The sequence below is a fragment of the Paenibacillus oleatilyticus genome (assembly GCF_018998565.1).
GTDB lineage: Bacteria > Bacillota > Bacilli > Paenibacillales > NBRC-103111 > Paenibacillus_G > Paenibacillus_G oleatilyticus.
In genome coordinates, this window is the sequence record NZ_JAHNZO010000011.1 from 1 (window position 1) to 56,466 (window position 56,466).

Annotated in this window: 63 protein-coding genes and 1 pseudogene (1 of these 64 only partly in view); 48 read left to right on the forward strand and 16 right to left on the reverse strand. The window is 52.1% G+C overall.

The annotated features are described in order from the left end of the window. Positions 1-634, forward strand: a 634-nt coding sequence (chrA, locus tag KQX66_RS15560) for a chromate efflux transporter (RefSeq protein WP_216793767.1), incomplete at its 5' end; no start/stop codon positions are given. Positions 635-680: 46 nt separating this feature from the next. On the opposite strand, the gene KQX66_RS15565 is transcribed toward chrA, so the two are convergent. Next, positions 681-869, reverse strand: coding sequence for a hypothetical protein (locus KQX66_RS15565; protein WP_216793768.1), 189 nt, complete (start codon positions 867-869; stop codon positions 681-683). Positions 870-1,085: 216 nt separating this feature from the next. Between KQX66_RS15565 and KQX66_RS15570 the strand changes: the two genes are divergently transcribed. From KQX66_RS15570 to KQX66_RS15580, 3 genes are all read left to right on the forward strand, one after another. After that, positions 1,086-2,171, forward strand: a complete 1,086-nt coding sequence (locus tag KQX66_RS15570; RefSeq protein ID WP_216793769.1) for an ABC transporter substrate-binding protein — start codon at positions 1,086-1,088, stop codon at positions 2,169-2,171. 78 nt (positions 2,172-2,249) lie between these two features. After that, a complete protein-coding gene (locus KQX66_RS15575; RefSeq protein WP_216793770.1) occupies positions 2,250-3,164 on the forward strand; it encodes an ABC transporter permease in 915 nt (304 codons plus the stop codon). Continuing rightward, a complete protein-coding gene (locus KQX66_RS15580; protein ID WP_216793771.1) occupies positions 3,164-3,958 on the forward strand; it encodes an ABC transporter ATP-binding protein in 795 nt (264 codons plus the stop codon). The genes KQX66_RS15575 and KQX66_RS15580 overlap by 1 nt, the downstream gene beginning before the upstream one ends. 123 nt (positions 3,959-4,081) lie before the next feature. On the opposite strand, the gene KQX66_RS15585 is transcribed toward KQX66_RS15580, so the two are convergent. After that, positions 4,082-4,816: a WecB/TagA/CpsF family glycosyltransferase gene (locus KQX66_RS15585; protein WP_216793772.1), complete on the reverse strand. Its 735-nt coding sequence runs from the start codon at positions 4,814-4,816 to the stop codon at positions 4,082-4,084. 119 nt (positions 4,817-4,935) lie between these two features. Then, complete coding sequence (locus KQX66_RS15590; RefSeq protein WP_253957188.1) at positions 4,936-5,841, reverse strand: M23 family metallopeptidase; 906 nt, start codon at positions 5,839-5,841, stop codon at positions 4,936-4,938. A 174-nt stretch (positions 5,842-6,015) separates the two neighbouring features. Between KQX66_RS15590 and KQX66_RS15595 the strand changes: the two genes are divergently transcribed. The 7 genes from KQX66_RS15595 (at position 6,016) to KQX66_RS15625 (ending at position 13,487) form a co-directional block, all read left to right on the forward strand. After that, a complete protein-coding gene (locus KQX66_RS15595) occupies positions 6,016-6,735 on the forward strand; it encodes a response regulator transcription factor (protein ID WP_216793773.1) in 720 nt (239 codons plus the stop codon). Continuing rightward, positions 6,725-8,599 (forward strand): sensor histidine kinase, encoded by a 1,875-nt coding sequence (locus tag KQX66_RS15600; protein WP_216793774.1) that lies wholly within the window; start codon positions 6,725-6,727, stop codon positions 8,597-8,599. The genes KQX66_RS15595 and KQX66_RS15600 overlap by 11 nt, the downstream gene beginning before the upstream one ends. A 49-nt stretch (positions 8,600-8,648) precedes the next feature. Then, complete coding sequence (locus tag KQX66_RS15605) at positions 8,649-9,449, forward strand: inositol monophosphatase family protein (RefSeq protein WP_216793775.1); 801 nt, start codon at positions 8,649-8,651, stop codon at positions 9,447-9,449. Positions 9,450-9,624: 175 nt separating this feature from the next. After that, a complete protein-coding gene (locus KQX66_RS15610; RefSeq protein ID WP_216793776.1) occupies positions 9,625-10,299 on the forward strand; it encodes a response regulator transcription factor in 675 nt (224 codons plus the stop codon). Then, complete coding sequence (locus KQX66_RS15615) at positions 10,284-11,384, forward strand: HAMP domain-containing sensor histidine kinase (RefSeq protein WP_216793777.1); 1,101 nt, start codon at positions 10,284-10,286, stop codon at positions 11,382-11,384. The genes KQX66_RS15610 and KQX66_RS15615 overlap by 16 nt, the downstream gene beginning before the upstream one ends. A 51-nt stretch (positions 11,385-11,435) precedes the next feature. Then, positions 11,436-12,917, forward strand: coding sequence for a serine hydrolase domain-containing protein (locus tag KQX66_RS15620; protein ID WP_216793778.1), 1,482 nt, complete (start codon positions 11,436-11,438; stop codon positions 12,915-12,917). Positions 12,918-12,998: 81 nt separating this feature from the next. Beyond that, on the forward strand, positions 12,999-13,487 hold the full coding sequence (locus tag KQX66_RS15625; protein WP_216793779.1) for an NUDIX domain-containing protein: 489 nt from the start codon (positions 12,999-13,001) through the stop codon (positions 13,485-13,487). Positions 13,488-13,557: 70 nt separating this feature from the next. Here KQX66_RS15625 and KQX66_RS15630 read toward each other — a convergent pair whose 3' ends face one another. Together KQX66_RS15630 and KQX66_RS15635 are read right to left on the reverse strand one after the other, a co-directional pair. Then, positions 13,558-14,025, reverse strand: a complete 468-nt coding sequence (locus KQX66_RS15630) for a type II toxin-antitoxin system VapC family toxin (RefSeq protein ID WP_216793780.1) — start codon at positions 14,023-14,025, stop codon at positions 13,558-13,560. Continuing rightward, positions 14,012-14,353, reverse strand: coding sequence for a hypothetical protein (locus KQX66_RS15635; RefSeq protein ID WP_216793781.1), 342 nt, complete (start codon positions 14,351-14,353; stop codon positions 14,012-14,014). The genes KQX66_RS15630 and KQX66_RS15635 overlap by 14 nt, the downstream gene beginning before the upstream one ends. 287 nt (positions 14,354-14,640) lie before the next feature. Between KQX66_RS15635 and KQX66_RS15640 the strand changes: the two genes are divergently transcribed. The 12 genes from KQX66_RS15640 to KQX66_RS15695 all read left to right on the forward strand — a co-directional run bounded on the left by KQX66_RS15640 (position 14,641) and on the right by KQX66_RS15695 (position 26,646). Continuing rightward, positions 14,641-15,339, forward strand: a complete 699-nt coding sequence (locus KQX66_RS15640) for a response regulator transcription factor (protein WP_216793782.1) — start codon at positions 14,641-14,643, stop codon at positions 15,337-15,339. Continuing rightward, complete coding sequence (locus tag KQX66_RS15645; RefSeq protein ID WP_216793783.1) at positions 15,339-16,808, forward strand: sensor histidine kinase; 1,470 nt, start codon at positions 15,339-15,341, stop codon at positions 16,806-16,808. The genes KQX66_RS15640 and KQX66_RS15645 overlap by 1 nt, the downstream gene beginning before the upstream one ends. After that, positions 16,792-17,862, forward strand: a complete 1,071-nt coding sequence (locus tag KQX66_RS15650) for a rod shape-determining protein (RefSeq protein WP_216793784.1) — start codon at positions 16,792-16,794, stop codon at positions 17,860-17,862. The genes KQX66_RS15645 and KQX66_RS15650 overlap by 17 nt, the downstream gene beginning before the upstream one ends. A 112-nt stretch (positions 17,863-17,974) precedes the next feature. Further along, positions 17,975-18,652: a hypothetical protein gene (locus tag KQX66_RS15655; protein WP_216793785.1), complete on the forward strand. Its 678-nt coding sequence runs from the start codon at positions 17,975-17,977 to the stop codon at positions 18,650-18,652. A 93-nt stretch (positions 18,653-18,745) separates the two neighbouring features. After that, a complete protein-coding gene (locus KQX66_RS15660; RefSeq protein ID WP_216793786.1) occupies positions 18,746-19,207 on the forward strand; it encodes a hypothetical protein in 462 nt (153 codons plus the stop codon). A 176-nt stretch (positions 19,208-19,383) separates the two neighbouring features. After that, entirely contained in the window at positions 19,384-19,593 is a 210-nt protein-coding gene (gene yidD / locus KQX66_RS15665; protein ID WP_025847146.1) for a membrane protein insertion efficiency factor YidD, read from the forward strand. Between the two features lie 362 nt (positions 19,594-19,955). Next, on the forward strand, positions 19,956-21,950 hold the full coding sequence (gene metG, locus KQX66_RS15670) for a methionine--tRNA ligase (RefSeq protein WP_216793787.1): 1,995 nt from the start codon (positions 19,956-19,958) through the stop codon (positions 21,948-21,950). A 50-nt stretch (positions 21,951-22,000) separates the two neighbouring features. Continuing rightward, complete coding sequence (locus KQX66_RS15675) at positions 22,001-23,074, forward strand: Gfo/Idh/MocA family protein (RefSeq protein ID WP_216793788.1); 1,074 nt, start codon at positions 22,001-22,003, stop codon at positions 23,072-23,074. Between the two features lie 169 nt (positions 23,075-23,243). Next, a complete protein-coding gene (locus tag KQX66_RS15680) occupies positions 23,244-24,239 on the forward strand; it encodes a metal ABC transporter substrate-binding protein (protein WP_216793789.1) in 996 nt (331 codons plus the stop codon). Between the two features lie 31 nt (positions 24,240-24,270). Further along, complete coding sequence (locus tag KQX66_RS15685) at positions 24,271-25,047, forward strand: metal ABC transporter ATP-binding protein (RefSeq protein WP_216793790.1); 777 nt, start codon at positions 24,271-24,273, stop codon at positions 25,045-25,047. Between the two features lie 54 nt (positions 25,048-25,101). Next, entirely contained in the window at positions 25,102-25,905 is an 804-nt protein-coding gene (locus KQX66_RS15690; protein WP_216793791.1) for a metal ABC transporter permease, read from the forward strand. Between the two features lie 33 nt (positions 25,906-25,938). Next, a complete protein-coding gene (locus KQX66_RS15695) occupies positions 25,939-26,646 on the forward strand; it encodes a cytochrome c biogenesis CcdA family protein (protein WP_216793792.1) in 708 nt (235 codons plus the stop codon). Positions 26,647-26,649: 3 nt separating this feature from the next. On the opposite strand, the gene splB is transcribed toward KQX66_RS15695, so the two are convergent. Then, positions 26,650-27,711 (reverse strand): spore photoproduct lyase, encoded by a 1,062-nt coding sequence (splB, locus tag KQX66_RS15700; protein ID WP_216793793.1) that lies wholly within the window; start codon positions 27,709-27,711, stop codon positions 26,650-26,652. Between the two features lie 242 nt (positions 27,712-27,953). On the opposite strand from splB, the gene mntR reads away from it, so the two are divergent. Beyond that, positions 27,954-28,376 (forward strand): transcriptional regulator MntR, encoded by a 423-nt coding sequence (mntR, locus tag KQX66_RS15705; RefSeq protein ID WP_216793794.1) that lies wholly within the window; start codon positions 27,954-27,956, stop codon positions 28,374-28,376. 101 nt (positions 28,377-28,477) lie between these two features. Next, positions 28,478-29,467 (forward strand): patatin-like phospholipase family protein, encoded by a 990-nt coding sequence (locus tag KQX66_RS15710; protein ID WP_216793795.1) that lies wholly within the window; start codon positions 28,478-28,480, stop codon positions 29,465-29,467. 65 nt (positions 29,468-29,532) lie between these two features. On the opposite strand, the gene KQX66_RS15715 is transcribed toward KQX66_RS15710, so the two are convergent. Both KQX66_RS15715 and KQX66_RS15720 read right to left on the reverse strand, forming a co-directional pair. Further along, entirely contained in the window at positions 29,533-29,805 is a 273-nt protein-coding gene (locus tag KQX66_RS15715) for a hypothetical protein (RefSeq protein ID WP_216793796.1), read from the reverse strand. Positions 29,806-29,829: 24 nt separating this feature from the next. Next, the gene (locus tag KQX66_RS15720) at positions 29,830-30,756 is read right to left on the reverse strand and encodes a DUF1385 domain-containing protein (RefSeq protein ID WP_216793797.1); all 927 of its coding nucleotides are present in this window, start codon (positions 30,754-30,756) and stop codon (positions 29,830-29,832) included. Positions 30,757-30,904: 148 nt separating this feature from the next. On the opposite strand from KQX66_RS15720, the gene KQX66_RS15725 reads away from it, so the two are divergent. The 4 genes from KQX66_RS15725 to efp all read left to right on the forward strand — a co-directional run bounded on the left by KQX66_RS15725 (position 30,905) and on the right by efp (position 33,792). Further along, positions 30,905-31,414, forward strand: coding sequence for a YqhR family membrane protein (locus tag KQX66_RS15725; RefSeq protein WP_216793798.1), 510 nt, complete (start codon positions 30,905-30,907; stop codon positions 31,412-31,414). 172 nt (positions 31,415-31,586) lie between these two features. Continuing rightward, entirely contained in the window at positions 31,587-32,033 is a 447-nt protein-coding gene (aroQ, locus tag KQX66_RS15730; protein ID WP_010497518.1) for a type II 3-dehydroquinate dehydratase, read from the forward strand. Between the two features lie 3 nt (positions 32,034-32,036). After that, entirely contained in the window at positions 32,037-33,110 is a 1,074-nt protein-coding gene (locus KQX66_RS15735; protein WP_216793799.1) for a M24 family metallopeptidase, read from the forward strand. A gap of 124 nt (positions 33,111-33,234) precedes the next feature. Continuing rightward, complete coding sequence (gene efp / locus KQX66_RS15740) at positions 33,235-33,792, forward strand: elongation factor P (protein ID WP_054976995.1); 558 nt, start codon at positions 33,235-33,237, stop codon at positions 33,790-33,792. A 378-nt stretch (positions 33,793-34,170) separates the two neighbouring features. Here the strand turns inward: efp and KQX66_RS15745 are convergent, their stop codons facing one another. Then, on the reverse strand, positions 34,171-34,344 hold the full coding sequence (locus KQX66_RS15745) for an Arc family DNA-binding protein (protein ID WP_216793800.1): 174 nt from the start codon (positions 34,342-34,344) through the stop codon (positions 34,171-34,173). Between the two features lie 146 nt (positions 34,345-34,490). Here KQX66_RS15745 and KQX66_RS15750 point away from each other — a divergent pair, with 146 nt between their 5' ends. The 5 genes from KQX66_RS15750 (at position 34,491) to KQX66_RS15770 (ending at position 37,118) form a co-directional block, all read left to right on the forward strand. Further along, positions 34,491-34,775, forward strand: coding sequence for a hypothetical protein (locus tag KQX66_RS15750; protein ID WP_216793801.1), 285 nt, complete (start codon positions 34,491-34,493; stop codon positions 34,773-34,775). A 358-nt stretch (positions 34,776-35,133) separates the two neighbouring features. Then, positions 35,134-35,346: a helix-turn-helix domain-containing protein gene (locus tag KQX66_RS15755; RefSeq protein WP_216793802.1), complete on the forward strand. Its 213-nt coding sequence runs from the start codon at positions 35,134-35,136 to the stop codon at positions 35,344-35,346. 31 nt (positions 35,347-35,377) lie between these two features. Beyond that, on the forward strand, positions 35,378-35,908 hold the full coding sequence (locus KQX66_RS15760) for a YfiT family bacillithiol transferase (protein ID WP_216793803.1): 531 nt from the start codon (positions 35,378-35,380) through the stop codon (positions 35,906-35,908). Between the two features lie 59 nt (positions 35,909-35,967). After that, the gene (locus KQX66_RS15765) at positions 35,968-36,519 is read left to right on the forward strand and encodes a hypothetical protein (protein ID WP_216793804.1); all 552 of its coding nucleotides are present in this window, start codon (positions 35,968-35,970) and stop codon (positions 36,517-36,519) included. Positions 36,520-36,557: 38 nt separating this feature from the next. Then, positions 36,558-37,118: a hypothetical protein gene (locus KQX66_RS15770; protein ID WP_216793805.1), complete on the forward strand. Its 561-nt coding sequence runs from the start codon at positions 36,558-36,560 to the stop codon at positions 37,116-37,118. 63 nt (positions 37,119-37,181) lie between these two features. Here the strand turns inward: KQX66_RS15770 and KQX66_RS15775 are convergent, their stop codons facing one another. Beyond that, on the reverse strand, positions 37,182-37,667 hold the full coding sequence (locus tag KQX66_RS15775; protein WP_216793806.1) for an SMI1/KNR4 family protein: 486 nt from the start codon (positions 37,665-37,667) through the stop codon (positions 37,182-37,184). Positions 37,668-37,829: 162 nt separating this feature from the next. Between KQX66_RS15775 and KQX66_RS15780 the strand changes: the two genes are divergently transcribed. Further along, the gene (locus KQX66_RS15780; RefSeq protein WP_216793807.1) at positions 37,830-38,270 is read left to right on the forward strand and encodes an HAD domain-containing protein; all 441 of its coding nucleotides are present in this window, start codon (positions 37,830-37,832) and stop codon (positions 38,268-38,270) included. A gap of 109 nt (positions 38,271-38,379) precedes the next feature. Further along, on the forward strand, positions 38,380-38,925 hold the full coding sequence (locus tag KQX66_RS15785; protein WP_216793808.1) for a hypothetical protein: 546 nt from the start codon (positions 38,380-38,382) through the stop codon (positions 38,923-38,925). A gap of 765 nt (positions 38,926-39,690) precedes the next feature. Here the strand turns inward: KQX66_RS15785 and KQX66_RS15790 are convergent. The 3 genes from KQX66_RS15790 to KQX66_RS15800 are packed head-to-tail and all read right to left on the reverse strand — an operon-like array spanning position 39,691 to position 41,135. Then, a complete protein-coding gene (locus tag KQX66_RS15790; protein ID WP_216793809.1) occupies positions 39,691-40,161 on the reverse strand; it encodes an SRPBCC family protein in 471 nt (156 codons plus the stop codon). Between the two features lie 30 nt (positions 40,162-40,191). Further along, complete coding sequence (locus KQX66_RS15795; RefSeq protein WP_216793810.1) at positions 40,192-40,632, reverse strand: SRPBCC family protein; 441 nt, start codon at positions 40,630-40,632, stop codon at positions 40,192-40,194. A gap of 5 nt (positions 40,633-40,637) precedes the next feature. Continuing rightward, positions 40,638-41,135: a MerR family transcriptional regulator gene (locus KQX66_RS15800; RefSeq protein WP_216793811.1), complete on the reverse strand. Its 498-nt coding sequence runs from the start codon at positions 41,133-41,135 to the stop codon at positions 40,638-40,640. Between the two features lie 773 nt (positions 41,136-41,908). On the opposite strand from KQX66_RS15800, the gene fabI reads away from it, so the two are divergent. From fabI to KQX66_RS15835, 7 genes are all read left to right on the forward strand, one after another. Beyond that, positions 41,909-42,682: an enoyl-ACP reductase FabI gene (gene fabI / locus KQX66_RS15805; RefSeq protein WP_498047052.1), complete on the forward strand. Its 774-nt coding sequence runs from the start codon at positions 41,909-41,911 to the stop codon at positions 42,680-42,682. Between the two features lie 89 nt (positions 42,683-42,771). Then, a complete protein-coding gene (locus tag KQX66_RS15810) occupies positions 42,772-44,232 on the forward strand; it encodes a class I adenylate-forming enzyme family protein (RefSeq protein WP_216793813.1) in 1,461 nt (486 codons plus the stop codon). Between the two features lie 52 nt (positions 44,233-44,284). Continuing rightward, positions 44,285-45,508 (forward strand): aldehyde dehydrogenase family protein, encoded by a 1,224-nt coding sequence (locus KQX66_RS15815; RefSeq protein ID WP_216793814.1) that lies wholly within the window; start codon positions 44,285-44,287, stop codon positions 45,506-45,508. Further along, entirely contained in the window at positions 45,505-47,190 is a 1,686-nt protein-coding gene (locus KQX66_RS15820) for a thiamine pyrophosphate-binding protein (protein WP_216793815.1), read from the forward strand. The genes KQX66_RS15815 and KQX66_RS15820 overlap by 4 nt, the downstream gene beginning before the upstream one ends. Before the next feature lie 33 nt (positions 47,191-47,223). After that, positions 47,224-48,468, forward strand: a complete 1,245-nt coding sequence (gene fabF, locus KQX66_RS15825) for a beta-ketoacyl-ACP synthase II (RefSeq protein ID WP_216793816.1) — start codon at positions 47,224-47,226, stop codon at positions 48,466-48,468. 25 nt (positions 48,469-48,493) lie between these two features. Then, positions 48,494-48,889: a 3-hydroxyacyl-ACP dehydratase FabZ family protein gene (locus tag KQX66_RS15830; RefSeq protein WP_216793945.1), complete on the forward strand. Its 396-nt coding sequence runs from the start codon at positions 48,494-48,496 to the stop codon at positions 48,887-48,889. A 400-nt stretch (positions 48,890-49,289) separates the two neighbouring features. After that, a complete protein-coding gene (locus KQX66_RS15835; protein ID WP_216793817.1) occupies positions 49,290-49,772 on the forward strand; it encodes an NUDIX hydrolase in 483 nt (160 codons plus the stop codon). A 98-nt stretch (positions 49,773-49,870) separates the two neighbouring features. Here KQX66_RS15835 and KQX66_RS15840 read toward each other — a convergent pair whose 3' ends face one another. Both KQX66_RS15840 and KQX66_RS15845 read right to left on the reverse strand, forming a co-directional pair. Further along, a complete protein-coding gene (locus KQX66_RS15840; protein ID WP_216793818.1) occupies positions 49,871-50,488 on the reverse strand; it encodes a histidine phosphatase family protein in 618 nt (205 codons plus the stop codon). 54 nt (positions 50,489-50,542) lie between these two features. Beyond that, entirely contained in the window at positions 50,543-51,385 is an 843-nt protein-coding gene (locus tag KQX66_RS15845) for a dihydrodipicolinate synthase family protein (protein ID WP_308647240.1), read from the reverse strand. A gap of 221 nt (positions 51,386-51,606) precedes the next feature. On the opposite strand from KQX66_RS15845, the gene KQX66_RS15850 reads away from it, so the two are divergent. Next, the gene (locus tag KQX66_RS15850) at positions 51,607-51,810 is read left to right on the forward strand and encodes a hypothetical protein (RefSeq protein WP_253957192.1); all 204 of its coding nucleotides are present in this window, start codon (positions 51,607-51,609) and stop codon (positions 51,808-51,810) included. A gap of 124 nt (positions 51,811-51,934) precedes the next feature. Then, a pseudogene (locus KQX66_RS15855) lies at positions 51,935-52,156 on the forward strand (hypothetical protein); the annotation flags it as partial. Here the strand turns inward: KQX66_RS15855 and hisC are convergent. Beyond that, entirely contained in the window at positions 52,156-53,277 is a 1,122-nt protein-coding gene (gene hisC / locus KQX66_RS15860) for a histidinol-phosphate transaminase (protein ID WP_216793819.1), read from the reverse strand. The pseudogene KQX66_RS15855 and the gene hisC sit on opposite strands and share 1 nt — an antisense overlap. Positions 53,278-53,507: 230 nt before the next feature. Between hisC and KQX66_RS15865 the strand changes: the two genes are divergently transcribed. The 3 genes from KQX66_RS15865 to KQX66_RS15875 all read left to right on the forward strand — a co-directional run. Beyond that, entirely contained in the window at positions 53,508-54,446 is a 939-nt protein-coding gene (locus KQX66_RS15865) for a COX15/CtaA family protein (protein ID WP_216793820.1), read from the forward strand. A gap of 161 nt (positions 54,447-54,607) precedes the next feature. Then, entirely contained in the window at positions 54,608-55,516 is a 909-nt protein-coding gene (gene cyoA, locus KQX66_RS15870) for a ubiquinol oxidase subunit II (RefSeq protein ID WP_216793821.1), read from the forward strand. A 41-nt stretch (positions 55,517-55,557) separates the two neighbouring features. Beyond that, positions 55,558-56,466 carry the 5' portion of a cbb3-type cytochrome c oxidase subunit I gene (locus KQX66_RS15875; RefSeq protein WP_216793822.1) on the forward strand. Its footprint extends 1,056 nt past the window's final position, so 909 of the gene's 1,965 nt are visible here — the first part of the coding sequence; it begins with the start codon at positions 55,558-55,560; its stop codon lies off the right edge, out of view.

Sequence of the window (56,466 nt, forward strand, 5' to 3'; positions counted from 1 at the left end):
GCCCGAGCCCGTTCGCGTGCCGGTCGGCCGGACCGCGGGCGCGCTCAGCCTCGCGCTGTTCGCCGCGCTGCTTGTCGCGCTGCCGCTGCTTCGCCAGACGGCGCCCGGCTTGGGGCTCGCGCTGACCGACAGCTTTTACCGCGCGGGCGCGCTCGTCTTCGGCGGCGGGCACGTCGTGCTGCCCATGCTGGAGCGGGAGGTCGTCCCTGCGGGCTGGGTGAGCCCGGAGACGTTCCTGGCCGGGTACGGCGCGGCGCAGGCGGTTCCGGGACCGCTCTTCACGTTCGCCGCTTATCTCGGCGCTGCGGCCGCAGGGGGTGCCGGAGCCGCGCTGGCGACAGCCGCCGTCTTTCTTCCGGGCTTCCTGCTCGTCGTCGGCGCGCTGCCGTTCTGGAACGCCTTGCGGACGCACGCGCGCATGCAAGGGGCGCTGACGGGCATTAATGCCGCCGTCGTCGGCCTGCTGCTCGCGGCCTTGTACGACCCGATCTGGACGTCCGCCGTGCGGACTCCTGCCGACTTCGCGGCGGCTGCCGTTCTGTTCGGCTTGCTCGTCTTCTGGAAGCTGCCGCCTTGGGCGGTCGTCCTCACAGGCGCCTTCTTGGGATGGGCGCTATCCCTGGGATTGGTCTAAACCTGCACATCAGACATCATGGCTCGCGACCCGCCCGGGGTCCGGGCTATTTCTTTCTGCGGAACAGGCGGGCGGCTCCTTTGCCAAGCTCCGAAAGCAGGACCATGACCGACAGCGCGCCGAGCGCATACGGGACAACTAGCGGAATGGCACGCAGATCGGTAATATGCACCCAACGCAAAAAAAGCGGGTACAACAGCATCAGAGCCACCAGAATTGCAATTTTCACGGACATTCGCCTCCGGGGCTTACGAAGATTTTCGACAATGAAATAAATTTCGCTGCCGAAACGTCAAAACCTGCCGTACGGAGCGGGTGGGAAATGATTCCATCGGCCGTTCCGATCCGGGCGCGAAAGCTTCATTTTGGAATTTGTTAAATTTAGCAGATGTTCAATTATGGATTGACGGATGACCACCCTCATACTATGATAACATTATCGCTTTAAAGCATGTACACGTTAAATCCAGGAGGTCCGAAATCATTGAAAACATCCGCTAAACTGCTATCCCTGCTGATCGCTGTACCGCTCATGATCGCAGGCTGCGGGACCAAAGCACCGGCGCCCGCCAATTCGTCCGGAGGTGGAGACGCTTCCAAGCCTCAGGACAAGAAAGTTGTCAAAATCGGCATCTCGCAAATTGTCGAACATCCGTCGCTCAACGCGACGCGCGAAGGCTTCCTGGCCGCGCTCAAGGACAACGGCTTTATCGACAAAGAAACGATGCAGGTCGATTACCAGAACGCACAAGGCGACGCCACGACCAACTTGACCATCGGCCAAAAGTTCGCCGCAGACAAAAAAGATCTGGTATTCGCCATCGCCACGCCGTCGGCTCAAGCCGTCGTGCAGAACGTGAAAGATGCGCCGGTGCTGTTCGGGGGCGTATCCGATCCGGTGTCCGCGAAGCTCGTTAAAAGCCTGGACAAGCCGGGCGGCAACGTAACCGGCGCTGCGGATACGCATCCGGAAGCTATACCAAAGCTGATCGACTTCATCGCTTCCGATTTTCCGAAGGTCAAGAAGATCGGAATCGTGGCGAACGAAGGCGAAGCGAATGTCGCGTTCATGGTGAAGACGGCGGAAGCGGCGTTTGCGAAGCATAACATTCAAGTCGTCAAAGCGTCGGTTGCGAACAGCTCCGAAGTGAAGCAGGCCGCCGAATCGCTCGTGGGACGCGTTGACGCGATCTACATCACGCTCGACAACACGGTCGTAAGCGCCGTCGAATCGATCATCAAGCTCGCGAACGACAAGAAAATTCCGTTCTTCGCCAGCGACCGTGATTCGGTAGAAAAAGGAGCTCTCGCCACCTACGGCTTCAAATATTACGATCACGGCTACCAAGCGGGCAAAATGGCCGTCGAGATTCTCAAGAACGGCGCCAAGCCGGGCGACATGAAAGTCAGCTACCCGGACAAGCTCGACCTGATCATTAACCTTGATGCCGCCAAGCAGGAAGGCGTCGAAGTCACCGACTCCATGAAAAATAAAGTACAGGATAAGAAAAACCTGCTCAGCGGTTCGGCAAAATAACTTCGTAAGACCCAGGCAGAGTGACCTTCCGAACGGATTCAAGGTCACTTTTGCATTTCTATGCAGGAGGATGGACATATGCAAGACGCGTTGACAGGTTCCTTGGAACTCGGCATGCTGTATGCCATTATGGCGCTCGGCGTGTATCTTACGTTTCGAATTTTAGATTTTCCCGATTTGACGGTGGATGGCAGCTTCACGACCGGCGGCGCGATCGCCGCGGTCTTGATCGCTTCCGGCGTATCTCCGGCGCTGGCCACGCTGGCGGCCTTCGGAGGCGGTCTCGTAGCCGGAGCTTGTACCGGATTGCTGCACACCAAAGGCAAGGTGAATGCGCTGCTGTCCGGGATTTTGATGATGATTGCGCTGTATTCGATCAATCTGCGGATTATGGGGAAAGCAAACATTCCGCTGCTTGGGGAAGATACGCTGCTGACGGACGTTCCGCTGCTTGTGATCATGCCGATCGTCGTGCTGGTTGTCAAATTCGCGCTGGACTGGTTCCTGCATACGGACCTGGGCCTTGCGCTCAGAGCAACCGGAGATAACCCCCGGATGATTCGCAGCTTCGGCGTGAACACGGACAACACGATCATCGTCGGCGTCAGCTTGTCCAACGGGCTTGTGGCGCTTTCCGGCGCCTTGATCGCGCAGTATTCGGCCTTCGCCGAAATTACGATGGGGGTCGGGATGATCGTCATCGGGCTTGCCTCGGTCATTATCGGGGAAGCGCTGTTCGGCGCGAAAACGGTATTCCGCGCGACGTTGGCTGTCCTGCTGGGCGCGATCGTCTACCGGCTGATCGTGGCGCTGGCGCTCCGCGTCGGACTGGAGCCGACGGACATGAAGCTGATGACCGCGCTCATCGTTATCGTCGCCTTGACGCTCCCGATGATCCGGGGCAAGCTGCGTCAAAAGTCGGTCATCCGCCAACGGGCGGCCGATCTCGAAAATTCCCGTGCCCGGAACGTTTCAGCGGGAGGTGGTCGATAATGTTACGCGTCGAACATGTTTCCAAGCTGTTTAACCCGGGGACGCCGGACGAAAAGCTCGCCTTATCGCATATTAACCTCCAATTGAAGGAGGGCGATTTTGTCACGGTGATCGGCAGCAACGGCGCCGGCAAGTCCACGCTCATGAATATCATCTCAGGCGTGATGACGCCGGATCTTGGGAAGGTCGTCATTGGCGGAAACGAAGTCGAATCGATGCCCGAGTACCGCCGCAGCGCATGGATCGGCCGAGTGTTCCAAGACCCGATGGCCGGCACCGCGCCGACGATGACGATCGAGGAGAACTTGGCCATGGCGTACAAGCGCAGCGAGCGCAGAGGGCTGGCCATCGGCGTTACAGGGCGCAAGCGGACGATGTTCCGCGAGCAGCTCAGCCGGCTCGGCATCGGGCTGGAGAACCGGCTGAACGCCAAGGTCGGCCTGCTCTCGGGCGGAGAGCGGCAGGCGCTCAGCCTGCTGATGGCAACCTTCACCGAGCCGCGCATTCTGCTGCTCGACGAGCATACCGCGGCGCTCGATCCTTCGCGGGCGGAGCTGATTACGTCGCTGACCGAGCAGATCGTCGCCGAGCTTAAGCTGACAACGCTTATGGTGACGCACAATATGGATCAAGCGATCCGGCTCGGCAACCGGCTGATCATGATGGATAAAGGACGCATTATTTTGGATGTGCCGGAGCAGGAGAAGCGGGGGCTGACCATCGAAGGGCTGCTGCAGCAGTTCGAGCGGATCCGCGGCACCAAGCTTGCGGACGACCGTGTCGTGCTCGGCTAAGACAGGCGGACGCAACCGGGAAAGCAAAAGAAAAACGCCCCGCGCAACAGGCGAGGCGTTCCGTATAACCGATAGGATGGACAAGCCATCGAACCGTGAAGGTTCGGTGGCTTTTTTGCAACGCTAACTCTTGCGGCCTTTCAGCAGAAACAGGATGGCGAATTGGGGAAGCACCAATTGCCGTCGCCAACGGGACGGCTGCCGCAGCAGGCGGTACAGCCATTCCAGATTCAGCTTTTGCCAGACGACCGGGGCGCGTTTGACTTTGCCCGCGATCACATCCAGGCTGCCGCCGACGCCCATCGCGAGTTTGGCGGATAACCGGCTTTTGTATTTGAAAATCCATTTTTCCGCCCGCGGTGCGCCCATGGCGACGATGAGAAGGTCGGGCTTGACGCTTGCAATTTGCTCCACGAGCTTCGGTTCGTCGTCAGCGGTAAAGAAGCCGTTATGCCGGCCAGCGACCTTGAGGCCCGGGTATTGATTCTTGATGATGTCGACGGCTTTCTTGCTCGTCTCTTCGTCGGCCCCCAAGAAGTAGAACGACCATCCGTGCTCGTGGCCGAGCGCCAGAAGCCGGAGAAGCATCTCGTAGCCGGTCACGCGCTCGGGCACCGGCTCGCCCTTGAAACGCGAAGCCAGGACGATGCCGATCCCGTCGGGCGTAATCATGTCCGCCTGCTCGACAATGTGCCGCAGCTCGCTATCTTTTCTTGCATTCATCACAATTTCGGGGTTGGCCGTAATCAAGTGAAACAACTGCGGATCGTTCCGGTCCAGCCGGTGATGCAGCTCGTTTACGGTTTCGTCTAAAGTTAATTTGGAAAATGGTACGCCTAAAATGGAAACGGTTTGCATCGGTATCCCCTCTACGTTCATTTCCTCCATCTTACCACAGAATTGCCGGGGAGGAGAACATTCCGCAAAGGTCCGATGCGTCTGCTCCCGACAAACATGCCGGCGCGAAGGTCCTCCGATTACTGCCGGATTAAGCCGTTCCGCGCCAAAAACTCGCCGTTAAACGTAATGGGCACGCCCGCTCCGTTACGCTCCGCATGGATATGAAGATGCGGCTCCGACGTATTCCCCGAATTGCCGACAAGGCCGATGGGCGTGTTTACATCCACGGTATCTCCCGCTCTCACCTTCACGCTGCCTTTCTGCATATGCGCGACGTACACTTTGGTATCCAGGCAGCCGATCGCGATATGATTTCCGGCGGGCGGCACGCCTTCCGGCAGCTTTTCCGACAGGGTGGGCGGTCTGTCCTCGAACCCGTCGACCGCTTCCAGCACTTTGCCGTTGCAGGGGCTGTACAGCGTATCGCCGTAGATGGCATAGGCTTGCAGCTCGCTGGGGTAGATGCCGTTCGTTCTCCAGCCTCCGGCATTCAGCTTCACGATATCCAGCGCGTACTGCTGCGGCAAGTATTCGTGGTGGTAGTTAACGATCGTCCGGCTGCCGCCGTGCGCGACGTCATAAGTACCGCCGCGCAGCGGAAAGCGCAGATCGATCGCCTCTTCGGACGCTTGGTGTCCGCTCAGCGCGTAAGCGCCCAGAAAAACAAACAGCGCGGCGAAGACTGCGGACAGCGCAGGGCCTATCCATGAAACGAAAGAACGCGACGGCCACAGCGGCACGTCCCGGTTATTTTTTACGGCGCGCACGACGGAATAAAGCCAAAACGCGATGAGGGCGTAGCGGAAATAATAGCCGATCCAATCCCACCTTCCAACGTTCAAAATGTAGAGGGCATAGGAGGTAGCAACAAGGAACCACCCGAAGCATGCCAGTTTGCTCTGGCGTTTCCGCCCGAGCTCGATCATGAAATAGACGGGGAAAAACAAGCTTGTCAAAAATAACATCACAATGCTGAACCACATGGATATCCTCTCCTTTCGCTCAAGTATAACTAGCCGGATTTACTTGGGGTGAAACAGCAGCTTACCGGAGCCTTAATTTTTGCCGTTAAGGTTCCGTTAAGAATCCGTTCCTCTGCGGGTAAACGCGGTATGGTATGATAAGTGAAGCGATATGCCGGAGAGGAAGGATATGGAATGCAGGCGAACGAAGCAACCATTTTACTGGTCGACGACGAGCCGACCATTGTCCGTATGTTGAAGAAGGTACTGGAAAAAGAAGGATTTGTTCATATCGATACGGCGGCGACCGGCGAAGAAGCGCTCTCGGCGTGCGACAGCAAGTCTTATGATTATATTGTGCTCGACGTAATGCTGCCTGGGCAAAGCGGGTTTGAGGTATGTCCGAAGCTCCGGCAGCGCACCGATGCGCCGATTCTGTTCCTGACGGCGCGCTCTTCCGATCTGGACAAGCTTAGCGGCTTCGCCTTGGGCGGAGACGATTATGTGACCAAGCCGTTCAATCCGCTTGAAGTGGCTGCCCGGATCAAAGCGAAGCTCCGAAGGGTTGTCAAGTCCGCAGAAGGGCCCTCCACGCAGGGCGTCTACGATTTCGGGCGGTTTCGGCTGAATGAGCTTGCGGGAGAACTGACGGTTGAAGACAGGCGGATTCCTTGCCCGGCTCAGGTGTTTCAGCTGCTTTTGTTTTTCTGCAAGCATCCGAACCGGATTTTCAACAAGCAGGAGCTGTACGAGCGGGTATGGGGCGACTCGAGCTTCAGCGACGACAACACCGTGATGGTCCATATTTACCGCATCCGGGAGCGCATCGAACGCAATCCTGCGGAGCCGGAATTGCTGGTAACCGTCCGGGGGATGGGCTATAAGCTTATGAGAGGCGGAAACGATGACGTTTAGGCGGGCAGGGGGAGCAGCGGACGAGGAGCGGAATGATGGGGGAATCCCGGAGCCCGCTTCGGTTTCATCGCCTGTGCCGGACGGAGGCAAGCGGGTCATCCGGCGGCTTATCGCCCATTTCAGCCTGCGGCTGATCGTGGCCGGCATCCTGCTCGTCGTATTGGCGGTCTTGATCCTGTACTGGATGCAGCTAAAGCTGCTGGATCTTGATGCGGGCCGCAGCTTTGCGCAGGCAGGCATGTTGAAGCTAATCGACACGATGGAAGTGGATGAGGCGGGGACGCCTCATTTTGACGAGGAGCTGCTGGACCTTGTGAGAAGCGAAGGCGGTTGGGTTCAAATGCTCGACGGTCAAGGGAGAGTAACCTATTCGGTGTTTACGCCCGAGGACGTTCCGACCGCCTATAAGCCGGGGGAATTTGTCGCCTACTGGAAAAAGCAGGAGCCGTTTCCGTATGATTTGGCCGTATGGATTCGGCAGAGAGGAGGCGTAACCTATACGCTGCTCTATGGCGTCATCCCGGAGGAGAAGCGTCTGCTGCAGGTGGTCATGGATACGGCCGGCGCGCCGGGGCCAAGCTTAACGCTGCCTCCCGGCTTAGAGGACCGGCTGAAGGAGGCGGAGGCCACGGTGCAGCTGCTGGATCCGTCCGGGCGGCAGGTCGCTTCGTTCGGCAGTGCGGGGAAGGTGCTGACGGAATACTCCCTTCAGGAGCTTGCACTCCGGTCGGTTTACGGCAACAGATACGGCCTCAAGCTGGCCTCTCATTACGATTCCCGCACGCAGTATACTTGGGTTGTGACCACACCGTTTCATGAGAAAGGGGTTCTTGCGGGAGTTCTGAAAAACGAGATCAGCGTCATGCTCGTTGCGTTTGCTGGCCTGCTGCTGACGACACTGCTTCTGTTCCTGCTGCTATCGCTCTGGTATGCCAATCGCTTCGGCGGGCCGGTGCTCCATATGATCGACTGGCTTCAGCAGCTCGGGCAGGGCCGGTTCCGCGAGCCGCACGGACTTCGGGGTCCCCGCAGCCTGGACCGCAAGGGCCGGCTGCACCGCCGGTACCGTTTGTTCGCCGACGTGTTCCTCTCGCTAAGGAGGCTGACGGGTATTTTGAGCCGCAACGAGGAAATGCGGGCCAAGCTGGAGCAGACGAGAGAGGAGTGGATCACCGGAGTATCCCACGATTTAAAAACGCCGCTTACGTCGATCAAAGGCTATTCGCATATGCTGGAAGCGCCGGATTACGGCTGGTCGACCGACGAAATCCGGGAATTCGCCGGCGAGATCCGCGAGATGTCGGAATATATGGAGCTGCTGATCGACGATCTCAGCCTGACCTACCGCTTGCAGAACGAAGCGCTGCCGCTGGAGCTGCGGGAGACGGAGCTGAACGATCTGACGGACATCGTCATTCGCCGTTTTCGGACGAATCCGAGATTTGCGGGCGCGCGTATCGTCTTTCGACCCGCCCCTGGTCCGCTTGTTACCCGGGTAGACGAACGATGGCTCAGCCGGGCGATCGTGAATCTGCTGGCGAACGCGGTCCTGCACAACCCCGAAGGAACGGACGTGGAAGTAAGCGTCGCGGGGGACGGAGAAGCCGAAAGCTTCGCCCGCTTGGAAATCCGCGATAACGGCAGCGGGATGGATAAGGAAACGGTCGGCCGGCTGTTCGAACGGTATTACCGCGGTACGAATACTGAGGGAGGGTCGGACGGAACGGGGCTCGGGATGGCGATTGCCCGGCAGATCGTTCTGGCCCACCACGGGAATATCCGGGTGGAGAGCGAGCTTGGCCGAGGAACGGTCGTGACGATATGGCTCAGGCAAGCTTCGCCACAGGTTGAGGCTGTGCAGTAGGATCAGGTATAATTTTCCTGATTGAGAACAGGGGAGGAAGACATAGTTGATGGACGAAACGTTGAGGATAGCCCGGGAGGTCGCCTGCGAAGCGGCCGCAGCCGCAGGAAAGCTGGCGAAGGAGCATTTTGACCGGGATAAAGAAGTGATGGCTAAAGGGAACCAAGGGGATTTGGTGACCGCGATCGATCATTTGGCCGAGAAGGAAATTTTGAATCGGCTGCGGGAGCGGTTCCCGGACCATCGGATTCGCAGCGAGGAGAGCGGCTGGTCCGGAGCGGAAAGCGATTGGCTGTGGCTGGTCGATCCGCTGGACGGGACGAACAATTACGCGATCGGGCTGCCGGCGTACGGCGTGTCGCTGACGTTGATTTACCGCGGAGAGCCGCGGCTGGGCGTTATCTACGATTCGCATCTGGAAAATTTGTACGTCGCCGAGCAGGGAAAAGGAGCTTTGTGCAACGGGCTGCCGATTCGCGTCAAGGCGTCCGCAGCCGCCGGACGAATGACCTTGGGCTGGATTCAGGGGCATGACGTCGGCAAGGGCGGACAGGCTACGTCGCTGAAGCACCATCTCGACGCAGGCAGCAAACGCGTCCTGTCGCTATGGGCCCCGACGCTGCTGTGGAGCATGCTCGCACGCGGCGATTTGGACGGCATCGTGCTGTACAATTCCGAAGGCGAGGACTTGTACTCCGGCCTGCTGCTGGCGAAGGAAGCGGGAGCGGCGGTCGTCGACTTCGACGGTCGGCCGTTCGAAGGCATGAACCCCGAGCCGTATATCGTCGCCTGCCCGCCGGACCGTTTGGAAAGTCTGCTTTCCATGGTCCGGGCGGGACTCGGCGGGTAGAAGCAGATTTTCGGCTTCTACAGGCGAGCAATTTAAAATGTTGAGGACGCAGCCCAAACGAAAGTGTTGGGGAGCGTCCTTATTTTTTGTTGACCTAACTGGCGGACTAGCTGATGCCAAACGATTTTTGTTATGCTGGATATAGATAATTCGACTGGGAAAGCAGGGACTGCATTTGAAAAAGGTATTGATCATAGACGATGAAGCTGATCTTCGAAAACTGCTGACAGATTACTTTGAAATCAACGAGTATTCCGTAATGACGGCTAAAGACGGGAAAGAGGCCTTGCGGCAAATTGAAAATCAACCGGACATCGTCTTGTTGGATATCAATATGCCTGAGCTTGATGGTCTTGAAGTATGCAAGAAAGTCCGGCACTTTGTGTCCTGCCCTATTTTATTTCTAACGTCCCGAGTTGAGAATGCGGACAAAATATTAGGGTTTCAGGCCGGAGGAGATGATTATATTCTGAAGCCGTTCAGTATTCTGGAATTGGGGGCCAGGGTAGAGGCGCATTTACGCAGGGAAATGAGAAATCAAAATAAAACGTCGATAAAGTTTAATGACGATTTGGTCATTGATTATTCGGCTCGTGCGCTTTTCTTTCGTGACGTACAAATTCCGTTGGCCAAAAAAGAGTTCGATATTGTAGAACTGCTGTCCACACATCCCGCAATGGTATTTGATAAAGAGCGTATTTATGAAAAAGTGTGGGGTTTCGACGATGAAGGAGACAGCGCCGTGGTCGCGGAACATATCAGGCGAATTCGTTTCAAACTGAAAGAGCATGGTTGCGAAAACATGATAGAAACCGTCTGGGGAGTAGGATACAAATGGCGAAAATCATAGGTTTGCTGCAACTGAAGCGTATGACCCTCTTGCAGTCCTTTGTCTTTTTATGCTGCCTTACGCTGCTTATCGTTCTGGTCGTCATCATACTGGAGTTTGAATGGGCGGAAAACATACAGCTGCGCTTTGCCGGCCATTCTTCCATAATCGATTGGGTGCTGCCTTCACTCGTTGCGGCGGTGCTGTTAACCGTTGCTGTCGCTATCGTTCTGATGGCTAGCATTTTTTATAAATGTAAACTGAAACAGCCGCTTGAAATACTGATGAAAGCATCGGAGAAAATTTCGGCGAACGATTTGGGGGTTCAAATTTCTTATGACAGTAAGGATGAGATGGGTGAGCTATGCCAAGTGTTTGAAAAAATGCGCGGCCAATTGGAAAAAAATTATAAAGCTCTTTGGCGGTCGGCCGAGGAACGCAAAAAGCTCAATGCGATTTTCGCTCATGATCTGAGGACACCTCTGTCTGTTCTAAAAGGATACTCCGAATTTCTGACTATCTATCTGCCTCAAAATAATGTATCCGAGGAAAAATTGCTGGATACGATTCAGACCATGAGAGTCCATATTGTGCGTCTTGAAAGCTATACGGAGGCCATGAATTCGATTCAGAAGCTGGAGGATATACCGATACAGAGCCGAACGATAGAAATAGAGCGTCTGACTTCGTTGTTGAATGACAGCGCCCGACAAATCTTCGGACAGCGCGGCAAAACTTTCAGCTCGTCCGTTACCGCGGATGCGAAACAAATAGCTGTCGATATTCATTTCGTGCTGCAGGTTTTTGAGAATCTGACAGCGAATGGGGCGCGATATGCTTCCAGCCATGTGAATATTCATTATAGCGTTAGCCAGGGCTTTTTCTTCATAACGGTCGCGGATGACGGCGCCGGTTTTTCTGACGAAGCGCTTCAGAAGGCCATGCTTCCCTTTTATCGCGGAGAGGTGTGGGATGAGAATGAGCATCATGGCCTGGGACTTTATATTTGCAAAGTATTATGCGAAAAGCATGAAGGAAGTCTGTATGTAGAAAACCGCCCCAATGGCGGCGGGAACGTGACAGCAAGTTTTGCAGTTGATAAATAGTTGAAAATTATGAATTAGTGTCTCCTTATCATGTGATAAGGGAGTGCTTCTATGACATCTGCCACAAAGAAATTCGTTTTATGCTTGAGCTGCGTACTGCTGATGCTGTCAATCTTGGTTAAACCTGTTTCTGCAATTGGTGTTCGAAACAAAGCCGAAATATTAAAGGAAATCGATGATTATGTCAAAACAAACATGGAAGTCAACAATATTAAAGCTGCGGCTCTTGCGATAGCCAATAACGAGGAGGTGTTCTATGCGCAAGGTTACGGTACATTTTCGGATGGTCGCGGTATCACCGGCAGTACCCCTTTTCCCATTGCTTCATTAAGCAAATCTTTTACGGCCCTAGCCGTCCTGCAGTTGGTGGAAAATGGACGGATCGATCTTGACACGCCATATGCATCATACTTTCCGGATCTCACGCCTAAGGATGAACGTGTTCGCGCTATTACGGTCCGGAATTTGTTGAACCAGACAACCGGTCTTAATGACAAAGCGAATCCCGACATGACACGTTCCCCTCAATATCAATCGTTGCAAGAGATCAACCCATCGTTGAGCGCGGTGAAGCTTGTTCATGATCCCGGAACGACCTTTAACTATCACAATCCGAATTACCAATATTTAGCTTTACTTGTGGAGAAAGTAAGCGGCCAGAGCTTCTCCGACTATATGGAAAAAAATATATTCGAGCGTCTGGAAATGAATCGTACCTTCAGCGTCAGTACCACACGGCAAATCAATGAGAACCCTGCTATTCCGCAGGGGCATTATCTATTCTTTGGCCATCCTGTAAGCCAAGCCGAACCGCCATGGTTTATTGATGGTCCGGCCGGTATCGTTTCAACTGCAGAAGATATGGCCAAATGGATGCTTGCTCAATCTAACGGGCGCCTTCTTTCCCCTAAGCTGATGGAGGAGTATCATACACCCGGCCAGAGCAGCCCGTATGGAATGGGGTGGATTGCAGACAAGGAAGAGCATGTAGGCCGGACCATTTCTCATAGCGGAATTTTCTGGACGTATAAGGCGGAAGAAACGATATATTTGGATCAGCAGCTCGGCATCACGATGATGTTTAACTCCGGTTTAACTACATTTGTAGATTATCGGGCTTTTATCGACGGGATTGCAAGGATCATCAGGGGCGAGAAGGCCGAAGTACCTGTCTTAAACAGCAGAAACATGGAGACGGTAATGACTCTGCTGATCATTGCGACGGTTCTTTGGGGTATATATTCACACTTTCGGATCAAAAGGAGCAACAAGCGCTTAACCGCCGGGAAATTGATAATTTCATCCCTTGGGAGACTGCTCCCGGTCCTGATTCTCTTGCTTTTTAAACCGCTAGTTACTGTTATGGCCGCCGGGCGACTTTTCCCTTGGTTCGGGCTATGGACCACCATGCCCTCTCTAATTATCTGGCTTGTCGTCTTATCGCTTGTAAATGTAACGAATGGGGTGTATCTTGTCAGATTGTATTGTGCCAAACGAACAGATATGGGTTCGGATTTCCCTGTTACTCGATGAAGACCGGATCGTCGCCTGCGCTTATCCGTTCGCTTGAGCGTGTCTTGATGTAAGAGAGGAAACGGGAGGAGGAGAAACAAAGTGACTTACCCAATTCGGGTTCGCGCCTGCGCGCTGATCCTCCGGGACGACAGCGTGCTGCTGATCGAATTTACGGATGCAAACGGGATTCATTACAATCTGCCGGCCGGAGGCGTCGAAGCCGGGGAATCGGTCATCGAAGCGGTGATCCGGGAAGCGCGGGAGGAAGCGGCCGCAGACGTCGAGGTCGGACCGCTGGCCTTCGTATACGAATACGCCCCGCATCGGAGCGATCACGTGTATGGCGCCACGCACAGCATCCACCTTATATTCGATTGCAAGCTGAAGGAAGGGGCCGTGCCCGCCATGCCCGCGAGCCCCGATCCGAACCAAACGGGCGTGCGGTGGGTTTCGCTTTCCAAGCTGGATAGCATCGTGCTTTACCCGAACCTGAGAAAGCAGATTGCCGATTATGCCACAAGGCGTGCCGGCACGCCGGTATTCTTCGAGGAGCATCAGCTCGACAAGTACCCGCTTCCTTCTTCCTAAAAATAGCAAAACCTGACGGTACCTAGGCTCAAACCGGGCCGGCCGTCAGGTTTTCTTTTTCCCCGCTTTGCTACAAAATGCTTGGCAGCACCTTGATTTCCCGATCCAGCTTGGGCAGGAACGAATAATTCGGATTAAAGGTGAAAATTCGTTTCATCTGGCAGGACAGCATCACGACGGCCGTCATCGCTTCAGTAAGTGAGAAGCGGTAGTTCGGAAAATCGATAATGAGCCGCTTCGATTCCCGCTCCAGTTCCGGCGTTCCCGGCACAATCGTCAGCACGCCCTGCTGGACCGCTTTTTCCATCGTGTTCAAGAAAAATTGCGCATCCGAATAATCAAAATGATTACGCAGCCATTGGTGCGTTTCGAAGATGACATAGTTCGTCGTAGCCAAATGCCGGTCCATATCGTCCAGGTCGAAGAACAGCGACCGGGCCTTCAAATAATACGGGTCCTCCGGATTCATAAACGCCATCAGGGCGGACTGCTCCAGAAAGACCGCCTGCTGCAAGGCTGCGGAATCATGCACGATCATAGCTATGCACCTCCTCGCCCGTATACCGTTCCTTCCGCTTCGTCAAGCCGTCGAGCTGCAGCAGCGGATTTTTTTCCTTCTGCTCCATCGTCGCTTGAAATGCTATCTCGTGGGACCGCACGGCAAAATATTGGTCGATCATGTAGTGAACCACGGCGCTCACGGTCGTCTGTTCGGCTTCGGCCATTCGTCTGCACTTATCGTAAACCTCGGGCTCCAGCTCGATGGCGGCGGTCTCGACGGCTTCTCCCTCCGTCGAAATGAGCTGGGATGCGGCGGATTTCCACTTCCTCAGCTGGCTTTGCATGAAATCCTTGGAACTGCTCACGGGCGTCACCTTCCACAACACAATTTATACGGGCTTGAATGCGCAAGCCGACTTCCTTATACTGTTCGACAAAAATCGCTGTTTTTAGGGGATTTTCGCCTTTATCTGAGCGCGTTCATGCTTTGAACACAGTTATTTAACCGTTTGGTCCGATTTTGAACACAATTTGCTTAAATTTTTCGTGTAACGTTAAGGAGTACGGCCCCTTTTTCGGCTAATCCCCCCGCAAAATAGGGGGGGCGGGAGAATGCTATAGTATCTTCACCCGCAAAAGGAGCATTGTCTGCATGAATTCTTGGAAAGTACTGGTCGCCGACGATGACCCGAACGTCAGGGAGATCATCCGGCTTTATTTTGAAAAGCAGCACATCAGCATGATTGAGGCGCAGGACGGCGAGGAGGCGCTTGAGCTTGTCGAGAAAGAAGCGCCGGACATCGTCATTCTCGACGTCATGATGCCGAAGATGGACGGCTTCGAAGCATGCCGCCAAATCTTGAAAAGGTTCGATATTCCCGTCATCATGCTTACGGCGAAGCGGGAAGAATTCGACCGGGTGCTGGGGCTGGAGCTCGGCGCCGACGATTACGTCACGAAGCCGTTCAGTCCGCGGGAGCTGGTAGCGCGGATCAAGGCGATCTTCCGCCGGATGCAGCGCCGCAAATTGCCGGGAGAACCGGATGAACCGGTCGCTATTACGTTTGAGGGACTCTCGATCAACACGGAGCGCCGCGAGGTGCTGGCCGGGGAGGAGCGGATTGTTCTTCGCCCGAAGGAGTTCGATCTGCTGACGCATCTGGCCCGGTCGCCGGGGACGGTGTATACGCGGGAGCAGCTGCTGGAGCAGGTGTGGGGCTACGAGTTTATCGGGGATATCCGGACGGTCGACGTGCACGTAAAAAAATTAAGGGAGAAGCTGCTCCCGTACCGCAGCGATTGTATTCACACGGTGTGGGGCGTAGGGTATAAATTCGAGGTTCAGGAATAATGCTCGGCATCGGCAAAAGCATTTTCCGCCGGCTGCTGTTCGGCCATATGTTCACCATGCTGCTGGGCCTGTGCGTCGTCGGGTTTCTGCTTTCATTGCTGACCAAAGGCTACATCGTCGATTCGCAAAAGGAAGAGCTGCTGCGCAAGGCGAAGCGGGTCAATCTGGCGGTTCAAGCCGTTGCCGTGCCCGACGATCGCGTCAAGGAGCTGCTGCTGTTTTTCGACCAGACGTTCGACGCGCGCATCTGGCTGTTCGACCGGGACGGCAAAATCGCCGCCACCTCAAGCAAGGACGAGGTGAACGTCGGCAAATCCGTCGATCCTGCCGTCGTGCGTAAAGTATTGAACGGCGAAGAGGCGCTGCTGAACGAGCCGCGGTTTGAGGGGCTCAAGGAGTCGATGCTGTCCGTCGTCGTCCCGTGGGGCAAGGACAATGAGGTATACGGAGGAATCGTGCTGCACGCCTCGGTCGCGGGAATGAACGAAACGATCACGTTAATGCGCGAAACGATTCTCTGGGTCACGCTCGTGGGCGTGCTGCTGTCGGCGGCGACGGCGTCGTATTTGTCATGGTCCATCTCCCGGCCGCTGCGGCGGATCGACAAGCTGGCGCTGCGCATCGGGCATGGGGATTACGGCGAGCGGATCGAGATTTATTCGAACGACGAGATCGGAGAGCTGGCCGCCACTATCAATCAGATGGCGGACAAGCTGCAGCGTACAGACGAAGATAAGCGCAAGCAGGAGCAAATCCGTCAGGACTTCCTGGCGAACGTCTCCCACGAGCTGCGGACGCCGCTGACGGCCATGCAAGGGTTTCTGGAGGCGCTGCAGGACGATCTGATCGACGATGCGGCCAAGCCGAAATATTACGACATCATTTACAAAGAAACGCTTCATATGAACCGTTTGGTGGATGACATCGCCGATCTGATCAAGCTGGAAAACGACGAGATCGCCTTGTCCCGCAGCCCGGTGGACGTGCGGCAGTTATTTACGCACATCGCCGCCATGTTCGGGCCGGAAGCCGCGGAGCGCAACACGACGATCGAAATGCAGACGGAAGAGGGACTGCCGGACGCGTACGCGGACCGGGACCGCTTCGAGCAAATTATGAAAAATTTAGTGAAGAATGCCGTGAAATTTACGGAAAACGGCAAAATCTTGCTGAGCGCCCGCGCGGAAAGCGAATTGCTTGTCATTCGCGTGGCGGATACCGGCATCGGCATTTCTCCCGACGATCAGGAGATGATCTGGGAGCGTTTTTTCAAGGTGGACCGCGGCCGGAGCAAGAAAAGCAGCGGTACCGGGCTCGGACTGGCTATTGTCCGGGAACTGGTCGAGCTGCACGGCGGGACGATTACCGTCCGCAGCGAAGTCGGCCAAGGAACCGTATTCGAGTTCCGGCTGCCGGCGGCTCAGAACGCAATACACGAAGGAGGAAGACAACATGTTAAAGCGATTTGATACGCTGTACGGCATTGATTTGGGAACTTCGAATACGGTGATTTACCAGCACGGGAAAGGCATCGTCCTGCGGGAGCCGTCCGTGGTGGCGATCCGGCAGGATTCGGGCGAGATGGTGGCGGCCGGTACGGAAGCGCAGGCCATGATCGGCCGGACCCCGGGCAATATCGACATCATTTATCCGCTGATGGACGGGGTAATTGCCAACTTTGACATCACGAGCGCGATGCTGCAGCATTTTATTAAAAAAATTCAAGGGCGGGCCCCTTGGTTCCGCAGCTCGCAAGTATACATATCGGTGCCATGCGGCATCACGAACGTGCAGAAGCGCGCCGTCGAAGAGACGATGGTGCATAAAGGCGCCAAGAAGGCGATAGCCGTGGAAGAGCCGCTTGCCGCGGCGCTTGGGGCCGGGCTTCCGGTCGACCAGCCGATCGGAAGCCTGGTGCTCGATATCGGCGGGGGAGCGAGTCAAGTGGCCGTGCTGTCGCTTGGAGGTATCGTGGTCAGTCATACGGTACGGCGCGCAGGAATGTCGCTCGATCACGATATCATCGAATATGTCAAAAAGACGTACAATCTGGCCATCGGCGAACGGACCGCGGAGGAGATCAAGAAGCAGATCGGATCGGTTGTCGAGCGGCAGAAAGACAAGGCCATCGATATCAAAGGCCGGGATCTGATCGACGGTTTGCCCCGATCGCTCCGCTTGACCTCCGGCGAAATTTTCGGATTGATGGACGATTTTCTGGTGACCATTTTGGATGCGATCCGGGTGACGCTGGAGCACTGTCCGCCGGAGCTTGCCGGAGATGTGGTGGAGCGGGGCATCCTCCTGTGTGGAGGCGGCTCGCTGCTTCACGGGCTGGTCGAGCGGATTCAGGCAGAAACCAGTGTCCCCGTCCATCTGGCGGCGGAGCCGCAGGATTGCACGGCGCTGGGAGCAGGGATGATGATCGACTTCAAGCGGGAGGGCTGGAGCCGCGGGAATGCGATCGGCGGGCGAAACGCCGGAGCTCACATGGAAGAGGAGCCTCTGCGGCAGGACGCTTAGAAGGCGGCTCAGGCTCAGGAACTGCTGCAGGACCCGGAAATAAGCCGTTGACCGTTGATGGAATTGCCGCTAAGCTATGAAAAAAGCTTGGGCTCATAGGGAGGCGGTTGTCATGGCGGTAAAGCGGCTGGGCTGCTTGCATGCGCATCATTCGAATATCCGGTATTTGGAGGAAGGGCTGGATCGCGAGGCGTTCTCCTGCCTGCACTTTGTCGATCCCGGCGCGATCCATTGGCTGGCCCGCGCGGCGGCACCCGAAGCGGAGGCGCGGCAGGTGCAAGCGAAGCTGCGCGGCCAATTGGAATGGATCGCAGGCTGCGGGGTAGACGCCATCGTCATCACATGCACGAATTATATCGCCGCGCTGTCGCCCTTGGAGGAAGCACTCGAAGCGACGGGAAGCGTTCCGGTGATCGCGATCGACGAGCCGTGGTTTGACGAGCTGCTGAAGCTCGGGGACGAGGCGGTCGTCGCCTTCACGAACCCGGCGACCGTCGAAGGAACGATGGCGCGGCTGTTTGCCCATGCCAAGCTGCGGGGTAGAGCATTTAAGGCGCAGACGGCAGTGTCCGACCCGGGGTGCTTCGAGCTGCTGCTGCAAGGAGAGGAAGCGGCGTATGCGGAGCAGGCTGAAGCGTTCCTGCTGGGCTTGATACAGAGGGCATCCGCCCCGGTCGCGGCGGCGCAATTGTCGATGACGGACGCGGTCGCCCGGGTCGAAGCTTCGTCCGGCGCCCGGTTGCTGTCGCCGATGCAGGCGCTTCGCAGCAGGTTGGAGGGGCTGCGGTAATGCGATCCCGTCTTGTCATAGTTATGTAATAAATCCATGGTACATTTTTCTCGCAACACTACATACGACAACAAGTTGTGGGAGGAAATGACTATGAAGATGAACAAGCTCGTATCCGTTGGCCTTGCCTGCGCCATGCTGCTCGGCGGGGCGGTATCCGCAAGCGCTGCACCGGCTGCCGCGCAGAAGCCAAGCCAGACTGCCGTGAAAGAAGCCAAGGCTCAGCATAAGCAAGCCAAGGCGTCGCAGCAGGCCGAGCAGCTCGCGCAGCTGCAGGCAAAAGCGGCAAGTCTCGGGATCGCGACCGACGGCAAGACAGCGAAAGAGCTGAAAGCGTCCATTCAGGAAAAGCGCAAGGCGCTCGCCGAGCAGAAGCGCGCCGAAGCGCTGGCCAAGCATAAAGCCGAAGCGGAGAAGCTGGGCATTTCCACCCAAGGCAAAACCGCCCAAGAGCTCGCCAAGGAGATTCAAGCGAAGAAGCAGGAGCAGAAGGCAAGCAAGCAGGCGAAGAAGCAAGAGCACAAAGCGAGCAAGCAAACGAAGAAGAGCAGCTAGTCGCAAGTTACTCTCATCGGAGTCCGCAAAGGTCTGCCCGTGTCCCATCGCAAGATGGACGCGGCGCAGATCTTTTTTCTATCGCATGGTCGGCACGGGCTACTCCTTGTTTGACACCGGCCCTCTCGTTCAGGCATGATGATAGAAACAAGCTGAGGAAAGGAGCCGCGACCATCGTGAAACGGGTATTGCAAGGAGGCGTCCGCTTTTACCGCAAATGGATCTCGCCGCTGAAACCGCCGACCTGCCGGTTCTACCCGACCTGCTCCGCCTATGCGCTGGAAGCGCTGGAGAAGCACGGCGCGGCCCGCGGCTCATGGCTTACGGTGAAACGGATCTGCAAGTGCCATCCGTTCCATCCCGGTGGAGTGGACCATGTCCCTTGACACGGACGGTTCATTTTCGATATATTTGGCTTAAACATCCTATGAACGGATAAGTACTTTGACGGAAGCCGCACAGAGAGCCGGAGACGCTGAGAACCGGTCGGTCGATGCGAAGGAAGATGGTCCGGGAGGATATGGAGGCGAGCTATGCTCGCGGTCGAAGCCGGCCGCAGGCGGTAAGCTTTCATCGTAGCTCCGGCGTTAACGGATGGTCAGCGATTGACCGTTAAGCCTCGAACGGCGCTTTGGTTCGCCATGCGTCCGAACGGGGGAAGTTGGGTGGTACCGCGTGAGTTCGAAGCTCTCGTCCCATAGGGATGAGAGCTTTTTGCATTTTCAATTCACTAGGAGGTCATTGGAACATGTCTGAAACCAAGAAAAGCTTTTACATCACGACGCCCATTTATTACCCGAGCGACAAGCTGCACATCGGCCACGCGTATTCGACGGTGGCGGGCGACGTCATGGCCCGGTACAAGCGGCTGCGCGGGTACAACGTCATGTACTTGACGGGCACCGACGAGCACGGGCAGAAGATCGAGCGCAAAGCGCAGGAGACTGGCAAGACGCCGCAGCAGTTCGTCGACGATATCGTCGACGGAATCAAGGACCTGTGGAAAAAGCTCGACATCTCGTACGACGATTTCATCCGTACGACCGACGCGCGCCACAAGCAGGCCGTTGAGAAAATTTTCACGAAGCTGATCGAGCAGGACGATATTTACCTCGGCCATTACGAAGGCTGGTACTGTACGCCGTGCGAATCGTTTTTCCTTGAAAACAAGCTGGTCGACGGCAAATGTCCGGACTGCGGCCGCCCGGTAGAATGGGTGAAGGAAGAAAGCTACTTCTTCCGGCTCAGCAAATATGCCGACCGGCTGATCGAGCATTACGAGAAGCACCCGGAGTTCATCCACCCGGAATCCCGCCGCAATGAGATGATCAACAACTTCATCAAGCCCGGTCTGGAGGATCTGGCCGTCTCCCGGACGACGTTCGACTGGGGCATCCGCGTGCCGGGCAATCCGAAGCATGTGATCTACGTCTGGATCGACGCGCTGTCGAACTATATTACCGCGCTTGGCTACGGCAGCGAGGATGACAGCCGCTACCAAACATACTGGCCTGCGGACGTGCACCTGATGAGCAAGGAGATCGTGCGCTTCCATACGATCATCTGGCCGGCGATGCTGATGGCGCTCGGTCTGCCACTGCCGAAGAAGGTCATCGGCCACGGCTGGCTGCTGATGAAGGACGGCAAAATGTCCAAATCCAAAGGCAACGTCGTGGACCCGGTCACCTTGATCGACCGCTACGGCCTTGACGCGCTCCGTTATTACCTGATGCGGGAAGTGCCGTTCGGCTCCGATGGCACGTTCACGCCGGAAAGCTTCGTGGAGCGGATCAACTTCGACCTGGCGAACGACCTCGGCAATCTGCTCAGCCGGACCGTGGCGATGATCGACAAATATTTCGGCGGTGAAGTGCAGCCGTACGTTGCCGGAGCGACCGAGTTCGACGCTGCCGTGCTGGAGACGGCCGAAGCGACAGTCGCCAAAGTCGAGGAAGCAATGGAGAAAATGGAGTTTTCCGTAGCGCTCTCTGCGATCTGGCAACTTGTCAGCCGCACGAACAAATATATCGACGAGACGCAGCCATGGAATCTTGCTAAAGACGAGACGAAGCGAGAGACGCTTGGTTCCGTGCTGTACGTGCTGGCCGAATCGCTGCGCATCTCGTCCGTACTGCTCCAGCCGTTCATGACCGAGACGCCGCGCCGCATGTGGCAGCAGCTTGGCATCGAAGCCGGTCCGCTCACCGTATGGGATACGGTGCACGCTTTCGGCACGCTGCCTGCCGGCACGCGCGTGGCGAAGGGCGAAGCGATGTTCCCGCGTCTGGAGGCGGACAAGGAGATCGCGTTCATCGCGGAATCGATGAGCGGCGGAACGGCTCCTGCCGCGGAGTCCGAAGAGCCGAAGGCTGCGGACGCGAAAGCGGAGACGGCCGCCGTACCGGCGCCAGAGGCTTCGCCTGAAATCTCGATCGACGATTTCTTCAAGGTCGACCTGCGGGTGGCCGAGGTCATCGCCGCGGAGCCGGTGAAGAACGCCGACAAGCTGCTGAAGCTGCAGCTCGATCTCGGCTACGAGCAGCGCCAGGTTGTCTCCGGCATCGCCAAATACTACACGCCGGAGCAAATGGTCGGCCGCAAAGTCATCTGCGTCACGAACCTGAAGCCGGTCAAGCTGCGCGGCGAATTGTCGCAGGGCATGATTTTGGCTGCATCGCAAGGAGACCGGTTGACTCTCGCGACAGTTTCCGATTCAATTCCGAACGGATCTGTGGTAAAATAAGGGTTGTTCACGTGAACAATCGATAGATACCATGGTGGGAGGCTTCTTGTATGCAGAAGAACGACGGAATGAATTACGCGCCGCAGGGGAAACCGAATCCGGTCGTGAAGCCGGGCGAGTTCGCTTTTGCCGCGATTGGACTGGATCACGGCCATATTTTCGGGATGTGCAATGGCCTGATGGAAGCAGGAGCCGATTTGGTTGCCGTCTACGACCCGGACCCGGTGAAAGTCGAAGCGTTCGTCAAGCGGTACCCGCAAGCCAAGGCCGCCGCTTCGGAGGAAGAGATCCTGCGCGATCCGGGCATTCAACTCATAGCGGCCGCGGCCGTCCCTTCGGAGCGCGGAGCGCTTGGGGTTCGTGTCATGAGCGCGGGCAAAGACTACTTTACCGACAAGACGCCATTCACCGCGTTCTCGCAGCTTGAAGCCGCCCGAGCGAAAGTAAAGGAAACGGGCCGGAAGTACATGGTCTATTTCAGCGAACGGCTGCATGTGGAAAGTGCCGTGTTCGCCGGGGAATTGATTCAGAAGGGCGCCATCGGCCGCGTCGTGCACGTGATGGGCTGGGGGCCGCACCGGTTGAATGCGCCGACCCGCCCGCAGTGGTTTTTCGAACGGGAGAAATACGGCGGCATCCTGTGCGACATCGGCAGCCACCAGATCGAGCAGTTCCTGTTCTACACCGGCGCCAAGGATGCCACGGTCGTCAGCAGCCGGGTAGCCAATTATAACAATAAGCCGTACCCGGAACTGGAAGACTTCGGAGACGCTACGCTGACCGGCGATAACGGAGCAACCTTCTACTTCCGCGTCGACTGGCTGACGCCGGACGGCCTCGGCACCTGGGGCGACGGCCGGACGCTCATCGTCGGCACGGACGGGTACATCGAGCTGCGCAAATATATCGATATCGCCCGGGATAAGCAGGGGGACCACGTCTACCTGGTGAACAAGGAAGGCGAGCGGCATTTTTCCGTTCACGGCGAAGTCGGCTATCCGTTCTTCGGGCAGTTGATTCTCGACTGCATCCACCGGACGGAGAACGCAATGACGCAGGAGCATGCCTTCAAAGCGGCCGAACTGTGCTTGAAAGCCCAGCAGCAAGCGGTCCGCGTCGAGTAGCTTACAACCGTATAGATCGAAATACCCCTTTGCCAATCTCAAGCGCAAAGGGGTATTTTTGGCTTTATCGTAATTTCTACATTTACCGTTGACAAGCGAGTGGGCGGGGCGTATAATCGTCGTTGTTAATGAAAAAAATTACGATTTACGTCTCGGAGGGTATCATTTCATGAAGCAAACATTCATCAAACGGGCCATCCTTCCCGTCATCCTGGTTCTCCTGCTGTCTACACTGCTGTCCGCTTGCGGAGGACGTTCGCAGCCTGCGCTTGTGAACGGCAAGATTAATATCGTAGCCAGCTTTTATCCGTTATATGATTTTGCCACCAAAATCGGCGGGGATCACGTCAATGTCGTGAACCTGGTGCCGGCCGGCGTCGAGCCCCATGATTGGTCGCCGAAGAGCCGCGACATTCAGAACTTGACCAAGTCGGATCTGTTCGTTTATTTGGGCGCCGGCTTCGAGGGTTGGGTGCAGGATACACTCGACAGCTTGAAGAAGGACAGCAAGACCGTTGTGGTGGAAGCAAGCCGCGGCATCGAGCTGCTTCCCGGCACGGAGGACGAGCACGGGGACGAACACGGCCATGACGAGAAGAAAGAAGCAGGCAAGGACGCCCACGGTCATGATCACGAACACGGCAATACGGACCCGCATGTATGGTTGAGCCCGGCCAATGCCAAGCAGTTGGCCGTCAACATCAAAGACGCGCTGATCCAAGTCGACGGTGCGCACAAAGCGGACTACGAAGCAAACTTCAAGAAGCTCGCCGACCGCCTCGATCAACTGGATGGAAAGTACAAGAGCGAGCTTGCCAAGGTGTCCAAGAAGGACATTGTCGTGACGCATCAATCGTTCGGGTATTTGGCCAAAGCTTACGGACTGAACCAGAAGGCGATTATGGGGCTCGCTCCGGATGCCGAACCGACGTCCAAGGATATGAAAACTATTTTGCAATTCATTAAAGACAATCAAGTCAAATATATATTCTTTGAGGAGCTTGTATCCGACAAGCTGGCCAAGACGCTGGCGAAGGACGCCGGAGTCGAAACGCTTGTCCTCAGCCCGCTTGAAGGGTTGACCGAAGAGCAGGCGAAAAAGGGTGACGATTATGTGTCCCTGATGGAAAACAATTTGAATAATTTATTAAAAGCATTACAATAGAAGGGAGACCTTCCTTATAAGGAGCTTTGCCATGCAAACGAATGCTCACTTTGGATGTCATCAACAGATCGTCACGATCGATGACATCTTTTTTTCTTATGAAAATAAACCCGTGATCAACGGCTTGAACTTCTCGATTCTGGAGCGCGATTTCGTCGGATTGGTCGGCTCCAACGGCGCCGGCAAGACGACGCTGCTGAAGATGATCGTCGGGCTGCTGAAGCCGGCCCGCGGCGAAATCCGTCTCTTCGGCCAGCCGATCGAACAATTCCGTGATTGGGAGCGTGTCGGGTACGTCCCGCAGAAAAATGCGCTGAATCCGCTATTTCCGGCCACGGTCCGCGAAGTCGTCACCTCCGGGCTGTTCGGCAAAAAAAATATGTTCCGTCGTCTGAGCAAGCAGGAGCGCAGCAAAACGGACGACGCGCTCTACGCCATGCGTATCGAAGATCTGGCGGACCGGCGGATCGGCCAATTGTCCGGCGGCCAGCAGCAGCGGGTATTCCTCGCCCGGGCGTTAATTAACAACCCGGAGCTGCTTATTCTGGACGAGCCTACCGTCGGCATCGACGCCGAGACGCAGGCCGGATTTTTCCGTATGATCCGGCATATGCACCAGCATCATCACATCACGTTTATCATGGTATCGCACGATATGGATATGATACAATCGTATCTTGGGGAGGACTCGGTGCAGAAGAGCGGCGGCCTATCGTTCTACGTCAAGCATACGCACGAGCCGGAAAATTGCCGCGAAACCGATCTGACCCACTCGATGCAGCAGCTTAGAGAGACGATTGAAGTATAACCCTGACCGTGTAATAACGGCAGGATGCAGCGGGCAGATAGGAGAGAATTGGCTTTGGATATCTTTACCGAATATTTTTTTCAGCGGGCGCTGATCGGCGGTTTGCTCATCGGCTTGACCGCTCCGCTTATGGGCGTATTTCTCGTGCTGCGCCGCTTGTCGATGATCGGGGACACGCTCGCGCACGTATCGATCGCGGGGGTCGCGCTTGGATTTTTGATCAACGTATACCCGATCGGCGTCGGGCTGCTGTTCGCCTTGCTGGCTTCGTTCGGCATCGAGCGGCTGCGCAAAGCGTACAAGACCTACGCCGAACTATCGATTGCGATTATTATGTCAGGCGGCGTGGCGCTTGCTACCTTGCTGTTTACGATTGGCAAAGGCTTTAACATTAACGTCATGAGCTACTTTTTCGGCAGCATTTACACGCTGGACAATACCGACCTTTGGGTCGTCGGCGGCGTTGCGGCCATTGTCGTGGCGTTCGTGCTGATCAATTACAAAGAAATGTTCCTGCTCTTCTTCGACGAAGACGCGGCCGGTGTGAGCGGCCTGCCGCTGCGCTTCTATAATATTATGATCACGATGCTGACGGCGCTCGTTATCAGCGTCTCGATCAAAATCGTCGGGGCGCTGCTCGTTTCCTCGCTGCTGACGATTCCGGTCGCCTGCAGCCTGCTGGTCGCCCGCAGCTTCAAGCATTCGATCTTCTGGTCGATTTTGTTCTCCGAGCTTGCCGTCATTGCCGGGCTAGTCTCCGCAGGCGTGTGGGACTTGGCGCCGGGGGCGACGGTCGTGCTGCTGCTGATCGCCATACTCGTCGGCATTTTAACGGTAAAACGGGGACTTCGCTTGTAAGTAAAAGAGGTAAAAGGATGGTGAACGGTAGCCGTGGAACTTAACATTTGGATCGCGCTGTGGGCAGGCTTCGTTTCTTTCATATCGCCCTGCTGCTTGCCGCTGTATCCTTCGTATTTGTCCTACATAACCGGCGTTTCCGTCGGGAAGCTCAAGGACGAGCAGAGTGCCAAAGAAGTCCGGTTCAAGCTGATTACCCATACGCTCAGCTTCATTCTCGGGTTCTCCATCATTTTCTATACGTTGGGACTCGGGGCTAACGTCATCGCCAACGCGTTCTTGGATTACCGCGATTTGCTGCGGCAAATTTCGGCGATCATGATCTTTGTGATGGGATTGTTCCTGCTCGGCATTTTTCAACCGCAGTGGCTCATGCGCGAGCGCAAGCTGCAGATCAAGTCGAAGCCGGCCGGTTACCTCGGCTCGCTGCTGATCGGCATCGGCTTCGCCGCAGGGTGGTCGCCCTGCATCGGCCCGATTCTGTCCGCGATGCTGATGCTGGCGGCAACCGAACCGAATTCCTGGCTGCCGCTCATTTCCGCTTATTCGCTTGGGTTCGCGATCCCGTTCTTTATCCTTGCGTTCTTCATCGGATCGACCAAATGGATCTTGAAGTATTCCGCAACCATGATGAAAGTAGGCGGAGGCGTGATGCTCATCGTGGCCGTGCTGCTGTACACGGATCAAATGACCCGCATCACGATCTGGCTGCAAGGCATTACGCCATCCTGGATCGGCTGACGCTCATGTAAAATAATCGATCTTCGCCTGCGGAAAATGGGTGAAGATGCGTTCGCTAATGAATTCGCGCAGCGCTGTGGCCTGTTCGTCAGGATAGACGTACTTGCCTTGGCCCCACCGGCCCCATTTGTATTTCCGCTTGGCTTCGTCCATCTCCAGCTTCGTCTTCGGATAGCGCTGGTGGATAATGTTTTTGGCTGTTTTCGTAAAGCGGTGTTGAATCAATTCGAACGTCAAGTCAGAGGTCGCTTCCGGGGGAAGGGCCTCTTTTAATTTGTGCAGCAGTTCACCGTAGCCTTCCTCCCAGCCTTCGTGCCAGATGATGGGTGCGATGATGAAGCCGAGCGGATAGCCGGCCTTGGCGACTTTGCTCGCCGCCTCGATGCGCTCGTAGAAGCTGGAGGTCGCCGGTTCGAAATTTTTGATGACATAATCGGCATTGACGCTGAACCGGAACCGGGTATGACCGTTATGCTTGGCATCCAGCAGCGGTTCCACGTGGTGAAACTTCGTGACGAAACGAAGCCTGCCCAGCGGTTCCCGGCCCATAAATTCGATGTATTCCTTCAGCGAGCCCGAGATATGCTCAAGCCCGACAGGGTCGGACGTACAGGCCGCCTCGAAGCGGGTAATTTCCGGCGATCTTTCTTCAATGTACTGTTTGGCCTGCTTCAGAATATCGTCGGTATTGACATAGACCCGGATATAAGGCTTCGCCCCGAGCGTCGTCTGCAGATAGCAGTAATGGCAGTGCGCCATACAGCCGGTCGCGATCGGGATCGCATACTCGGCCGACGGCTTGGACGTATCGAATTTCAGCGTTTTGCGGATTCCGACGACCAGCGTCCGTTTAGCGATCCGGTATTTCTCCAGATCGCTTTCGCCCGGAAGGTTCGTAATCCGGTTATGGGAGGTCGTCATGCGGATCGGAAGTCCTTCCTTCAGCGCCCATTCGTGGATTCGTTTGCCTTTGGGGTAGTCCAAGGCGTCGGGCTCAAAATAGACAAGCTCCGGGACAAACACCTGCGTCTGGCGGATCGGGGGAGTGAGCAGCTCCGTGGCCATGTGCGAGATCCCTCCTGATGGTACGAATCGTATCGGACTTGCTTACGGAATGCGGCTGTGATATAGTTAAGAACGCTTATAACGACCTTAGGATGCTTCATTCACTCGGTGCGCACACATGGGAATTTGCTGCGCTGCACACGAGGTTTTTGTCCTTCACAGCAAAGTCTTGCTTTGCATAAATCAATCAGTGTATCATTAAATTACCGAGATTCGTCTATGGAACACGGGAGGAACGCGGAATGGCTACGCCCAGTATGGAAGATTATTTGGAACGAATTTATAAATTAATCGATGAGAAAGGGTACGCGCGCGTTTCCGATATCGCCGAAGGACTCGAGGTCCATCCGTCTTCGGTGACGAAAATGATTCAGAAGCTCGACAAAGACAACTACTTAATTTACGAAAAATACCGCGGTCTTGTGCTGACGTCGAAAGGGCAAAAGGTCGGCAAACGGCTGGTGGACCGCCATCATCTGCTGGAAGAATTTTTGACGATGATCGGCGTATCGGATGAAAATATTTACAAGGACGTCGAGGGCATCGAGCATCACTTGAGCTGGGACTCCATCACCTGCATCGAGACGCTGGTTGAATATTTCAAGCGTGACGCCACCCGCGGCGAAGATTTGCTTGCCCTTAAGAAAGAGCTGGAAGAATCGTAAGCCTCCGAGAATCGGGGGCTTTTTTTCTTTCCCAGGCATAGGGACAATTCTTCGCCTCATACATACTCTTGGAGAGACTTTGCGGGAAGAGGGGATGCGGGGTGAGAATCAATGCGGTGTTTGAAGGCGGCGGCGTGAAAGGAATCGCGCTTGCGGGGGCCGTATCGGCGGTGGAACAGCTCGGACACTCGTTTCATCAGGTGGCGGGGACGTCCTCCGGGGCCATCGTCGCCTCGTTGGTTGCGGCGGGATACCGTGCGAGCGAGCTGAAGGAGATTATCGAGGCCACAACTTTTCGCGCGTTCCTGCAGCGCTCCCGGATTTTCGATACGAAGCTGGTCGGCCCGTTGGCCCGTTTGTTTATCAAGAAAGGCCTTTATTCCGGAGAAGCGCTGGAGCATTGGATCCATAAGCTGCTGCTTGCCAAGGGCATCCGTACGTTCGGCGATCTGAAGCAAAATCAGCTCCGCATTATCGCCTCCGACATCTCCAGCCGCAAATTGCTCGTCCTGCCGGACGACATCGCCCATTACGGTATCGATCCCCGCCGGTTCATGATCGCAAAAGCCGTTCGGATGAGTACGTCGATTCCTTACTTCTTCGATCCGGTGATCATCCGCAAATCGTTCGAGCACCGTCTGCCCGGAGAAAAATTCATCGACCAGTTCGTGTATATCGTGGATGGAGGACTGCTCAGCAACTTTCCGCTGTGGATCTTCGATTCGACGGAAGCTCCGCCAATCGATCAGATGATCCCGACCATCGGCTTCCAAATGGTAGGCCGCGGCACTGGGCAGCCGAACGCCATACACGGTCCGGTCAGCATGATGCGGGCCTTGTTCTCGACGATGCTGGAGGCGCACGACGACCGCTATATCCAAGAGACGAACCGGTTCCGTACGGTCAAAATTCCGACGCTCGGCGTCAGCATCACCGATTTCGACATCTCGACCGAGCAGAGTCTGAAGCTGTTCGAATCGGGGCAGCGGGCGACGCATGCCTTTTTCGCGCATTGGAAGATGACCGAGTACAAGCATAACTATTTGACCCACGTCTGCCGGGTTCCGAACCGCTATTCCAAGAAAGCTTGAAAAAACAAAAGCGGCAAGCGCTCTTGGGGAGAGGCTGCCGCTTTAAAGGTATGACGAAATCTAAATCAATGGTATTTGGGCGGCTCGTCCGAGCTGTCCTTGCTGCCTTGGATGACGCGGAACGTGGCATTGCGCCGCTTTCCTTTTTGAAACCGGGAGGAGGACGGCCGTTTCGGTTGTCTCCATCGGTTCGGCGGGAACTTGTACAGGAAGAAAATCACGCCGAATACGAGAATCGGGATAATAAAGGTGCCTGGATTAGAGAGAACACTAGCCAGTATCCCGATGGCGATCAAGCCGAAAATCACGTAAGCGACCGTGCTGTTGCGGTTTCTCATGCAGTACCCCTCCTTGTCTTTATGTTAAATTTGCCGGTCGAGCTCCCGCATCCGGTTGAAGGAGGCAATGGATACTTCCACTTGGGAATCGTCCGGTTCTTTGGTCGTGAGCAATTGCAGCCACAGGCCGGGATAGCCGAGGAAACGAAGCACCGGAATGTCCCGCAGGCTGTTGGTAAACCGCAAAACTTCGTAGGACACGCCGATCACAAGCGGAAGCAGCACGATCCGTTGAATGATCCGCTCCAGAAACGAATCGTATTGAAAGAACGAGTAAATGACGACGCCCACGATGACCGTAAAGACGATGAAGCTGCTGCCGCACCGGTAATGCAGCGTGCTGAACTTTTGCACATTTTGTACGGTCAGCTCCAGGCCCGCCTCGTAAGCGCTAATAACTTTATGTTCGGCTCCGTGGTATTGAAATAAACGTTTGATCATCGGCGTAAGCGAAATAAAATAAATATACCCGACAAGCAAAATAATCTTGATCAAGCCTTCGATCAGGTTATGTCCGATCTGGTTCTGGAACAAACCTCCGAAGAGCATTTGCTCGATGGTCGGCGGAACAAGCGTAAACACGAACTTGCCGAACAAAAAGGACAAAATCCCGACGACCGCCACCCCGAGAATCATGGAAATCCTGCCGGTCAGCGATTCCTTCTTCTCTTCCTTAACCACACCTTCTTCCTCGGCAAACACCTCCGCCGAAAAATTCAAGTGCTGCGCCCCTTTGGCGCTCGCTTCGACAATCCCGACAATCCCCCGGATCAACGGAATTTTCTTCAATGCCTGAACCCAGCCGATTTCTTTTCTGGGAACCTCAAGATAATGGATGGTATTATCTTTTCGGCGCACCGCCGTAACGTTCACCTTCTGGCCGGCAAACATGACGCCTTCAATCACGGCTTGGCCGCCGTAAACGGCCGTTGGTTGATTCTTTTCCGACAATACAATACACCTTCTTCTACTATGAATAAATAACGATGAATGATGCCATATCTGTATTTTAGCGAATCCGCAGTCATATTGCCACTTGTTTATCGGTAGAACTTTTGCACATACTAGTGGATATCCGAAATCGAGGAGGGATTTGGGCATGAATCGCCGAAGCGATAGGAAGTTTCGTACGAATCGGTGGAATTTCGCGGTATATATCGGTTTTTTTGCCGGATTGATCTGGGGCGGGGTTCAAATGCTCGCCAACTATTTTCATTTTACTTCGCTATCGCCGGGATTTTTGCTCGAGCCCTTGTACAAGCATTCTTACTTGATGACATGGCGGGGATATTTGCTGGGGTGGCTGGCGTTTATCGCCCTGTCCGTCGTTGCCGCTATATTGTATACGATGTTATTCGCCAAAGCGTACGGTCCGTGGTATGGAGTCGGGTACGGCGTCGCCTGGTGGGCGTTCTTGTTCCTGCTGATCGGGCCGGTCACCGGAATGATGAACTGGATCGCTTATCTCGATCTGAACTCGGTGGTGACCCAAGCGTGCCTGTTCGTGCTATGGGGATTATTTATCGGTTATTCCATCAGCTTCGAATTTACGGACGAGCGGGAGCGGGAGCCGTTTGCCGACGGCCGGGACGAACCGGAGCTAACATGATTCCGCGCGGCTTGCAGACTATCCCCGGGTATGCGTAATTCGGACCGCCTAAACATTGGTAAAACCGCTTTATTTGGCCGCCTGAGCCCGCAAAAAAAAGTTCTCAAACCGGGGAAGGTTATGGTAAAATGGCTAAGTGTGTGCGGATTTATCAGGTTGGGAGGTTTCACGGATGAAGCACATTTTGTTGTTGAACGGGCCGAATTTGAACATGCTTGGCATCCGGGAGCCCGGCGTCTATGGAAGTCTGTCGCTTCAAGCGATAACGGACAGGCTGACCAAGCTGGCGGAGGAGCTCGGCGTCGGATTGGAGTGCTATCAGTCGAATCACGAGGGTGATCTGATCGACCGCATTCATGCCGCCTATGGGCAGAAAGCCGGAATCTTGTTCAATCCGGGAGCGTTCACGCACTACAGCTACGCAATCCGCGATGCCATCAGCGCTGTAGGCATCCCGACGGTTGAAGTACATATTTCGAACATTCATAAAAGGGAAGCTTTCCGTCACGTATCGGTAATCGCCCCGGTAGCCGTGGGCCAAATCGCGGGTTTCGGCGCGAACAGCTACGAGCTGGGCTTGCGGGCGCTGGTCCAGTATATTGATAGCGCGGAGGGATAGCAAATGCAGCAACAGCGAATCGGGCGGCTGCGTAGTCTTTTGGAACAAAAAGGCTTGCCGGCGCTGCTCATCACGAATGCGACGAACCGGAAATATATGACGGGCTTCACCGGATCGGCAGGCTACGTGCTTATTACGGCCGACCGGGCCGTACTGCTGACCGACTTTCGTTACGTGACACAGGCATCGGAGCAAGCGGCCGGCTACGAGATCATCGAGCATGGGCCCAAGGTCGTGGAATCGATTAACGATCTGCTTCGCAAGTGGGGCATAGCCAAGCTTGGCTTCGAGCAAACCGACCTCAGCTACGGCACTTACAGCAGTTATGCCGAAGCACTCGGGGGAATTGAATTCGCGCCGACCGGAGGACTGGTCGAATCGCTTCGCATGATCAAGGACGATGGGGAAATCGCCGTCATGCAGCAGGCGGCCGATCTGGCGGACCGTGCGTTTGTCCACGTTCTCGGGCTGTTGAAGTCCGGGGTCAAAGAGCTGGACATTTCGCTCGAAATCGAGATGTTTGTGCGCAAGCATGGCGCCGCTTCGACTTCGTTCGAAACGATCGTCGCTTCCGGCGAACGCTCTGCGCTGCCGCACGGCAAAGCCAGCGACAAAATTATCGGGACCGGCGAATTTGTAACGCTCGATTTCGGAGCCTATTACAAAAGCTACTGTTCCGACATTACCCGTACGGTCATCGTCGGTACGCCGACGGATAAACACCGCGACATCTACAAGATCGTTCTCGAAGCGCAAATGGAAGCGATCGAGCGAATCAAGCCGGGCATGACCGGCAAGGAAGCGGATGCCGTCGCACGCGATATCATCAAGCGTTACGGTTACGGCGATCATTTCGGCCACGGCACCGGTCACGGGCTCGGGATGGAAGTTCACGAAGCGCCGCGGCTGTCGGTGCAGGGCGATGTTGTACTGGCCCCAGGCATGGTGGTTACCGTGGAACCCGGCATTTATTTGCCAGGCTTCGGCGGCGTCCGGATCGAGGACGATATCGTCATCACGGAAACAGGCAATCGGAGGTTAACACAATCCAGCAAAGACTTGATTGTGATACCATAACTTGATGCAACTTGGTAGCGGCACAAACCAAGGCGAAGCAAGGATAAGTCCGGATGATCCGGAGACTGATTCTTACAAGGCTTGAGGCACTGTCGTCTGCTCACATTTTAGGGAGGTTTTTGTAGTGATTTCAGTTAACGATTTTAAAACAGGCTTAACCATTGAAGTAGACGGCGATTTGTTCACCGTTATCGATTTCCAGCACGTTAAACCGGGTAAAGGCGCTGCCTTCGTCCGTTCCAAGCTGAAAAACCTGCGCAACGGCAACACCGTAGAGCGTACGTTCCGCGCCGGTGAGAACGTGAGCCGCGCTCACATCGAAAACCGTCAAATGCAGTACCTGTATGCCAGCGGTAAAGAGCATACGTTTATGGATACGGAATCGTTCGACCAAATCAACCTGGAAGATAAGCAAATCAAGTGGGAACTGAACTTCCTGAAAGAAAACATGAACATCAACATCATGAGCTACCAAGGCGAGATCCTCGGGATCAACCTGCCGAACAGCGTTGAGCTGAAAGTCATCGAAACCGAGCCGGGCATCAAAGGCAACACGGCGCAAGGCGCGACCAAGAACGCGAAAGTCGAAACCGGCTTGAATGTTCAAGTGCCGCTCTTCATCAACGAAGGCGACGTGCTCTTGATCGACACCCGCGAGGGCCAATACATCTCCCGCGCTTAATCTGAGCGGTGGAAAATCCTTACCTTTCTTCGAAGAGGTAAGGATTTTTTTGTTTAAGGGAAAGGAGGGGAAAGTATTCCTTGTAGCTGCTTTGATTACCTTAATTGTTGGAATATTGAAAGCAAAGAATAACAAGCATAACAGGTGATTAAGAGGGATTATAATAAATAACCTAACTAAAAGCTTACTCTTCTAAGAAATACTAAATATGCTGGGCATATGCTCAGCATGTTGGTTTTGACAGCAAATGTATGGCGGCAAATTATGCCGCTTTTTTCTTTAGTCATCCGAGGTAATTACATAAGTCAGGTAGCGCTTAATTTGCTATTTGGACCTTAAACCCTTGATCAGCTCGAACCGGATTTTAAGTAAAACAAATTAATCGTTTAATTGAATAGTTCCGTTTTCTTTTTCGTATTTGTCAATATGTTGCTCGATTAAATATTCAATTTGCATTGCGATGGATCGTTTATTTTTCTCTGCTATAATTTTGATTTTTTGAAAATTATTTTCATTAAGCCGCAATGTGAACACTTTTTTATTGGTTGTCATAAATTGATAACTCCTTCAAAGTGATTTCACTATTATAACATTTTGATTTCATACTATATACATTCATATTGACATCTTAGTGATATCACTTATACAATGGAAGTATAATGAATTCAAAGTGATGTCACTAGATGGGGGGAAGCTTGATGTTGACGAATCTAAATTCTAGTTTGAATGATTATGTTATGAGGCGGATCGAAGAAATTATACATACTATTTTGCTGAATCATATTGTCTACCGGGAATTATCTGATGAGCTTAGTTATACATTGCGTGAGCTTATTGAGAGGGTACCGGAGAACTGTAAACCTCTACTGTACGAATATAAAGAAAGGGAACACGAACAAACGGTGATAGCATTAGAAGCTATGTACAAACAAGGCTTTATGGATGGGGTATTTTTGAATAAGGAAATACTTAAAGGGAATTAGTTAATATATTTATGCGCTATTTCGAAAAGCTAGTTCTGACTTCCAGGTAAATAATCTTCAGCAAGTCTTAATTAACATAAGAACAATTAAATCCGACGTTCAACTGCCGGACAATATTCTACTTAAAGAAACTCTGTCTTTTAGGCCTTGCTCATACATGATAGTTTCTGCGAGCCCTTGCAGGATATTGGATTTGTATTCATATTCACACAGCAGCATTTTGGAATCATCGGGCAATTGAGTGTAGATATCTTTAAATAGCTTAATGCAATAGCTGAGAACACGAAAATAATTTTGATAAATTAAATTTTAATGGCTATAATTGAAGAAAAGTTTAGATTGTTGAAAGGATAACAAGATGTTAAGCTACAAACCGTTACAGAAATTACTGATCGATCGAGATATAAAAAAGCAAGAATTAATGAAGAAGACAGGGATTTCATCTGCGACCATGGCGAAATTGAACACCAACGAGTATGTATCATTAGAGGTAATCGATAAAATTTGTGCAGCGTTGAATTGTCAGCCCGGAGAGTTGTTGGAATATATAGTTGAAGAAGCAAAGAAGTAAGTAAGATTTTTCGGAGGAGGTTAATCAGAAGATGAATGAAAACATTTTGCGGTATCCAATCGGCCAGTTTAACCCGGTGACGACTACGACAGATGAGGAACGTAAGAGTTACACGAAAGAAATTGCAGATATTGTTCCTTCTCTGCGGAAGATTGTGGGAGACTTCAATGAGGGTCAGCTTCAAACCCCGTACCGTTCCGGTGGTTGGACGGTGCAGCAGGTGGTTCACCACATGGCCGATAACGATGTCAACGCCTACCTTAGATTAAAGCGAGCTTTAACCGAAGATGAGCCTATGGCCAGTTCTTATCGCCCTAATTTATGGGCAGAGCTTAGCGATTATAAGGATACTCCAATAGAAATCTCCTTGGGACTTTTAGAGGCGCTTCATCATCGACTAATCAATACAATTCACGGCCTGAAATCAGCCGATTATGATAGAAGATTCAATACCGAGGTCCTTGGCTGGATCACCGTGGATGTCGCGATTCAAAGATTCATTTGGCATAACAAGCATCATACTTCCCATATTCAATCTTTAGCACAACGAATGAACTGGTGAAAAATGGATGTTTCACAAACGGAATAGGGAAGTGCAATATTACACCGAGGATGAGTCCCATGCAGGATGTTCAATTTACTGAAAACCAGATACAATTTCAAAAGTACCCATTTCAAGCGTCCAGCATATATCCGAATGGCAGCGTCGCATCGGAAGATATTTCTGAAATTTTGATCACCAGGTGCCCTCCCGAAGTCAGATTGAAAAGCGGCGAAGTTCTTTTTGTCTCGGCCGTACATAAAGAGAGTCTGCAAATGTTTGCGAAAAGCAATAAGATCCCTATCGTATCGAGGATAGATACTTGGAGCTTCATCTGTGAGGAGTTTCTGGATACGGAATTTTCAGATGAGGATAAAGAAAGAGTGTATCGGCTCTTGGAAAATGAAGGGCTGGATCGAAACTTTGTCAGTGAAACGAGACAATTTTTGTACATCCCTATGGTGGCCTACAATTCGATTATGTGGGATTGGGCGCACCTGGGTTTATATGACGTCTTGACGGCCATAAGCGGGCAATTTCCGTATGGGGAAAAGGTTAAGTTCACGGAAGAGGCTTTTCATGATTTTTATTGGAAAGCGATGAAATTGGCCATGCGCGAGAGGAATAGGTAAGGTTGGTAATAAAATTATCCTAGAAAGGAAAGCAGCATATGTCTAACCAAAAATCGCATCGCTCTGGACCAGCTTATCTTGAAGGAATTACCATAGCAGAAAACCCGGAAACATGGATGGAGCAAGAATGGACAGGTAAATTGCAGACAAAAGAAGGCCGGACCCAGTTTCGTATTTATTATTACGGAGAGCTGATGGATGACCTGATTGCAGTGACCGATTTCGCTCCTCAACTGATTGTTGCCGAGGATCCGGTTGACGGTGAACGTTACCTTCTGTTCGACGGTTGCAAACACGGTTATAACGCCATGTTATGCGATACCTATACGGCCGAGCAGCAAAACAACCGGACGCCCTTATTGCCCTATCTGGGCAAAGATGGTGAGGATACCTTTGAGGTTTACATCACGGCTTTCTATAATGTCGATTGGGACGAAGAATTTGCGGATGATGTGGACGAAGACGGGCTGCTTGAATTGATTAACGGCGAACGAGTCGATTTTGACGAGGCGAAGCGCAACGGATATGATGCGCTGGGGATAAATATCGTAAATAACAAGGGAGAAAAAATCGAAATTGTGCAGGAAGAGCTTGCCTGAATGCACGCGGGCCCAATTTTTTGATGAAATTGGGCCTTTGCTATTTATTGGCCAAGCTGGCGACTAGTCTGCCTGCAGCTGCAATGCGCCGCGCAAGATTTCAAATGAGCCGCATAAAGCGGTCAAATTTTCTTCTAACACTTCTTCTACCGTTTTATTGACTTCCCTTGCGCATTCTTCTGCATCCTCTTTAACTACCGCGATTTCATGATCAATATACATAATCGGGGGCTCCGCATTCGCCTTTCGGTAGTCGAACACGAGCCAGTTGCCGCTGCTTACGCTCCAAGCGAAAGGAATGATTGTATAAGGTTCCGGGACCAATTCGTTCACCATCTCGATACTATCCATGTAGGACAAGCACGGCCGGATGAAGCGAATCGACCACTCCGTGTACCCGTTAAAGTCCTCCAACCGGTACTCTTTCAGCCAGCCGTTATCGCTGTTTTCGAGGTCCTGAAGCATTTGTTTATAGCTAGTGGGGAATACGATTCCCAATTTCGATTCGATTTCTTCGATCGACAAGGACTCTTGCGCTGATTCCGTCATCGGATTTTTTCCTCCCATTTTCCATGTTCGTTGTTATTATACCCCAGAAGCCTGTCCGACAAAATAAGGACTTTCATCGAAAAAAGTGTGCTAGAATGGGAGAAGAGATTTTGGAAAGGCAGCGGCGAACCTTAAACATCCGGTAAAAATTCGAGGTAAACAATGAAAATAATTTTTTTGGATATTGATGGGGTACTGGTTACTTCAAGACATATGGTGCAGAGCAAGAAATATTTTGGACATGAGTTTGATCCGGCATGCGTCAGGAGTTTACAAGAGATACTCGAAAGAACTGAAGCTAAGATTGTAGTCAGCTCGTCCTGGAGAGAAGGTAGAACTTTAAAACAATTACAATCTATTTTTGAAATCAACGGAATAAATAATGTAGTTGGCATGACGCCAATTATCGAAGGGGCAATACGGGGCAAAGAAATTAAAGAGTATTTAAACCAAATTTTGAATATTGGTTTGGAAGTCGACAGGTTTGTGATTATTGACGATGAAGAAGAGATGGGGGAGCTAGACGATCACCTGGTGGAAACAAGTTTTGAGACCGGGATAACCAGGGCAGTAGCGGACAAGGTCATTCATTTTTTAGTTTAATGACAGCTCGTGAAAGTCGTATCAAGCAGACAGTTTCTTTTACACAATCTAAACGCTGCAAACGTTAGATGTTGAGGGTTTGTGATACTAAGAACAGGAGAAATGAAAAATGTCTGAAATGAATGCCATGAAATCTGAAATTATTGATATGTTAATTACATTAATTCCGGATGCAGTGAAAGAAATACAGGTTCCAATAGAAGACAAAGTCTGCTACATTGCGCTTTATCGAAGTGATTCACACCCATTAGTTGGTCTCATCCAACTTGGCATCGAAACAAGACGAAACAAAATGAAAGATGAAGCGGGTATTTGGGGAGCTTGGAATTCTGGAGATCAGCCAGTGAAGCATCAAAATGACTTAAATGATGAATTGCTTAAAGAGAAGCTGAAAAGGTTACTGGAAATATGTGGAGAATCGGGTGGATATGAAGGAGAATGGTATGAAGCTGAGTGGTGGATAAGATGTACTGAGATTATGAACGAGGTTTCACTGAAATTAAATGAATACGAGTGGAATTCTTACTTCAAAAACATCACGGATGATTTTGTCGTATATGTCGATAGAGAAGATTTAGATGTAGAGAACGGTGACCTAGAATTATGTGTTCCCCAAAATAAACTTAAACTATTGAAAGGGAAAGGTCTGGTTTAAAAAACCAGAGAGACCTAAATAGTGGAGCCGCATGGTCTAGGCCTCTCGGGTGTATAATTGAAAAGATCCCAGGTGATGACATGAGCTTAAACCATGAATTCTTTTTACTTCCAAATGAAATATCTATAAGTGATTGTCGAGATTGGTATTATCTGAATCGGTATACTTGGAAGGATAAAGTAGAGATTTCAGATAACTTAATTTTAGCAAGGTCGATAGCTTTTTAAAGTAAGGTAACCTACAAGGGGAATAGAACTGATTTTCATTTCTTTAAACGAGCTAAGAAAACTAATCCAACACTAGAAGAACAAATTCATGTTTTACTTGGACTAGGAATTACTTTTACAGATGATTCAGGCACTTTAATCAATAACTTGTTAGTTCATTATGATAGAGAAAGTTATGAGGAAAATCCTTTTTATTTACTTATAACCGTAATCGGTGCTGATTTATTAGATGAACGAAATTCGAATGTCTTATGATGTGTGGAGTTTTGATGCCGAGTGTATTGAAGACGAGAATATTTATACAATATTGCTAAGGCATTTCGTTAACTTAGCCAAGGGCGAGTTACCACTGGAGAACATAGAAAGTAATGTTGATTTTGATGAACAAGAAGTCGTGATATGAATTGACAGATAAGAAATTCGTTATTTTAGCATAGCGTAACACTGTGGTCCTGCTGTTTTACGTTCTTTGGTATCTGCACATAAAAAAACCGGCCTTTCGGCCGGCCGCGATCTCGCGGAAAAGGTACTCAGGTTCTCAGACGGACATCTTTTGCAAATGCGCTTCGAGCCGGTCAAGATTTTGCTCGTTGGCTGGAAGTGCGATTTTCTTGATGGCGTTGAATACGGCAGCGTTTTCGAAAAGCTGGCGCCAAGTCAGTCTGGTTTTGCCGCCAAGATCCTCGAAGGTTGCTGTGAGCTGGTAATGAGGTGCACAAAGATGCCGCAGCACGATCCGGTCAGGCCCAATTTCGACAAATTCGCTTTTGTTGTCATAATCCATTCCGTTCGGTCCGTGCATCACAAACTCCCATATTCCTCCCGGCCGCAAATCAAATTCGTGAAACGTGTTCGTAAACCCGTTTGGACCCCACCACTGTGCCAAATGCTCGGGTTTTGTCCAGGCTTCGTAAACGAGAGTAGGGGATGCATTCATTAACCGCGTTGTTACCAATTCGTATTCTTCCGCTGCGATGATTTCGTCGTTTGCCGCACGGTTTTCCGTCATGCCCGTTCCTCCTCTGCATGTTAAAGTAGGTTAGCCGATCTCCAACTGCACACCCAGCTTGTCCAGCATCTCCTTGGTACCGTGTTCGCGCAGAGCCGGCGTGTCGTGGCCGTCCAGGAAGACGCCTTGCTCGGTGAAAATCAGTTTTGTGCCTCCGCCCTCCGGCTTGAACTCGACGGTCGTTGCGGAAACGGAAATCCGCGTCTCGCCCATATCCAAAGTATAGGTGTAAACGATGCGCTCGTCCGGCACAATGTCGTGGTACCGGGCATAGAAGGTAAATACCGGTCCGCCGGGAGGCCCTCCTTGACTGCTTTCTCCACCCCCGACACGGAAGTCAAACTCATCCGCTTTCGAAAACCATTGTTCTTTCAGGCGAGGGTCCGCCCAGTAGGCAAAAACCTTTGCCGGCGAGGCTTTATACACCCGTTCGACGACGAAAGTGTTATGCACGGTAGATCGTTCGTTCATCATTTTCAGCTCCCTTGATTCGATTCGTCGGCATCCTTGTCGAGGATGTCGCCCAGCAGGTCCAGGTGGTTCTCCCAAGTCATCCGACGTTCGAGGATCATTTTTTCATGGCTCTTTTTCATCGTTTCCAATAATTTTGTAAAATCATCGACCGTCACAGGTTGTCTCAAATGCATTAGTTTGGAAACATATTCTAATTCAGACACAAGCTTTTGCTGCATCCGGATAGTTTCTTTCAGACGGGCGATTTGCAGCGACACGATTTCTAGCGGACTGAAGTGCCCGCCGGTTACGACGGACTTAATCTCCTCCAGCGATAAGCCGAGCTCTTTTAACGACAAAATTTGCTGCAATCTCGACAGGTCGGCTTCGTTATACAGCCTGTGCCCCGAATCGGAATGCGCCGACGGAGAAAACAGGCCGATCTGATCGTAAAACCTCAATGTTCGTATCGTGAGTCCCGTGAGCTTAGCAAGCTCTCCCACCTTCCAAAGTCGTTTCATAATCACCTCTTTTTTGTTGCGCATCTGTTTTACCGGTAACTATACTATAAAACATGACGTTACGTCACGTGCAAGTGTTAAAATGCAGCGCCCTCCAGGAATTTATCAATCAAGAGTATAGGAACAGAATGGAAGGAGAGAAAATATCAAGATAAAAGAAAGTCATATTATGCTCCCAAAAGATTCGGATAGACAGTAAAACGGACCATGAATAAATTATGATAATCTCGCAAACAGGCTGCTCCTTATAGAATAGGGTACAGCTTTTTTTGTCTAAAAAGGTCGATTAAAAACACGATTCTCTTTATTTATTGCTTTTAGATCAGGCCTTAAGTCCTTGAATTTATAAACTTTTATATTCATTTATTTTCATTTTCATTACCTCATACCATTGTGGTAAAAAATATTTCATAAGGTTTATTATGGTAATAATTCGGGCTGCATGGTTTTGCCATACTGGAGCTTTAGTGCGCGACGATTTGAAATAATTGTAAATTGGAGTTTGATTTTCGCATAGGCCCTAAGTTTCAATTGAGCATCGCGTGATTACCCAATCACTTTTGAAGGGAATCGAAAGACCTAATATTTAATTAAATTAACAAAATTTATAAAAAAAGATGCATATCAACAGTTTTCAAATTAATTTCCTCATGCTATTATGGTAAATATTATGACAAAAGGTTCATGGTGGAAATATTTCAAATCATTGAATTATGGTTCTCAACTCCTTGATATTGACAAGGATATCATCTCAACATTGGAAGGTGAGTCGTTTGGCTTCTCAACTGTTAACCGGAAAAAATATTTTGATTATGGGTGTCGCCAATAATCGAAGCATCGCTTGGGCAACGGCGCAATCCTTGGCAAGTCAAGGGGCTAAGCTTATTTTCACCTATGAAAACGAGCGGGTGGAAGAGCGGGTTCGCAGTTTGATTGCGACCTTGCCAGGAGCCGAAGCTTATGCCTGTAACGTGACCGTTGACGAAGAAATTGACGCTTTAGGGCAAATTTTGCAAGAAAGTGTCGGTGTCCTGCATGGATACGTTCATAGTGTGGCCTACGCCAAGGGCGAGGATTTGGACGGGATGTTTGTCGAAACATCGCGGGAGGGCTTTCGCATAGCGCATGAAGTAAGCGCATATTCATTGGCAGCGGTCGCCAAAAGAATCTACCCGTTAATGACGGAAGGCGGAAGCATAGTTACGATGACCTATATCGGGGCCGAACGAGCCATTAAAAATTACAATGTTATGGGGGTGGCGAAAGCGTCGCTGGAAGCTTCGGTACGGTACCTCTCCAACGACCTCGGACAATTTAACATTCGGGTTAATGCGATTTCCGCGGGGCCGATTCGTACCTTAGCCGCCTACGGCATAAAAGATTTTAATACGATGTTGAAAAAGATCGAAGAAATAACGCCGCTCCGCAAGAGCATCGACGCCTCCGAAGTTGGCGATACGGCACTCTTCCTGCTCTCCGGGCTTTCGAGAGGGATTACGGGAGAAGTGATCCATGTCGACGCCGGTTACCATATTGTCGGCATGTAGTACGAAGAAAAGGGGGAATACTTTAAAACCGTCGAAGACAGAGTCTGGTCATTCGTCCTACCGACAAAAGATCATAGGAGTGAATTATATTGATTGTTGCCCAATCCGAAAGTCAGATCATTACTCCTGGCCATACGTACAACAAGGATCGGTTTGAAAAAGATGTTCAAGTGTTCTCTCGAATGTTAGGCGTTCGAGGACTCTCCGAGGGTGACAGAGTTATTCTGAAATCGGAAAATTCGTATTGGTTCATTGTGGCGTTGTTTTCCTTGTGTCAGCTTGCGGTTTCGATCGCTGTGGTGGATGAGCAAGTCCAGGCGGACGAGCTGGGTCAAATTTATGCGGATATCGGGGCCAGCTGCATCTTGACGGATGTGGCTGCGGATATCCCGGACGCGACGATTTTAATCATCGAAAGTATGATTCAGGAGGAGGCGGTTTATGAATATTGGGCCGGGGAGGTAAGTCCCTCGCCGATACATATCGATAAGTGGACGGAAATGAAGGATGCGCTGATTCTTTTCTCTTCGGGAACGACAGGCAAGCCCAAAGTCATAGTGAAATCGGGCCGATCCTTTATGGACAATATCAAGTTATCCGTAGAGGCCATGAACTATGTGTCGAGCGATCGTTTGCTCCCCATTGTTCCCTTCTCCCATTTTTACGGAATCTCCCTTATTTTTTCATGGTGGTTGACGCAATGCTCCTTGATCATTAGCAACCATAAAAATCTCTGGAGTATCGTCACCAGTGTTATCAAAGAAAAAGCAACTGTCGTTGATGCAAATCCCTCTGCTTTTTACGCTTTTATTCGTATGTTATTAAGAAAACCGGATCAATTGGAGCAAGTGAAAAATACCTCGGTGCGCATGTGGTGTGTAGGCGGTTCGCCTCTGACGAAGGATTTGGAGGAGAAATTCGCGGAGGTATTCGGCCACCGCCTGCTGAACGGCTACGGATTGTCCGAGCTTGGCAATGTCACCTTGGGGACGCTGGAAAATCCCGAAGGCTGCGGCAGGCCTCTTCCCGGAGTGGAGACTAGCGTCCGGGATCAACACGGTATCGAGCGCAATGAGGGCGAAGTCGGCGAGGTCTGGATACGTACGCCCGGATGCATGGAGGGGTATCTCCATCAGGAGGAGCTTACCCGCTCGGTCATTCAAGACGGATGGTTCAGGACGGGCGATCTGGGCTTTTTGCAAGAAGGGAACCTTCATGTGATCGGCCGGAACGGCAAGTCCATCAACCGAATGGGATATACGTTCTCTCCGGTCTATATCGAGAATCAAATCAGCCGGTTAGGCTTCCGTTCCTGTGTCGTTCCCTTGGACGACGAGAAAAAAGGCACGCTGCTCGTCGTATTCGTCGAAAACGAATCGGCGCAAGAATTGCCCCAATTCCGCAAAAATTTGAACCGAATGCTTCCCACTTACATGTATCCCGATTTGTTGCTGCTTGTCACCCAGTTCCCTTTGAACCGGAACGGTAAGCTTGATCGCCTGGAGCTTGAGCGTATGGCCCAGGAACGGGTTATAGCACAAGAGGTGTGATTCACAAATTATTTTCATACCCCAATAAACAAAATGGAGGAGAAGCGAAGCGATGACGATCAATCTGGGAACGAAGGAAAACACTTTTTTTGCCGAAAGATACGAAAGCATTGAAAAGTGCGTGGACTACTTGACGACCCATCGAAACGAAATTTTAAGTATTTTGTCCAATATCTCGTCGTATCGGGCGGCCAATGCCGAGATCGATTCAACCATTCAAACCTTGCAAGGCGCAATGCGGGAAGTGGAGACGTATCGTCCGGCTTGCCAGGATTCAATGGCCGTCTTTATGCCCTCCAATGTGATTTTATATTCCTATGCGCTGTATTTGCTAATCCCTTCTTTATACGTAGGCCGAATCGAATTCAGAGCCTCCTCGCACGTCGCGGAATATGTCGGCCTGCTGCATGACAAGCTGAAGGAGGTACACCAGCTGCCGATCAGCAATCTTAAAGTAAGTCAAAAGGTTTTTATGGAGAATTCCGTAGGGAATGCCAATATCGTTGTTTTTACGGGCACCTATTCGAACGCGGAGCAAATCAAGAAGCAAATCAAAAGAGAGCAGCTCTATATCTTTTTCGGACAAGGCATCAATCCGTTCATTATCGGACCTGACGCGGACTTGTCGCTGGCTACCGACGATGTGATTCGGATGAGGCTGTTCAATTCGGGACAAGACTGCCTGGGACCGGATATTATCTTGACACACGAAGACATTGCGGAGAGCTTTAAAAACCTGCTGCTGGAAAAAGTGAAAGCGCTGACCTTCGGAGCCAATGACGATCCGAACGCGAATTATTCGCCTATTTTTTATAAAGATATCCTGACGGCCATGTCGGAGTATTTTAATAATAACGACAAATACATCATTTATGGCGGGGGCATTGATTTTCGCACGAAGAAGATGGAGCCGACAATTTTATACAGCAAGCTGGAAGACCGGCTGGAAATTGCGGAGTACTTCTCTCCGGTATTCAATGTCGTCAGCTACCCGAACGATGAGCAGCTCATGAAATTGATCGGTTCCAGCTACTTCAGCGAACGCGCCATGGGGTGCAGCTTGTATGGCTCGGAGCATTTGGCCGACAAGCTGCGCAGAAAACATACGCTTACGATCAACCAAACGTTGGAGGACGTGGAGCAAGGCAATAAAGCGTTCGGCGGGCACGGAACGATGTCGAACTATATTTTCTACGATATGCAGCTGGTCTCGAAACCGATTCTGATTTCCGAGGTTGTTGCGGAATTCCTTTCCGAAAAGAGGATCGAAGTATGAAAACACGTATGGCGGCCTGGGACGTCATCGTCCGCTATCTTCAATTTCTGGGCCTGGAAACGATATTCGGCCTGCCCAGCGACGATTTGAAGGTGTTGTCCTCGCTTCAATCATCGGACATTCGGTTGATCATTTGCAAAGACCAGAGGAACAGTTTATTCATGGCCTCCGGTTATGCGCTGACATCCGGTCAATTGGGCGTATGCGTCGTGGGGAAAGGGCCGGCTCTCACCAATACGGTAACAGGATTGCTGGAAGCTCATCATCTGGGAGCCCCCTTGTTGCTGATTGCGCTTGGAACCGGCAGCGATAAGCTGGGAACGAAGGCCTTCCAGGAAGCGGATCAGCTTTCGTTGGTCAAGCCTCTGGTGAAATGGGCGTATCGGGTCGAGCATCAGGACCGGTTGGTATGGGCATTGGAGAAAGCGTCGTTTATGGCCGTCAACGGGGGAAAAGGCCCGGTGTATCTTGAACTGCCGGAACACATCGCGGATCAAGCCGTGGAGGTAGACCTTCCGTTCCAACCGCTGGAAAGATTGAGCAGCTCCCCTTCGACTAGTGATCTCGACACCGCTTGGGATACGATATCGCAAGCAAGTAAGCCGGTGCTTCTGGTCGGCGGAGGGATGAAACTGGGGACACAAGGGCTTATTGAGTCGTTAGCCGTCAAATTGGGTGCAGCTATTTTTACTACCGCATCGGGCAGGGGAGCGGTCGATGAGGAACATCCTTTATTTTGCGGGGTAGCGGGTCTGTATACGGATAAAAGCATGAGAACCGTATGGCAGGAAGCCGATGTCGTTGTATCGCTGGGCAGCCGGCTGGAGGAAACGGCGACATTCGAGTGGGATGTGATGCTTGCGCATACGCCGATCGTTCAGGTGAATGTCCATTTGGACGATTTCTCGCATCAGTACCGTGGCGTGAAGGTGCTGGGGGACGGGTACTTGGCGGTCGAGCACTGGTTGTCGCGATTCCATCGTCAGCCCGATCGGGATTGGCTCTCTCGAATCGCAAGCTGCAAAGAAGAAGCGTTCCGCAGCAAAGAGGCGTATCTCCGTCAAGTCGGGACGATGCCCCATGTTCATGTGTCGGAAGTGCTGGATGCCATGCAGGCGGAATTTCCGGAAGATTGCATCCTTGTGCAAGAAAACGGTCTTCAGGATATGTGGTCGTATTTTTACCCGTATTACCGGTTTACGGGAAAACGTTTTTCCATCGTTCCCAGCGATCAAACCAGCTTGGGGTTCGGCGCAGCTGCGGCCGTCGGAGCAAGTCTGGCCGATCGCCGTCCCGTAGTGGCGCTTGTGGGGGACGGGGCCTTCAACCTATTCCAGTCCGATCTGATAACGGCTGTCCGGTATCGCATTCCGCTTATCTACATCGTGATGAACAACGGAGGCTACGGCTGGCTGCAGTATCAACTGAATCAACTGGATTTTGCGGGAGAGCCGTTCCGGTTCGTATCGGAAACGCCGCTCGAGCACATGAACGTCATGCAGCATGATGGCGTGGAACAAATCGTCATTCAAGAGAAGCAAGAGTTGAGCGAGAAACTGCGGTTGGCTTTCGCCCGGTATCAAGCGAACAAGCTGGTCGTGGTGATCGTTCCCGTAGCGATTGAGGATGTGCACGATAAGATCCGGCATATTTACGGCGATTTTCCAGTTTACGAAAAATAACGAGCTAGAATACTGCGACAGAGGGTGGGAATCGTGTTGAAGAGACGTGTAGTGATCACGGGACAAGGAGCAATTACGCCGGTAGGATTGAATGTGAATGAATTCTGGACATCGTTGATCGAGGGGAAAAGCGGGATCGGTCCTGTCACCCTGTTTGATACGAAAGACATACCGACAAAAATCGGAGCGCAGGTCGAAGGATTCGATCCTTTGCAATACATGAGCAAAAAGGATGCAAACAAAATGGCGCAATTCACCCAGTTTGCTTTGGCGTCAGCCATGCAAGCCGTGGAGCAGGCGCAGCTTCGCATTGATGAAACCAATGCCTCGCGCGTTGGCGTCGTTGTCGGGTCCGGAGCCGGCGGCATGGATGTTGTGGAAGAGAATTTCAATAAGCTCTTTCGGAACGGTCCCAAACGGGTGAGCTCGTATTACGTTTCATCGATGATGATTAATTCCGCTCCAGGGGAAATTTCGATTGCATTAGGGGCAAAAGGTCCGTCTTACGCCGTCGTTACGGCGTGCGCGACAGGAAGCAATTCGATTGGCGAGGCGATGCGTGCGATCCAGTACGGTACGGTGGACGTCATGATTGCTGGCGGTTCGGAATCCAATTTTGGTATACTGGATTTGGCGTCGTTTGCGAATATCCATGCCCTGTCAAGACGCAACGATGAGCCTCAACGAGCGAGCCGTCCGTTCGACCGCAATCGCGACGGGTTTGTCATCGGCGGAGGCGCGGGAATCGTGGTGCTTGAAGAGCTGGAGTATGCTTTGAAACGGGGAGCTCCGATCCTGGCCGAATTGGTAGGCTATGGATGTACGACGGATGCGCACCATATCACTGCTCCTGATCCGACAGGGCTCGGCGCTGCGGAAGCCATCCGAATCGCCTTGAAGGACGGAGGACTGTCGCCGCAAGAGGTCGGCTACGTTAACGCGCACGGGACAAGCACTCCGTTCAACGATCAAATGGAGATCAATGCGATCAAGACGGTATTCGGCGAGCACGCTCCGAGCTTGGCCATTAGCTCGATCAAATCGATCACCGGGCATTTGATGGGCGGAGCAGGCGCCGTCGAACTGATTGCCACCGTTTTAAGCATGAATCACAGCAAAGTGCCGCCCACGTTAAATTGCGACGATCCGGAAGATCCGGAATTGAACTTTGTGCCTCATGTGGCCCAGGAACGGGAAATTGAGGCGGCAATAAGCAATTCGTTCGGATTCGGCGGCCACAACGTATGTTTGGCTGTTCGCAAATGGCGGGGACATTGATTCGCAAGGAGCTGAACAACACATGATCCATATTCCCGATGTGCTGCCGCATCGCTACCCGTTCCTTTTTATTGATAAAATTGTCGAGGCCGAACAGTCCGTATATGCCAAAGCCTACAAGAACGTCACGTGGAATGAATGGTTTATTTCTCAAGATTGTCCGTATATGCCTCATGCGCTTGTCGTGGAAGCATTGGCACAGTTGAGCGCTTTTACCGCAACAGATGAAACAGGAATTTCGTTTTTATCCTCGCTTAATAAAGTCGAGATGCATTCCTTGGCCCGGCCTGGAGACCGGTTGGATCTGTATTTTGAAGTGACCAAACGAAGAAAAGGGTATCTGCTCGGCAAGGGATTGGCCACTGTCGGCGAGCGGATTATTGTCAAAGCGGAAGAAATTGTGGCATTTTCTCAAAAATAGGATGATTTCGGTGTCTTAAAATCTTGCCGCTGTCGCTCGATAGCGGCTTTTTTTCTTTATGAAATCCAGGCATCGAAAGCAGACGATACAAGAGCAAGTATCATATAAAATCGGGGTTTATTTTACAAAAATATCCAATTTTTATTCGTGAATCCAATTCATTTCAGTTCGAGCGCGCACACAGGCTGGACAAATTTTTGCGAATAGATGGAGTTATGCTTGCAACGAATACGATTCATGGAAATCTAGTAATTACAATAGATATAGATCATCTAGGAGCATTTGGATTATTTTTAAAGGCAATCCATGAAGAAGGTGACGCAGAAACGAACGAAGAATACGGTTTCTAGTGAAATCAATGACGGACAATCCGAAACCATAAACGAAAGGACATTAAGGTATGCCGATAACCATAAAGAATCAGAATGAGGAGTTTTTGCTTCGCGTTGCCGGAGTATTGATTAAGGAAAATAAAGTATTGCTGCATAAGACCAAGAAAGGCAATGCATGGGTATTGCCTGGCGGCAGAGGAGAAATCAACGAGGAGACGGGCAAGACGGTTATTCGGGAATTTGCCGAAGAGTTAGGATTGAATGTTAAAGTTGCCCGATTGCTATGGATCGTTGAAAATTTCAATGCTTATGGTGAGAAAAATCTTCACGAACATGGGATCTATTATTTGGTAAATTCCGAGGAAGCGGAAATAACGATTCGTACGGAAGAATTTATTGGATTGGAAAAAGAAATAGGGATCGTCTATAAATGGATTGAACTACAAGAATTACACAACATGAAGATATACCCAGGAGCATTAAAGCAACTTTTACAAAACATATCCGAAGATAATGAAATTAAACATATTATAAATACCGAGGAATCATGAAGTCGGCAGCTTCCAGGAATACCGCTTTTACGCGCAGTAAAAACGTTCCGGTCGCCGCCGCTTGATTTCGAATGCTTTAGCGAGCTTGGCCGGGTGGATTATTCCCGGTAGTGAGAGGTGTCGCCATACAATTCGACTTTGGGCACATCGTTATTCATAATCATTTTGCATAACGCTGTCGGGTGGATATCGGGCATGCTTCCAATCTCATGCAGCGGCTTCCCCAAAAAATAACTCATGATGACTTTTAAAGTGATCCGGTGAGTTACAATAAGCACTTGCTGGCCTTGATGCTCTGCAAGGATATGGTTAAGCGCAGGGATCGTTCTTTCGAGCAATTCCGAATAGCTTTCTCCATGACCAGTGGGCCGGTACAAATGCGGATCGTTAAAGAAAAGATCGTATTGAACGGGAAATTGTTGTTGAATCCAGTCGATCTGTTGACCTTCCCACAGTCCCATATTTATTTCCTTGAGCGAATCGAGCGTTGAGATTGGTAACGGACGATTTCCCGAAAGAATTTGCGCTGTGCTGACTGCCCTTGGGCTGGAACTGGAATAAATGGCATCAAATTGGATATTCTCCAAGCGCTCCTTCAACCATTCGGCTTGCCGCATCCCGTAGTCGGTCAGAGGAGAATCCAGGTGGCCTTGCATTTTCTTATTCAAATTCCATTCCGTTTGACCGTGCCGGGTTAAATACAGTGTCGTTTGCATGATGTAAAATGCCTCCTCATGGTGTAATTACCTGCCTTGGGCCCGCATGCCGGATCATTTCCACATGCTTCCTTCGAGCAGGCGGAGTCGGTCCGAGCGGATATATCCGCGTTGAGTGAGGAGCCATTTTAATGGCGCGGGAGTCGGCTCCGAGAACAGAAATTGAACAAGCGGCAGCAATTGGTGAAACAACTGATAGGAAGCGTCTATTTTTCCTGCCCGGAAAAGCTCGTACACCTGCACAAACTGCTCGCTATCCAGGTTGGCGCTTGCCATAATGCCACCTTTGGCGCCAAAGCACAGAGAAGCGAAAAAATGCTTATCCTCCCCGCATAAGACCGGCTTGGACATGCTTCGGGCCAGCCGAAACATACGCCTTATATTGCCTGTACCTTCTTTCAGACCAATTACATGCTCCATTCCCATAATGATCTTTACCGTTTCCGGATCCAGCGCGACTCCGGCACGATGAGGGGGATTGCACAAAATAATGGGCAGGTCCGCTTCGGCTAGAGCTTGAAAATGCCGGATGACGGCTTGCTGCGATGGAAAATGGTAATCGGGCGCGGCAACGAGAGCGGCATGTGCGCCAAGAGATTTGGCTTGCGCCGTTCTTCTAACGGCTGCTGATGTGTTGCTTGCACCTGTTCCAACAATCAGCGGGATGGCTCGCGTTGCTGCGATAGCTTGGCGCGCAGCGGCGATCAGGATTTCGAATTCGCGGGGTTCCAGCACCGGGGATTCTCCTATCGTTCCATTGACGATCAATCCGTGAATGCCCTTGCTCACCAATCGCCGAATCAATTCTTCAAACGACCGGATATCCAACTCCCCGCTGTGGTCAAAAGGCGTAACGACGGGAACCATCACACCGCGTAACGTATCCTCTGTAAGCACAGCATTCCACCTCCGTTCTCCCCACGATCCGATGCATGCTAATGAATGTAAATCATTTTTCCTCAAAAGTAACCACCCAATTGGTGAAGTCATATACCAATCCGGTTCGCCGGGGAAGCGGTTGGTACAGAAAAAAGCGGGATGGATGGTTACTCGCCGAAGCATAGACGTTATATTCGGGTTTGATCCACTGGGAAACGCAACTGAAAGGAAGGATGGACTTGGATCATCACAGAACACCGTTGTTCACGACACTGATGCAGCAAAACCAGGAAGGCATCCTTATGGCAACGCCGGATCTTTCCCGGGTTGTACCGAGCCGCTATGATTTCGATGTAACAGGCCATTACAGCCGCGGATCTGTTCAACCGATCGTCAACGATAAAAAGCAGGATGTGGTACGAACCGCTGGCAAGCAAAACTGACCGAATGCAGGGAGATAAAGCCGAGTCGGCGATAACAATAGTCCTCTATTGAGCACTTTCTCATCAAGCTCTAGCACGATATTGGAGTCGTGCTTTTTTGACCGTTTTTGGCCTGCAAAAAAAATCGAGCCTCGCGCCGTCGCTTGCAACAGGGCTGCTGCCGTTGATCATAAATACGAACGAGTGGTCCTTCGTGATTATCGTCTTTATGTTCACCTTCCTGTTGATGCTTGGCGTTCTCGCATTCGGACTGAATCAAGGCCTTGAAAAGAAAGTGAACATACAGTACAAATATATGCTCGTATTATTAACGCTGGCTTTCGTCTGGATCGGTTTATGCTGGATCTAACGTATTGCAATACGATGCAGGATCTCCGTTAACTCCTGAATAAAGGCGGCGTTTTCCGATTCGCTTCCCACCGAAACGCGAGCATGGGAGGGAAGATTCCAGGTGCCGCCGTAGCGGACAATAATCCCTTTGTGAAGCAGTTGTTCATAAATGGTCTTGGCATTCGATCCAAGCTCCACCAGCACGAAATTGCTCATACTTTCGATGAACGGCAGGCGCAGTTCTTCGAAGGCGCGGTAAAGCTGCTCGCGGCCTCGCGTATTCGTTTGAAGGGACAAGCGAAGATGCTCGTCGTCATGAAGAGCCGCGGTGGCCGCAGCCTGCGCCAAGGCATTGACATTAAACGGTTCCTTCACCTTGAGAAGCTGCCGGATAATGACTTCGGGAGCCGTTCCGTAACCGACTCGCAAGCCCGCTAATCCGAATATTTTGGAAAAGGTCTGAAGCACGAGAACCGGATACCCGGCACGGACAAACTCCAGCCCGTCGGTATAATCCTCAGCTGTGGCGTATTGGCTGTATGCCGCATCGAACAGTACTAGAATATGTTTTGGCAGAACATCCAGCAGATGATGCAGGACCGATTTGGACAAATACGTGCCGGTCGGGTTGTTGGGGGAGCAGAGGCATAGAATTTTGGTGCGTTCCGTGACCGCATCGATAATAGCATCCATGTCGAAGGCGAATTGTTCCCCGAGCGGTACGGTAACGATGGTTGCCCCCATAAGATGCGCCCCGAATTCATACTCGCTGAATGACGGAGTGAGTACGATCATTTCATCCCCAGGCTCCAAAAACGCTTCGCAGGCAAGGGTTATCAGTTCGTCCCCGCCATTGGTCACGATGAATTGCTCCGGCTTCATATCTAGCTTGGAGGCCATAGCCTGCCTTAAGTTCGACGTGCTGGCATCCGGATAACGATGAATGTCCGCCAAGGAGCAATGAATGGCTTCCAACGCTTTAGGAGAAGGGCCTAGCGGATTTTCGTTAGAGGCCAGTTTGATGACCTTGGTTAAACCGAGCTCGTTTTGCAGCTCCCAAATGGGCTTTCCCGGAGTATAAGGATGGATATGCTGAATGGTTTTTCGCGCTTTAACTTCCATGTTGCTTTCAGACATGACAAATCACCTCGTGGTATAAAATCTCCAAGCCTCTTTCTTAATGTAAGTCCGCCTCCTTTGCAAGTAACCATCCAATCCGTTTTCATTACACCGATCCAGTTTATACGGTTAATTTTTTACGTCTTGGTGTCCATTTGGCTGGAACAAAAAGAAACGAAATGGATGGTTACGCTCCCGCCTCCTTCCGTTACGATATCGTGCGAGACGAACAGAAGAGGTGATTTCAATTGATATCTTTCCGTTACCGCTTGTTGGCGTGGACTTCGTTCATCGGCATGTTTCTTGTGCTCCTGGCCGGAGCTTTGGTTACAAAGACCGGTTCCGGGCGCGGCTGCGGAGATGACTGGCCGTTGTGCAGCGGGAAGTTTATTCCGGCTTATACGCTGGAGTCCATGATCGAGTATTCGCACCGTATCGTTACCGGGATCGTAGGAATCGTTGTTCTTGTGACGTTTCTGTATACGTGGCGGCGTCTCAAGCATCACCGGGAAGCTTTGGTGTATGCCGGCGGAACGCTGCTGTTTACGATCGTCCAGGCCTTGATGGGAGCTGCGGCGGTGAAATGGCCGCAACAGCCGGCCGTGATGGCGCTTCATTTCGGCATATCGTTGCTGGCGGTTGCCAGCAGCATGCTGCTGGTCGTTTGGAGTTACCGCATGAACAAAGGGACGGAAAAGGTGCCTTCTGCTTCCATCCCGCGCTATGTTTACCCTGTAGCCTGGGGGATATGGATCTATTGTTTCGGCGTCGTTTATTTGGGAGCCTACATCCGTCATATGGAAGCGGATGGCGGCTGTATGGGCTGGCCGTTATGCAATGGGCAGCTGATCCCCTACTTGTCCGGAGCTTCGGGGATTGTCTTCGCACATCGGGTTGCCGCCGCTGTCCTGTTCATATTTATTGCCGCCTTCTACGCGCTTGTTCGCCGCGTCACACCCAAGCGGCCGCCTTCCGCATTGCGGACGGGTGCCGTCTATGCGCTCGTTCTCGTTACCGGACAAATCGGCAGCGGCAGCTTGCTCACGGCAACGATGAACAACGAAAATGTTTATCTATTTACAAGTCTTCTCCATAATGTTCTGGCGACGGTCTTGTTTGCCGTGCTGACGGATATCGCCTTCCGCTCTTGGAAGCATCGAAAGATACAAAGCTTTAGCTCTTCCTAAGCTAGGGAGAGTTTTTTTTATGGAGAAACGATGTCGGATTTGTTTCATTTTGTTGAACATGGTCGGTTTTTTGACTTGGCCAGTGGATGGTGACACCTCTACCGTTCCCCATTAAAGTAAGGCGTGATCATAATCACGCAATGCGATAGGAGATGAGAAACATGAAGACACCCCAAGCGCTCCGCTGGTTCGCGTCCATATCTATGCTGGCGCTGCTGCTCTTGACAACGACCGGGTGTGCGGAAAACATGATCGTGCTCGATCCGAAAGGGCCGATTGCCGAACAGCAGCGGGATTTAATGGTGATTTCCACGGTGCTGACTTGCATTATTATCGTGCCTGTCCTCGTGCTCACGGCAATCATCGTTTGGCGTTACCGGGACAAGAAAGGCAGAAAAGCGAAATATAGGCCGGACTGGGAGCACAGCACGACGCTGGAAACGATCTGGTGGGGGATTCCGATCGTGATCATTACCATTCTGGGCATCATTACCATAAAGAGCACGTATGCCCTGGAGCCGTCCAAGCCGCTCGTATCGGATAAAAAACCGCTGACCGTTCAAGTGACCTCGCTGGACTGGAAATGGTTATTCCAATATCCCGAGCAGGGAATCGCGACCGTGAACCACGTCCAGATCCCGAAGGGTGTACCGGTCCGCTTCGAGATTACGGCCGATGCGCCGATGAATTCGTTCTGGATTCCGCAGCTCGGCGGGCAGATGTACGCGATGTCCGGCATGGCGATGACGCTTTATTTGCAAGCGGATGAGCAAGGCCAATACTGGGGGTCGGGTGCGAACTTTACCGGAAAAGATTTTGCCAAGATGTTCTTTGACGTGAAATCCACTTCGCAGGAAGAGTTTGACCAATGGGTACGCGAGGTCAAAGCATCGTCTCCGGCGCTGACGCTGGAAGGCTATAAGCAGCTGGCGAAGCCTTCCGCTTCGGACGTGAAGACGTTCTCCGCATTTCCGGAAGGCTTGTTCAATATGACGGTGACCAAGTACGCTTCCTCGCACAATCACGGCTTGTCCTGGAAGGACATTCAGAAGATCAAGATCCAAGAGTAGCGGGCTTCGCTTCGATTTGAAATGTAAGGAGAGAGTGGTCCATGTGGGAGAAAGTAAAAAGCTTCGCCTCGGAATTTTTTGTGACGGGCGACCCGATGATTTACGGTGCGGATGTCGCCATCGTGATCACCATCATCGGCATTGTATTCGGACTTACCTATTTAAAAAAATGGGGCTGGCTGTGGCGTGAATGGTTGACAACTGTCGATCATAAAAAAATCGGCATCATGTATATGTTCGCCGCTTTCCTGATGCTGTTCCGCGGCGGCGTGGATGCGCTCCTGATGCGGGCGCAGCTGGCGATGCCGGAGCTGAACTTCTTGGCGCCGGATCATTACAATCAGATTTTCACCACGCATGGCGTGATTATGATTTTGTTCATGGCGATGCCGTTCATGTTCGGTTTGTTTAACGTGATGGTGCCGCTGCAGATCGGGGCGCGCGATGTCGCCTATCCTTTTCTGAATGCGCTAAGCTTCTGGTTATTTTTCGCGGGCGCGATGCTGTTTAACTTGTCCTTCGTGATCGGAGGATCACCGGATTCAGGGTGGCTTGCTTATCCGCCCTATTCGGAACGCATGTTCAATCCGGGGGTCGGTCAAGATTTCTATATTTGGGGAATCCAGATTTCGGGGATCGGCAGCTTGATGACCGGCATCAACTTTATCGTGACCATTCTGAAAATGCGGGCACCCGGTATGAAGCTTATGAAAATGCCCATGTTCCCGTGGTCGGTGTTATCGAGCTGTATCGCGATTATCTTTTCATTTCCCATCTTGACGGCCACCTTGGCGCTGCTCTTTCTGGACCGTTATTTGGGCGCGCATTTTTTCACGCTGGACGGCGGCGGCAACCCGATGATGTATATCAATCTGATCTGGATGTGGGGGCACCCCGAGGTATATATCCTCATTCTGCCGGCCTTCGGCATTTTCTCGGAGATCGTGAGC

Bases quoted from the DNA above. Each gene is read 5' to 3' on its own strand.
- KQX66_RS15725 (WP_216793798.1), top strand. From the start codon at position 30,905: ATGAATCGCCGAAGCGATAGGAAGTTTCGTACGAATCGGTGGAATTTC.
- KQX66_RS15595 (WP_216793773.1), top strand. From the start codon at position 6,016: ATGCAGGCGAACGAAGCAACCATTTTACTGGTCGACGACGAGCCGACC.
- KQX66_RS15785 (WP_216793808.1), top strand. From the start codon at position 38,380: ATGTCTGAAATGAATGCCATGAAATCTGAAATTATTGATATGTTAATT.
- KQX66_RS15770 (WP_216793805.1), top strand. From the start codon at position 36,558: ATGTCTAACCAAAAATCGCATCGCTCTGGACCAGCTTATCTTGAAGGA.
- KQX66_RS15580 (WP_216793771.1), top strand. From the start codon at position 3,164: ATGTTACGCGTCGAACATGTTTCCAAGCTGTTTAACCCGGGGACGCCG.
- KQX66_RS15795 (WP_216793810.1), bottom strand. From the start codon at position 40,632: ATGAACGAACGATCTACCGTGCATAACACTTTCGTCGTCGAACGGGTG.
- KQX66_RS15615 (WP_216793777.1), top strand. From the start codon at position 10,284: ATGGCGAAAATCATAGGTTTGCTGCAACTGAAGCGTATGACCCTCTTG.
- KQX66_RS15735 (WP_216793799.1), top strand. From the start codon at position 32,037: ATGCAGCAACAGCGAATCGGGCGGCTGCGTAGTCTTTTGGAACAAAAA.
- KQX66_RS15630 (WP_216793780.1), bottom strand. From the start codon at position 14,025: ATGATCGTGCATGATTCCGCAGCCTTGCAGCAGGCGGTCTTTCTGGAG.
- KQX66_RS15775 (WP_216793806.1), bottom strand. From the start codon at position 37,667: ATGACGGAATCAGCGCAAGAGTCCTTGTCGATCGAAGAAATCGAATCG.
- KQX66_RS15660 (WP_216793786.1), top strand. From the start codon at position 18,746: ATGAAGATGAACAAGCTCGTATCCGTTGGCCTTGCCTGCGCCATGCTG.
- KQX66_RS15675 (WP_216793788.1), top strand. From the start codon at position 22,001: ATGCAGAAGAACGACGGAATGAATTACGCGCCGCAGGGGAAACCGAAT.
- KQX66_RS15755 (WP_216793802.1), top strand. From the start codon at position 35,134: ATGTTAAGCTACAAACCGTTACAGAAATTACTGATCGATCGAGATATA.
- KQX66_RS15760 (WP_216793803.1), top strand. From the start codon at position 35,378: ATGAATGAAAACATTTTGCGGTATCCAATCGGCCAGTTTAACCCGGTG.
- splB (WP_216793793.1), bottom strand. From the start codon at position 27,711: ATGGCCACGGAGCTGCTCACTCCCCCGATCCGCCAGACGCAGGTGTTT.
- KQX66_RS15655 (WP_216793785.1), top strand. From the start codon at position 17,975: ATGGCGGTAAAGCGGCTGGGCTGCTTGCATGCGCATCATTCGAATATC.
- KQX66_RS15590 (WP_253957188.1), bottom strand. From the start codon at position 5,841: ATGTGGTTCAGCATTGTGATGTTATTTTTGACAAGCTTGTTTTTCCCC.
- metG (WP_216793787.1), top strand. From the start codon at position 19,956: ATGTCTGAAACCAAGAAAAGCTTTTACATCACGACGCCCATTTATTAC.
- KQX66_RS15780 (WP_216793807.1), top strand. From the start codon at position 37,830: ATGAAAATAATTTTTTTGGATATTGATGGGGTACTGGTTACTTCAAGA.
- KQX66_RS15650 (WP_216793784.1), top strand. From the start codon at position 16,792: ATGTTAAAGCGATTTGATACGCTGTACGGCATTGATTTGGGAACTTCG.
- KQX66_RS15790 (WP_216793809.1), bottom strand. From the start codon at position 40,161: ATGACGGAAAACCGTGCGGCAAACGACGAAATCATCGCAGCGGAAGAA.
- KQX66_RS15605 (WP_216793775.1), top strand. From the start codon at position 8,649: ATGGACGAAACGTTGAGGATAGCCCGGGAGGTCGCCTGCGAAGCGGCC.
- KQX66_RS15815 (WP_216793814.1), top strand. From the start codon at position 44,285: ATGACGATCAATCTGGGAACGAAGGAAAACACTTTTTTTGCCGAAAGA.
- KQX66_RS15835 (WP_216793817.1), top strand. From the start codon at position 49,290: ATGCCGATAACCATAAAGAATCAGAATGAGGAGTTTTTGCTTCGCGTT.
- KQX66_RS15840 (WP_216793818.1), bottom strand. From the start codon at position 50,488: ATGCAAACGACACTGTATTTAACCCGGCACGGTCAAACGGAATGGAAT.
- KQX66_RS15620 (WP_216793778.1), top strand. From the start codon at position 11,436: ATGACATCTGCCACAAAGAAATTCGTTTTATGCTTGAGCTGCGTACTG.
- KQX66_RS15565 (WP_216793768.1), bottom strand. From the start codon at position 869: ATGTCCGTGAAAATTGCAATTCTGGTGGCTCTGATGCTGTTGTACCCG.
- KQX66_RS15765 (WP_216793804.1), top strand. From the start codon at position 35,968: ATGCAGGATGTTCAATTTACTGAAAACCAGATACAATTTCAAAAGTAC.
- KQX66_RS15685 (WP_216793790.1), top strand. From the start codon at position 24,271: ATGCAAACGAATGCTCACTTTGGATGTCATCAACAGATCGTCACGATC.
- hisC (WP_216793819.1), bottom strand. From the start codon at position 53,277: ATGTCTGAAAGCAACATGGAAGTTAAAGCGCGAAAAACCATTCAGCAT.
- KQX66_RS15600 (WP_216793774.1), top strand. From the start codon at position 6,725: ATGACGTTTAGGCGGGCAGGGGGAGCAGCGGACGAGGAGCGGAATGAT.
- KQX66_RS15680 (WP_216793789.1), top strand. From the start codon at position 23,244: ATGAAGCAAACATTCATCAAACGGGCCATCCTTCCCGTCATCCTGGTT.
- KQX66_RS15715 (WP_216793796.1), bottom strand. From the start codon at position 29,805: ATGAGAAACCGCAACAGCACGGTCGCTTACGTGATTTTCGGCTTGATC.
- KQX66_RS15640 (WP_216793782.1), top strand. From the start codon at position 14,641: ATGAATTCTTGGAAAGTACTGGTCGCCGACGATGACCCGAACGTCAGG.
- KQX66_RS15745 (WP_216793800.1), bottom strand. From the start codon at position 34,344: ATGACAACCAATAAAAAAGTGTTCACATTGCGGCTTAATGAAAATAAT.
- KQX66_RS15820 (WP_216793815.1), top strand. From the start codon at position 45,505: ATGAAAACACGTATGGCGGCCTGGGACGTCATCGTCCGCTATCTTCAA.
- KQX66_RS15575 (WP_216793770.1), top strand. From the start codon at position 2,250: ATGCAAGACGCGTTGACAGGTTCCTTGGAACTCGGCATGCTGTATGCC.
- KQX66_RS15750 (WP_216793801.1), top strand. From the start codon at position 34,491: ATGTTGACGAATCTAAATTCTAGTTTGAATGATTATGTTATGAGGCGG.
- cyoA (WP_216793821.1), top strand. From the start codon at position 54,608: ATGAAGACACCCCAAGCGCTCCGCTGGTTCGCGTCCATATCTATGCTG.
- mntR (WP_216793794.1), top strand. From the start codon at position 27,954: ATGGCTACGCCCAGTATGGAAGATTATTTGGAACGAATTTATAAATTA.
- KQX66_RS15645 (WP_216793783.1), top strand. From the start codon at position 15,339: ATGCTCGGCATCGGCAAAAGCATTTTCCGCCGGCTGCTGTTCGGCCAT.
- aroQ (WP_010497518.1), top strand. From the start codon at position 31,587: ATGAAGCACATTTTGTTGTTGAACGGGCCGAATTTGAACATGCTTGGC.
- KQX66_RS15800 (WP_216793811.1), bottom strand. From the start codon at position 41,135: ATGAAACGACTTTGGAAGGTGGGAGAGCTTGCTAAGCTCACGGGACTC.
- KQX66_RS15570 (WP_216793769.1), top strand. From the start codon at position 1,086: ATGTACACGTTAAATCCAGGAGGTCCGAAATCATTGAAAACATCCGCT.
- KQX66_RS15585 (WP_216793772.1), bottom strand. From the start codon at position 4,816: ATGCAAACCGTTTCCATTTTAGGCGTACCATTTTCCAAATTAACTTTA.